The organism is Paenibacillus sp. GCM10028914 (assembly GCF_042666275.1).
Taxonomy (GTDB): domain Bacteria; phylum Bacillota; class Bacilli; order Paenibacillales; family Paenibacillaceae; genus Paenibacillus_AQ.
The window spans coordinates 115,343-168,632 of sequence record NZ_JBHTFO010000014.1 but is presented as its reverse complement, the minus strand read 5'-3'; the positions used below and the strand labels follow the sequence as shown (position 1 = coordinate 168,632).

The 53,290-nt window shown below is 40.9% G+C and carries 50 protein-coding genes and 1 other annotated feature (1 of these 51 only partly in view); of the genes, 20 read left to right on the top strand and 30 right to left on the bottom strand.

All coding sequences use genetic code 11. The features are described 5' to 3' along the window. Nucleotides 1-445 precede the first annotated feature (445 nt). Genes ACFQV5_RS13450 through ACFQV5_RS13435 form a run of 4 tightly spaced genes read left to right on the top strand, consistent with a single transcriptional unit; the run spans nt 446 to nt 3,298 of the window. Nucleotides 446-1,720: an ArnT family glycosyltransferase gene (locus ACFQV5_RS13450; protein ID WP_379247582.1), complete on the top strand. Its 1,275-nt coding sequence runs from the start codon at nt 446-448 to the stop codon at nt 1,718-1,720. Continuing rightward, complete coding sequence (locus tag ACFQV5_RS13445) at nt 1,695-2,447, top strand: glycosyltransferase family 2 protein (RefSeq protein WP_379247580.1); 753 nt, start codon at nt 1,695-1,697, stop codon at nt 2,445-2,447. Before ACFQV5_RS13450 ends, ACFQV5_RS13445 begins: the two co-directional genes overlap by 26 nt. Next, nucleotides 2,437-2,952, top strand: a complete 516-nt coding sequence (locus ACFQV5_RS13440) for a DUF2304 domain-containing protein (protein WP_379247578.1) — start codon at nt 2,437-2,439, stop codon at nt 2,950-2,952. The genes ACFQV5_RS13445 and ACFQV5_RS13440 overlap by 11 nt, the downstream gene beginning before the upstream one ends. Nucleotide 2,953: 1 nt before the next feature. Continuing rightward, nucleotides 2,954-3,298, top strand: coding sequence for an EamA family transporter (locus ACFQV5_RS13435; protein ID WP_379247576.1), 345 nt, complete (start codon nt 2,954-2,956; stop codon nt 3,296-3,298). Nucleotides 3,299-3,381: 83 nt separating this feature from the next. On the opposite strand, the gene ACFQV5_RS13430 is transcribed toward ACFQV5_RS13435, so the two are convergent. Continuing rightward, nucleotides 3,382-4,035, bottom strand: coding sequence for a glycosyltransferase (locus ACFQV5_RS13430; RefSeq protein ID WP_379247574.1), 654 nt, complete (start codon nt 4,033-4,035; stop codon nt 3,382-3,384). A gap of 204 nt (nt 4,036-4,239) precedes the next feature. Here ACFQV5_RS13430 and ACFQV5_RS13425 point away from each other — a divergent pair, with 204 nt between their 5' ends. After that, nucleotides 4,240-4,989 (top strand): EcsC family protein, encoded by a 750-nt coding sequence (locus tag ACFQV5_RS13425; RefSeq protein ID WP_379247572.1) that lies wholly within the window; start codon nt 4,240-4,242, stop codon nt 4,987-4,989. A gap of 98 nt (nt 4,990-5,087) precedes the next feature. Here the strand turns inward: ACFQV5_RS13425 and ACFQV5_RS13420 are convergent, their stop codons facing one another. Both ACFQV5_RS13420 and ACFQV5_RS13415 read right to left on the bottom strand, forming a co-directional pair. Beyond that, a complete protein-coding gene (locus tag ACFQV5_RS13420) occupies nt 5,088-5,870 on the bottom strand; it encodes a squalene/phytoene synthase family protein (protein WP_379247570.1) in 783 nt (260 codons plus the stop codon). A gap of 137 nt (nt 5,871-6,007) precedes the next feature. Next, complete coding sequence (locus tag ACFQV5_RS13415) at nt 6,008-7,249, bottom strand: aminopeptidase (RefSeq protein ID WP_379247568.1); 1,242 nt, start codon at nt 7,247-7,249, stop codon at nt 6,008-6,010. A 135-nt stretch (nt 7,250-7,384) separates the two neighbouring features. On the opposite strand from ACFQV5_RS13415, the gene ACFQV5_RS13410 reads away from it, so the two are divergent. Next, complete coding sequence (locus ACFQV5_RS13410) at nt 7,385-8,596, top strand: sugar efflux transporter (RefSeq protein ID WP_379247566.1); 1,212 nt, start codon at nt 7,385-7,387, stop codon at nt 8,594-8,596. A 111-nt stretch (nt 8,597-8,707) separates the two neighbouring features. On the opposite strand, the gene ACFQV5_RS13405 is transcribed toward ACFQV5_RS13410, so the two are convergent. From ACFQV5_RS13405 to modA, 6 genes are all read right to left on the bottom strand, one after another. Next, a complete protein-coding gene (locus ACFQV5_RS13405; protein ID WP_379247564.1) occupies nt 8,708-9,364 on the bottom strand; it encodes a GAP family protein in 657 nt (218 codons plus the stop codon). Between the two features lie 249 nt (nt 9,365-9,613). Continuing rightward, nucleotides 9,614-10,207, bottom strand: a complete 594-nt coding sequence (locus tag ACFQV5_RS13400; protein ID WP_379247562.1) for a YdeI/OmpD-associated family protein — start codon at nt 10,205-10,207, stop codon at nt 9,614-9,616. An 11-nt stretch (nt 10,208-10,218) separates the two neighbouring features. After that, nucleotides 10,219-10,545 carry an AzlD domain-containing protein gene (locus ACFQV5_RS13395; protein ID WP_379247560.1) on the bottom strand — a complete coding sequence of 109 codons (327 nt, stop codon included), beginning with the start codon at nt 10,543-10,545 and terminating at the stop codon, nt 10,219-10,221. Then, nucleotides 10,536-11,267 carry an AzlC family ABC transporter permease gene (locus ACFQV5_RS13390; protein WP_379247558.1) on the bottom strand — a complete coding sequence of 244 codons (732 nt, stop codon included), beginning with the start codon at nt 11,265-11,267 and terminating at the stop codon, nt 10,536-10,538. The genes ACFQV5_RS13395 and ACFQV5_RS13390 overlap by 10 nt, the downstream gene beginning before the upstream one ends. 250 nt (nt 11,268-11,517) lie before the next feature. Beyond that, nucleotides 11,518-12,177 carry a molybdate ABC transporter permease subunit gene (gene modB, locus ACFQV5_RS13385; RefSeq protein ID WP_379247556.1) on the bottom strand — a complete coding sequence of 220 codons (660 nt, stop codon included), beginning with the start codon at nt 12,175-12,177 and terminating at the stop codon, nt 11,518-11,520. Nucleotides 12,178-12,187: 10 nt separating this feature from the next. After that, entirely contained in the window at nt 12,188-12,997 is an 810-nt protein-coding gene (modA, locus tag ACFQV5_RS13380; protein WP_379247554.1) for a molybdate ABC transporter substrate-binding protein, read from the bottom strand. A gap of 229 nt (nt 12,998-13,226) precedes the next feature. On the opposite strand from modA, the gene ACFQV5_RS13375 reads away from it, so the two are divergent. Then, the gene (locus tag ACFQV5_RS13375) at nt 13,227-14,183 is read left to right on the top strand and encodes a substrate-binding domain-containing protein (protein ID WP_379247552.1); all 957 of its coding nucleotides are present in this window, start codon (nt 13,227-13,229) and stop codon (nt 14,181-14,183) included. A 169-nt stretch (nt 14,184-14,352) separates the two neighbouring features. On the opposite strand, the gene ACFQV5_RS13370 is transcribed toward ACFQV5_RS13375, so the two are convergent. Further along, nucleotides 14,353-15,060 carry a hypothetical protein gene (locus tag ACFQV5_RS13370; protein WP_379247550.1) on the bottom strand — a complete coding sequence of 236 codons (708 nt, stop codon included), beginning with the start codon at nt 15,058-15,060 and terminating at the stop codon, nt 14,353-14,355. Between the two features lie 171 nt (nt 15,061-15,231). Between ACFQV5_RS13370 and ACFQV5_RS13365 the strand changes: the two genes are divergently transcribed. The 4 genes from ACFQV5_RS13365 to ACFQV5_RS13350 all read left to right on the top strand — a co-directional run bounded on the left by ACFQV5_RS13365 (nt 15,232) and on the right by ACFQV5_RS13350 (nt 18,134). Continuing rightward, on the top strand, nt 15,232-15,708 hold the full coding sequence (locus tag ACFQV5_RS13365; RefSeq protein WP_379247548.1) for a DedA family protein: 477 nt from the start codon (nt 15,232-15,234) through the stop codon (nt 15,706-15,708). 14 nt (nt 15,709-15,722) lie between these two features. Further along, a complete protein-coding gene (locus ACFQV5_RS13360) occupies nt 15,723-16,289 on the top strand; it encodes a class I SAM-dependent methyltransferase (RefSeq protein WP_379247546.1) in 567 nt (188 codons plus the stop codon). A gap of 77 nt (nt 16,290-16,366) precedes the next feature. Next, nucleotides 16,367-17,047, top strand: a complete 681-nt coding sequence (locus ACFQV5_RS13355) for a response regulator (protein WP_379247544.1) — start codon at nt 16,367-16,369, stop codon at nt 17,045-17,047. After that, entirely contained in the window at nt 17,040-18,134 is a 1,095-nt protein-coding gene (locus tag ACFQV5_RS13350; protein ID WP_379247542.1) for a sensor histidine kinase, read from the top strand. The genes ACFQV5_RS13355 and ACFQV5_RS13350 overlap by 8 nt, the downstream gene beginning before the upstream one ends. Nucleotides 18,135-18,238: 104 nt before the next feature. On the opposite strand, the gene ACFQV5_RS13345 is transcribed toward ACFQV5_RS13350, so the two are convergent. Beyond that, complete coding sequence (locus ACFQV5_RS13345; protein WP_483874801.1) at nt 18,239-19,354, bottom strand: ATP-binding protein; 1,116 nt, start codon at nt 19,352-19,354, stop codon at nt 18,239-18,241. A 268-nt stretch (nt 19,355-19,622) separates the two neighbouring features. After that, nucleotides 19,623-20,432 (bottom strand): GNAT family N-acetyltransferase, encoded by an 810-nt coding sequence (locus ACFQV5_RS13340; RefSeq protein ID WP_379247538.1) that lies wholly within the window; start codon nt 20,430-20,432, stop codon nt 19,623-19,625. A gap of 132 nt (nt 20,433-20,564) precedes the next feature. On the opposite strand from ACFQV5_RS13340, the gene ACFQV5_RS13335 reads away from it, so the two are divergent. Both ACFQV5_RS13335 and ACFQV5_RS13330 read left to right on the top strand, forming a co-directional pair. Continuing rightward, nucleotides 20,565-21,116 carry a TetR/AcrR family transcriptional regulator gene (locus ACFQV5_RS13335; protein ID WP_379247536.1) on the top strand — a complete coding sequence of 184 codons (552 nt, stop codon included), beginning with the start codon at nt 20,565-20,567 and terminating at the stop codon, nt 21,114-21,116. Between the two features lie 25 nt (nt 21,117-21,141). Beyond that, nucleotides 21,142-22,344, top strand: a complete 1,203-nt coding sequence (locus ACFQV5_RS13330; protein WP_379247534.1) for an MFS transporter — start codon at nt 21,142-21,144, stop codon at nt 22,342-22,344. A gap of 72 nt (nt 22,345-22,416) precedes the next feature. Here the strand turns inward: ACFQV5_RS13330 and ACFQV5_RS13325 are convergent, their stop codons facing one another. Together ACFQV5_RS13325 and asd are read right to left on the bottom strand one after the other, a co-directional pair. Further along, nucleotides 22,417-22,599: an H-type small acid-soluble spore protein gene (locus tag ACFQV5_RS13325; RefSeq protein ID WP_379247532.1), complete on the bottom strand. Its 183-nt coding sequence runs from the start codon at nt 22,597-22,599 to the stop codon at nt 22,417-22,419. Between the two features lie 184 nt (nt 22,600-22,783). Continuing rightward, nucleotides 22,784-23,869, bottom strand: coding sequence for an aspartate-semialdehyde dehydrogenase (gene asd, locus ACFQV5_RS13320; protein ID WP_379247592.1), 1,086 nt, complete (start codon nt 23,867-23,869; stop codon nt 22,784-22,786). A gap of 193 nt (nt 23,870-24,062) precedes the next feature. Then, nucleotides 24,063-24,323, bottom strand: a binding site (T-box leader). A 192-nt stretch (nt 24,324-24,515) separates the two neighbouring features. On the opposite strand from asd, the gene ACFQV5_RS13315 reads away from it, so the two are divergent. After that, a complete protein-coding gene (locus ACFQV5_RS13315) occupies nt 24,516-25,382 on the top strand; it encodes a serine/threonine-protein kinase (RefSeq protein ID WP_379247530.1) in 867 nt (288 codons plus the stop codon). 435 nt (nt 25,383-25,817) lie between these two features. On the opposite strand, the gene nhaC is transcribed toward ACFQV5_RS13315, so the two are convergent. The 3 genes from nhaC to aroA all read right to left on the bottom strand — a co-directional run bounded on the left by nhaC (nt 25,818) and on the right by aroA (nt 29,932). Further along, nucleotides 25,818-27,194 (bottom strand): Na+/H+ antiporter NhaC, encoded by a 1,377-nt coding sequence (gene nhaC / locus ACFQV5_RS13310; protein WP_379247528.1) that lies wholly within the window; start codon nt 27,192-27,194, stop codon nt 25,818-25,820. A 321-nt stretch (nt 27,195-27,515) separates the two neighbouring features. Beyond that, entirely contained in the window at nt 27,516-28,571 is a 1,056-nt protein-coding gene (aroC, locus tag ACFQV5_RS13305; protein WP_379247526.1) for a chorismate synthase, read from the bottom strand. Between the two features lie 17 nt (nt 28,572-28,588). Continuing rightward, on the bottom strand, nt 28,589-29,932 hold the full coding sequence (gene aroA / locus ACFQV5_RS13300; RefSeq protein WP_379247524.1) for a 3-phosphoshikimate 1-carboxyvinyltransferase: 1,344 nt from the start codon (nt 29,930-29,932) through the stop codon (nt 28,589-28,591). Between the two features lie 109 nt (nt 29,933-30,041). On the opposite strand from aroA, the gene ACFQV5_RS13295 reads away from it, so the two are divergent. From ACFQV5_RS13295 to ACFQV5_RS13285, 3 genes are all read left to right on the top strand, one after another. Continuing rightward, nucleotides 30,042-30,929, top strand: coding sequence for a LysR family transcriptional regulator (locus ACFQV5_RS13295; protein ID WP_379247522.1), 888 nt, complete (start codon nt 30,042-30,044; stop codon nt 30,927-30,929). 119 nt (nt 30,930-31,048) lie between these two features. Next, nucleotides 31,049-32,593: an L-lactate permease gene (locus tag ACFQV5_RS13290; protein WP_379247519.1), complete on the top strand. Its 1,545-nt coding sequence runs from the start codon at nt 31,049-31,051 to the stop codon at nt 32,591-32,593. A 13-nt stretch (nt 32,594-32,606) separates the two neighbouring features. Then, nucleotides 32,607-33,554, top strand: a complete 948-nt coding sequence (locus tag ACFQV5_RS13285) for an L-lactate dehydrogenase (RefSeq protein ID WP_379247517.1) — start codon at nt 32,607-32,609, stop codon at nt 33,552-33,554. Between the two features lie 73 nt (nt 33,555-33,627). On the opposite strand, the gene ACFQV5_RS13280 is transcribed toward ACFQV5_RS13285, so the two are convergent. The 5 genes from ACFQV5_RS13280 to ACFQV5_RS13260 form a co-directional block, all read right to left on the bottom strand. Continuing rightward, a complete protein-coding gene (locus ACFQV5_RS13280) occupies nt 33,628-36,009 on the bottom strand; it encodes a polyprenyl synthetase family protein (protein ID WP_379247515.1) in 2,382 nt (793 codons plus the stop codon). Nucleotides 36,010-36,240: 231 nt separating this feature from the next. Next, on the bottom strand, nt 36,241-36,945 hold the full coding sequence (locus tag ACFQV5_RS13275) for an ABC transporter permease (RefSeq protein ID WP_379247513.1): 705 nt from the start codon (nt 36,943-36,945) through the stop codon (nt 36,241-36,243). A 12-nt stretch (nt 36,946-36,957) separates the two neighbouring features. Next, nucleotides 36,958-37,860, bottom strand: coding sequence for an osmoprotectant ABC transporter substrate-binding protein (locus tag ACFQV5_RS13270; protein ID WP_379247511.1), 903 nt, complete (start codon nt 37,858-37,860; stop codon nt 36,958-36,960). 45 nt (nt 37,861-37,905) lie between these two features. After that, the gene (locus ACFQV5_RS13265) at nt 37,906-38,571 is read right to left on the bottom strand and encodes an ABC transporter permease (protein ID WP_379247509.1); all 666 of its coding nucleotides are present in this window, start codon (nt 38,569-38,571) and stop codon (nt 37,906-37,908) included. 1 nt (nt 38,572) lies between these two features. Next, complete coding sequence (locus tag ACFQV5_RS13260) at nt 38,573-39,736, bottom strand: ABC transporter ATP-binding protein (RefSeq protein WP_379247507.1); 1,164 nt, start codon at nt 39,734-39,736, stop codon at nt 38,573-38,575. Nucleotides 39,737-40,523: 787 nt separating this feature from the next. Here ACFQV5_RS13260 and ACFQV5_RS13255 point away from each other — a divergent pair. Together ACFQV5_RS13255 and ACFQV5_RS13250 are read left to right on the top strand one after the other, a co-directional pair. After that, the gene (locus tag ACFQV5_RS13255; protein WP_379247505.1) at nt 40,524-42,047 is read left to right on the top strand and encodes a 4-hydroxyphenylacetate 3-hydroxylase family protein; all 1,524 of its coding nucleotides are present in this window, start codon (nt 40,524-40,526) and stop codon (nt 42,045-42,047) included. Between the two features lie 126 nt (nt 42,048-42,173). Beyond that, nucleotides 42,174-42,695: a VanZ family protein gene (locus ACFQV5_RS13250; RefSeq protein WP_379247503.1), complete on the top strand. Its 522-nt coding sequence runs from the start codon at nt 42,174-42,176 to the stop codon at nt 42,693-42,695. Between the two features lie 109 nt (nt 42,696-42,804). On the opposite strand, the gene ACFQV5_RS13245 is transcribed toward ACFQV5_RS13250, so the two are convergent. From ACFQV5_RS13245 to ACFQV5_RS13230, 4 genes are all read right to left on the bottom strand, one after another. Beyond that, entirely contained in the window at nt 42,805-44,037 is a 1,233-nt protein-coding gene (locus ACFQV5_RS13245) for an MFS transporter (RefSeq protein WP_379247501.1), read from the bottom strand. Between the two features lie 18 nt (nt 44,038-44,055). Then, nucleotides 44,056-45,081 (bottom strand): ROK family transcriptional regulator, encoded by a 1,026-nt coding sequence (locus ACFQV5_RS13240; RefSeq protein ID WP_379247499.1) that lies wholly within the window; start codon nt 45,079-45,081, stop codon nt 44,056-44,058. A gap of 156 nt (nt 45,082-45,237) precedes the next feature. Continuing rightward, the gene (locus ACFQV5_RS13235) at nt 45,238-45,915 is read right to left on the bottom strand and encodes a protein kinase family protein (RefSeq protein WP_379247497.1); all 678 of its coding nucleotides are present in this window, start codon (nt 45,913-45,915) and stop codon (nt 45,238-45,240) included. Between the two features lie 233 nt (nt 45,916-46,148). Then, nucleotides 46,149-47,684, bottom strand: a complete 1,536-nt coding sequence (locus tag ACFQV5_RS13230; RefSeq protein WP_379247495.1) for a glycoside hydrolase family 31 protein — start codon at nt 47,682-47,684, stop codon at nt 46,149-46,151. Between the two features lie 147 nt (nt 47,685-47,831). Here ACFQV5_RS13230 and ACFQV5_RS13225 point away from each other — a divergent pair, with 147 nt between their 5' ends. Next, the gene (locus ACFQV5_RS13225) at nt 47,832-48,701 is read left to right on the top strand and encodes a helix-turn-helix domain-containing protein (RefSeq protein WP_379247493.1); all 870 of its coding nucleotides are present in this window, start codon (nt 47,832-47,834) and stop codon (nt 48,699-48,701) included. A gap of 67 nt (nt 48,702-48,768) precedes the next feature. Here ACFQV5_RS13225 and ACFQV5_RS13220 read toward each other — a convergent pair whose 3' ends face one another. The 4 genes from ACFQV5_RS13220 to ACFQV5_RS13205 all read right to left on the bottom strand — a co-directional run. Next, the gene (locus ACFQV5_RS13220; RefSeq protein ID WP_379247491.1) at nt 48,769-50,007 is read right to left on the bottom strand and encodes an alpha-L-fucosidase; all 1,239 of its coding nucleotides are present in this window, start codon (nt 50,005-50,007) and stop codon (nt 48,769-48,771) included. A 387-nt stretch (nt 50,008-50,394) separates the two neighbouring features. Beyond that, nucleotides 50,395-51,432, bottom strand: a complete 1,038-nt coding sequence (locus ACFQV5_RS13215; protein ID WP_379247489.1) for an ABC transporter substrate-binding protein — start codon at nt 51,430-51,432, stop codon at nt 50,395-50,397. Nucleotides 51,433-51,546: 114 nt separating this feature from the next. Continuing rightward, nucleotides 51,547-52,515 carry a galactofuranose ABC transporter, permease protein YjfF gene (gene yjfF / locus ACFQV5_RS13210; RefSeq protein ID WP_379247487.1) on the bottom strand — a complete coding sequence of 323 codons (969 nt, stop codon included), beginning with the start codon at nt 52,513-52,515 and terminating at the stop codon, nt 51,547-51,549. Further along, nucleotides 52,505-53,290, bottom strand: the 3' portion of a protein-coding gene (locus tag ACFQV5_RS13205) for an ABC transporter permease (RefSeq protein WP_379247485.1). It continues 255 nt past the right edge of the window; 786 of the gene's 1,041 nt are visible here — the last part of the coding sequence; the start codon falls outside the window, past its right edge; its stop codon occupies nt 52,505-52,507. The genes yjfF and ACFQV5_RS13205 overlap by 11 nt, the downstream gene beginning before the upstream one ends.

Below are 53,290 nucleotides of genomic sequence, written 5' to 3'. Positions count from 1 at the left end.
AACAAGATTAAGTCCATCTTACCAGATGTCTTTTTTCTCTTGTCTACTAAAAGGGGATAATACCATAAAAATGCGGCTTTTTAAAGTGTTTAATTAACTGTATTTAGATAAGAGTGAGGACATGGCGTTGTTTCCTCTCCTCCGACATTTTTTACCACATATATTTTTCAATAAACTAATGTATCCAACAGTTTATCCTATAACTTCACTTATTCAGTATAAAAAGCAACAGGAATACTCAATATATGGTGAGTTCACGAAAACGGATGAAGAATAGAAATACACGAATGTTATTGAATCCACGGAAAAACTTAATAGTTTGTTAAGCATTTAGGCAAGAACCTTAAAGAAGTGTCTTGTAATCTTAATTCTGAAAGTAGACATCAGGCATCGGTGTATGCCGCTGCCTCAGATATAACACTTCAGGAAGGAGCAAGACATAACAATGAACACGATGACATCCAAGATGCTTACACATAAAAAAACGGTGCTCATAACGATGATCATATTGATCTTCGCACTTGCTACTTTTTTGCGCCTCGATTTTCTGGTTTCAGTCAACCATAAAGTATCACATGACACTGTGAATTACGATATCATGGTGCGGCAGTTGCTTGAGGATGGAATCTACGCTTACAAAGATACGGAGCCAAATGCCAAAGTTACGCCAGGCTATCCGCTATTTATGGCGGCGGTTTATAAGTTGGTTGATTATCAGAATAACGATCCTTTTCCGTACATCCGTTATATCCAGGTCGGGATCAGTCTCGTCACGCTGTGGCTGATTTACTCGGTTGCCCGAAAACTCGCAGGTCAGACGGTTTCAATAATCGTTCTGCTCATATGCAGTGTATACCCACCTTTCATTTGGAGCAATGGCGCCGTTCTCACTGAGACATTAGCGTGCTTTTTTCTAATGCTATATATACGCCTGCAACTTTCTACTTTTGAAAAGAAAACACGAACCCTTGCGCTTCTCTCCGGTGCGGCGATGGGACTGCTCGTACTGACGCGTCCGGAATTTTTGATCTTAATCGCTCCGGTGTATGTATTTTATTTTTTCTGGAAAAAGAATTTCAGACTCACACTAAAACTTTTACTGTTCACTTGCATCGGAGCAGGGATCGTTCTCTCACCTTGGGTCATCCGCAACATGGTGACTCTAAACGAAGTCGTGATTGCTTCCACACAAGTCAATCCATTCGCTGCCGGTACCTATCCGGACAAAAACTACGATGACGGACTTGTCGACCGCCATGGTAAAACCCAAATGGAAGTCGCAAAAGAGCGGCTGAAGGTAGGCTTTTCTGAACATACTTGGACGTTTGTGAAATGGTACACCGTCGGCAAGCTGAAATATATCTATTCGAATATGTACTTTGGAAGTGGCCACAACCCGATATACAGTGTGTTACCGAGTCCGCTAGGCAGTATGCTTCATACGGTACTCGTATGGTTTTGTCCGGTCGCTCTGATCGGTGCAGTTCGAAGATGGAGGAAGCCACTAACACTTCTCACACTGATAGTGGTGGTTATGACGGTGACCCGTTTAGCGTTCGTACCCGAATTCCGATATAACTATACCGCAATGCCGCTGATCATCATCCTGGACACAGTTATAGGAATCGCGATGGTACGCTGGTTTTGGAATAGATATGTAACAAATTCACGTTCACAGAAAGGAGCTGTTATCCATGACGAATCAACGAACAATTCATAATTACCCGTTCAAGGTTCTTGTCATTGTCCCTGCTTATAACGAGGCTGAGGGCATTGGACAAGTGATACAACAGATACGTCAGGACACACCTTATGTGGATGTACTGGTCATTAATGATGGATCAAGCGACAACACCAGCCAGATCGCCAAGGCTGCAGGTGCAGACGTCATCGATCTGACTTGCAATCTGGGCATAGGTGGTGCAGTCCAGACCGGTTACCGCTATGCTGCTGAACATCATTACGATTATGCTGTGCAGATTGATGGCGATGGGCAGCATAATCCGAGTGATCTGAATCAGCTTTTTTCCACCATACTCGAGACAAATGCGGATATGGTCATTGGCTCTCGTTTTATTACAAAGGAAGGGTTCCAATCGACCTTTGCCCGTAAGATAGGCATCGATCTGCTGTCCGCCCTCTTATCACGGCTAACTGGACAGACCGTAACGGACCCAACCTCGGGCTACCGCTTCTGCGGAAAGCGTGCCATTTCCCTGTTCGCCCGCGAGTATCCGACCGACTACCCCGAAGTAGAAGCGCTGATGTTATTGTATAACCGGGAACTATCTTTTACGGAGATTCCAGTCGTTATGAATGAACGTCAAGGCGGTGTATCAAGCATATCCGCGATGAAATCCGTGTACTACATGTCCAAAGTGATCCTATCTGTCCTGCTCATGAAAACCATGAAAAAGAGAGCGTGGGAAAATCGCTATGAAACTTAATGTTTATTTTGTTAGCTTTTGCATTAGCCTTGTGTTTGCAGCAACAATATTGTATTTAATTCGCAAGCGGAAGTTAAAGGAGCAGTACGCACTGCTGTGGCTTTTGATGAGCACAATCATGATGGTATTATCCTTGTTTCCGTCTCTGTTGGACGAGCTTGCGGTTCGGATTGATATTTTCTATGCACCATCGCTTCTTTATCTGCTAAGTGTCGTCGCGGTGTTGTTTATCCTGCTGCACTTGACGATCGCGGTCTCCTCATTATCACAAAAAGTCGTTGTACTCACTCAAACGCTGGGTTTACAGGAAGATCGCATTCAAAAGCTGGAAAGGCAATTAGCAGAACAACAGACAGAAACGCCGGAGTGCCCTGGTACAGAAAATAACGGATTCCTGCAAACCATTGATCCGTCTCACGAGCACATAGATGTACATGCTGATCCTGTAGCTTCAGACCATACCTCCGTTCCATCGTATGACCCTATTCCGGAGGGGATGCGTTAATATGGCCTATATCATGTTATTTCTCAACATCATACTTCTTGTCTCTGGACAGATCGTTTGGAAAATGGGTCTGGAGCAGCATGGTGGCATTCAATTTAGCAATTTATTATCAGTCCTGTTTTCGCCCTTAATCCTGCTTGGCATCCTGTTTTATGGATTGGCTACGGGTATATGGTTTTTTGTACTGTCCCGGCTACCGCTGAGCCTAGCCTACCCGCTCCAAAGCCTTGCTTATGCACTTGGCATTGTGGCAGCTTGGTACTTCTTCGGAGAGAGTGTTCCATTGAACCGCTGGGTTGGCGTGGCGGTCATTGTAATGGGCGCGTTAATAATTTCAGCCAAATAACGAGAATAAAAGGACCTTCATTTACGTGAAGGTCCTTTCTGCTATGCCAAATAAAGCTTTATCTAGCATCTATAAGGTTTTCTCTAAAATTTCTCTGGAAATTGCTTGATAATGCCTTCAGTCAGGATATCCGCTAAATGAATCATATGGATCTCGTTTTCATCGGTTGCTGCAATGTCCGCTTTCCAATCTCCTTTAAGACAGTTAAGGACTATTTCCGTAATCAGCTTAAGATGCGTATACAGCATATCTTGAAGCTCTTTGAATTCCCAGTTCGGATTCGCTGCGCTTAAAAATTTGGCGATATCATCTGCATTCTTATGCCAATCCTTCTCTAGCTTAGTCACCTCTGATTGATTACCTGCCTTTGCCGCCGCTACGATTTTCCCTGCAATCAAGATATGTTCTGTAAGTAGCCCGGCCAGCTTATTGCCAGCTTCTTCTCCATAATAAGGCTTAATCACATTGCCAATGTCCTGCTGATTCTGTAACAGCCGATTCAATACATCCTTTTGATCTGGGCGATCCGATATAGCACTGACAATATAGCTTCTTGTCCAAATCGTATGATCGATCCAAACTTTCTGCATATCGGTTTTCAGCTGTACCATTTTAGGACTTATGCAAGCCGTATCTTTCTTCTCAACCATCATCGCTTGAACGGGTCCACCCACTTGTGTCATGCCTAATACGAGCGCCAACGTTAAAAGCAGCGTACCTAAACGTTTGTTTTTCACATTCATCTGCTCCTCTTTACATTTGGAATAAAACACAGGCTGTGTATTATTATGGTTAAAGTGTCCGGTTTTATTCAGAGGATATTTCTCGATGAGCGAAGAGTGCCTAGACTTTAGTCGAGGACTTTCACCTCCTGTGGTCTGTTCCGAATTATGGATCTATTCGTTAGAATATAAGACAGTATTTTGGAGGAGCGATTGATCATGAAGTATGAAGATAAAGTACGGAAGGAAGTTGCCGACTGGGAATATAAGATGTTCAAACCGCAAGGATGGCTGGAAAAGACATCGAAAACAATCGGCGATCGAATAAATCATTTGATTTCCCCGAAGGTGCACAGCATCATTACGACCACTATCCGATCAATTGTACGCACGGCGCTGTTCGGCGCGGAATATACACCTAGCCGTAAAGTACAGCGCTCTTTAGGACTGGAGTCTGCGGATCAAGAAGCAAGAGAATTGTTTGCCTTGTATCAAAAAATTGCAGTTGCCGAAGGCGCTGGAACAGGAGCTGGCGGCATAATGTTTAGTATGGTAGACTTTCCAGCTTTAATTGCGATCAAGATGAAATATTTGTTTGAGCTGGCGCATGTTTACGGTTATGACTCCAAAAACTTCTCCGAGCGGGTATTTATTCTTATGGTATTTCAAATGACGTTTTCGGGACCCGAAAACCGTGCCAGGCTGCTCAACTCCATCAAGCAATGGCACACTGAAAAAGAGCAATGGCTTTCAGAAGCGGATTACTCACGAAGTATGGATTGGGAGTCATTTCAGACAGAGTATCGTAATGCTATTGATTTCCGCAAAATGCTTCAGATGGTACCTGGCATTGGAGCCTTCGCAGGCGCATGGGCGAATTACACCATTCTAGAGGAGCTCCGCGAATTCGCCATGAACGCATACCGTCTGCGCAGATTTCACGATGATAATGCGATTGGATGCAGCTGATCTCGAGGCGTACAAAATCAAAACCTTCTATTAAAGCTATGAAATCCGGTTAGCTTTAATAGAAGGTTTTGAACATAAAATAAATACTGTTAATTAAATTATCCAGTTACACGATTTACAATTTTCAGGACAGTATCCCTTGTTAATTTACTTCCACCCGAAGAAATGAGGTTAACTGTAGCATGAGCTAACGCTAATGGAATCTTGCAGAATTTTAATGCTGGTCCCTTCTTTAGCTCTGCGATATAAGAATCGGCAGTTTGTAAATTGCGGCGTGTATACTGCTCCATCTCCTCGAAACCCCAATTGTCCGGGAAGAAATCCACACCACGCTGAATATCCTCATCTCGATTTCGGAGGATATTTACCGCTTGAAGTCCTCTTCCGAACGCAATCGCTTTCGCTCGATCTGACTCCGTTCCGTCATACCACAGCCATAGCTCGGATAACATTTCGCCGACCATCCCAGCCACGCTGTAAGTATATCTGTCCAAATCCTCTTCTGTATGAATATTCCACCCGTTATGTACCCATTCAGCCATATGTAACGACATTTTTGAGATATAACGATTTACGATTGAAGATCCGGAAGGTGGACAAAGATACGCCCATTCATCAATACGCATCGATACATCCGGTAATACTTCCTGATAAGGTGATAGTAAGATACGCGATGATTCCTTAATATCCTGAGATTTAAAAATTTCATGAATTCCCATAAGTAATTCTACTTTCAAATCGTTTGTCAGATCAGGATGATCTTCGATTTCATCGATTGCCCGCATACATAGGTAGGCAGAAGCAACAGCTTCTTTTAACCCTGACTCCAAATAACTTATGGGAATAAAAAAAGTGCGGCTCGTCTTCTTTAACATGGACATTGCTTCATTCAAGGTGACGTTACTAATGAGTATTCCCTCCAAGTATTAGCTTATCATTATATTACTTATTATTATGATAACATAGAATGATATAGTGAAAGCAAATTTGCTATACCCTATACAACGAAACAAGCGCTTCACCAGCAGAAGTTACCGTTACGGAATACAGGTTCTACACTTCCATCAAAGAGTTCTCCATCAATATTCATATCTGCCGAGCCGATCATGAAGTCTACATGAATAAGACTGGTGTTCACTCCATTCCTCTCTTTTTCGTCTTCGGTCATATTGTTACCGCCCTCAAGGCAGAACGGATAAGCATTTCCAATCGCTAAGTGATTGGAAGCATTCTCGTCAAATAAAGTATTATAAAAAATTAGATTTGTGTTCGATATCGGAGAATGATGTGGAACGAGAGCAACTTCACCAAGGTAAGCTGCACCTTCGTCGATATTAATAAGCCTTTTCAGGATCTCTAGGCCTTCATTTGCTTGAACATCTATGATTCTTCCATTTTCAAAGGTTAGAGTAAATTCTGGAATGAGATATCCTTCATAATTAAGAGGTCTTGTACTGCGGACCTTCCCGTTAACCCCCTGTTTGATAGGAGCAGTCCATATTTCTTCTGATGGTATATTTGCTAAAAAATGAATTCCCTTTTCGTTGAAGTTATCCGCATCGCTTACCCAGAGATGTTTAGGGGACAGTTCTATTCGAAGATCAGTACCAGGACTGCTATAACGGAGTGACCGGTACTTTTTCCGATTCAACTGTTCAGTACGGTCTCTAAGCATCTGTAGATGATCTCTCCAGGTTTCTATCGGATCATTCTCCAAGTTTATTCTCGTAAGCTTAAAAATGACCTCCCATAAGGTTTCGATTAATAATTCCTCTTCAACTTCAGGAAACACCTTAGCAGCCCAAGCCATGGTAGGGACTGTGATAATTGACCAGCTGATTTTGTTAGACATACCATAACTACGGAATTTGGCAAGTGCCTTACTTTTAGCTTTATTTGAATTTGCTATCCTCTGTGGATCAATTCCATGCAATAAATCAGGATTAGGAGCAAGAATGGTTAGAAAAGCAGCATTATTTGATGCAAACTCCTCCCATCCTTTCGCTCGAAACAAAGGATATTCATGAAACGCTGCCTCTGGCGCGAGCTTATACTTGATTCGTGTAACTTCATCATCACTCCATTCGATATAAACATCATGAGCACCAATCTCATATGCTTGTTTTACTATTAAATGAACAAACTCGGCAGCTGATACCGGTGCAGTCACAACTAGAGTTTGCCCAGGCTGTACATTAACCCCAACGTTTACAGCGAGAGCTGCATATCGTTTTAACTTTTCATAAAAGTTCAGATCCATAACTCTCCTCCTTTTTTGCTATATCCAAGTAGTTGTTGCTTTCTAGTCAATTAGCAAGTATATTATTGATGTTTTTTTAAGTATACTGTAACCATATTGTCTATTTAATCAAATATAGAGGAGTTACTTCACATCATGATTAAACGACTCACAGCACTATTTTCGATCCCCTCATATGGCTTACTCTTTATATGTATGTTACTGCAGGGAATCGGCATTTCACTGAGCGCCCCTTTTTTATCCATCTATTTCACAGAACAGCTAGGAGTATCTATTGGGATGTTTGGTGTATTTCTAGCCGTCACATTAATTTCAGGGATATGGATCAGTACGCTAATCGGAAGACGCTCTGATCTCGGTTTAAATCGAAAAAACATTTATCTGTTCTCTACACTCTGTAGCGTTTTGGCTTATAGTGGCTACTTGTTCATAAGTGATTTTACGATATTGTTCATCTACATGATTGTCTTCACCGCACTCGGTGCACCTGGGATGCCGCAGTTGTTCGCTATTGCTAGAGAAGCCGTAATAAAGAGTAATTTTACAGATCATACCTTTGCTAATTCTACCTTACGTTCTGCTTTCTCTCTCGGCTTTATTACAGGTCCTTTAATCGGCACATTGCTCATCGCAGCTGTAGGGTTTAAGGGAATTTTCTTGGGTACAATCGGAGTTTTCCTACTTGTTGCCTTACTTACATTCTTATTTCTCAAATCAAATACAGAACTGAAAACCCGTAATTCTGAAGTGAAAGCACAAAGTTTCCGGCTGGTTCAGAACCGTAATATTCTGCTACCTTTTCTGATTCTGATATTCATGTATACGGCTCACTGGATGAGCAGCCTAAATACTGCCCTCTTTATAACAAACAATCTAGGGGGAACGACAAACGATGTCGGTCTAGTCAGCAGTATTTGTGCTGCGCTGGAAATTCCTTTTATGATTATACTCGGTCTACTAAGTGCAAAATACAGTAATCGTATCTTGATGATTTGCGGAGCTATTCTTGGAGGAGCTTATTATTTCGTTATCATTATATCAGACGCGATGTGGCAGATGCTTGCTGCACAAATTTTGCTCGCCGTTTTTGTTGCCGTCATTTCAGCAATTGGGATTAGCTACATTCAAGATCTGCTTCCTAGCATGCCTGGCTATGCTTCTACGCTTTATTCTAATTCATCCACGATCGGCAGACTAATTGGTAGTCTAGTTGGCGGGGGGTTAGCCAGTATTGTAGGTTACCGTTATTCATTTGTCTTCTGTTTTATACTCATCTTTATATCTGCAATCATGCTAGTGATAAGTGGTCGTCATCCTGTAGATGAACGGCAAGAATTAACCGGTTAATCACCTTTATATGACTCTTCTTATAACCCATTCTCTTCATAATCGGAGAGGATGGGTTTTTTATGTATCATCACCTAGGCGCTGCTCGTTAGGTAATCTGGCCAGACGATGTTATAAATAATCCACACTATAGAGCATTATTAGCACCCCGACAATACACATGATCCACGAAGCCAAGGAACTTGAACTTTTATTTACCTGATTTTGGATGTACTTTAATGGCTTCTGCATTACTGAGCCGAATAACACATATAACATGTACAAAATCAATGGCGGGAGCACCATAACAATGTTATAAGCAAACATTAATGGGAGCCACTCAAACCAAACTAATCCTGCATTTGTAATAAGTGTTATAGCAGCAAAATAAGGAAGGGCTGTACCCACTTCTACAAGTGACGTTGTAACTCCTAGTGCAACCATTGCGAATTTAGTCTTTGATCTGGGACTTGTATACGGTGTCCTCTTTCTTTTAGGGACATAAAAACTCCAAACAAACAGTATCGCCCCTACAACAAATATAATCCAGCTTACCACACGATTTTGTAAGAACGACGAGAACATTTCAAAAAAGAACCCGAATCCAAGTTTGATGGCCACCCCAAAGCTAAAATAGAATCCTACGACAGTTAATAAATATACAATTAATCTGGAACCTATTTTTTTCTTTTCAGTTAGAAGTAAATATACAGTAACCCCAAAAGTGGCCGGACTGAGAGTATCTAGTAGAGATAAACCACCTATCATTATTAACAGCTCACTATTCATGTTTGCCCTCCAATCCAAAGTCCAATTCCACCTCCAATTAATACACACCCATATATCATGATGTCTTCTTTTGTCATACTCTCAACTCCCTCGATGAGACGTCTTCTATTCAACGAATATCAACAATGCCCATTATAAATAGTGACGTTACGTCACTTTCAAGGGGTTATTTGGAGATAGCAAAAATCTCACCTTGTTAAGGTCAAGAATTCAGAATAAAAAAAAGCCGCTTTAAGCGGCTTTTAAAGTCTAATCATTTAATCCCTTTCCACTGAGGATATGCGGGATATTTTTTTCAATCCTTGATTCTCGAGTTTTAGATTGTTTAGGTCTAGAAAAATGCAGTATGTATGCTCTTTGCCGACCCGGAGTCAATGCTTCAAAAGCTGTTTTCAAGTCAGGCATTTGAGCGAATTTATTCTCTAATTCTTCAGGTATGACATACTCCGTGTTCTTCTTATAGTTTATTTGTAGGCCGGCTTTCTCAACCTCAATCGCTTCATGTATGTATGCTTTCAAGATAAGTTCCATTTCCTCGATATCTTGAACATGGGTGAAACGAATCTGGCGAGCTGCCTGTACATTCTCCGTTTGTTGGATTAAGATCCCATGGGGATCTTTTATTAACGCACCTTTGTGAAACAATAGCGCGCAATAATCCTTAAAACCATGAATCAACACGATGTTTTTATTGTCATATGTATAACATGGATGCATCCACTTAAAATCCTCGGTCAGACCGCAATCAAGAACGATTTCTCTGAGCAGCTCGAATTCTTCCTTCCACTTCTTAAGCTTCCTGAAATAGGGGTCGATTTTAGAATTCCTTTCACCTTGAGTCATATATGCGCCTCCTATAATAAAAATCGCAACACCATTATAGAAACAATCCCCACCATTACAGTTCCTAATAAGCTACGTGTTAATATAGCCATAATAAAAGTTGGTAATGCAGCAAATAACTCTAAGTTGTTGTGAAACGGGGAAAGTTCACCATTCTGCGTAAGTAACTCTTGTCCTACCAAAGCTGCCATGACTGAGATAGGAACATAATTCAACCATCGCATCCCCCATTCAGGTAATTGTATGCGACTAAGAAAAATAAGCGGAAGCACTCTAGGAATGAAGGTAACTAAGGATGCCCCCATAATAATTAAAAGAATAGACCATCTTATCTCCATTTTTCCACCACCATTCCTATTGTTGAGGCAATCATTGTAGCAACAATGATACCTACACTTCCAGAAGACACTAATGTTACACCTACAACAATGACAACAGCACTTATAGCAACTACAATATCTACAACATATTTCGATCGGCCCACCATTAGTAGAACTAAGAGTCCGATAAAGATGGCGGGTAATGCAAAATCAAGACCAAATTCTTGCGGATTCGTAATCCACTGTCCTAAAAATGCACCGGCTATATTGGCTACGATCCAGTTTACATAAGCGGTTATATTTAGACCCTGCATCCATTTTTCACTGATACGTTTCTTATTCGCCGTCTGATTAATGGCAACCCCAAATGTCTCATCCGTGAGTAAAGTACCTATTAAAATGTTCTTTAAAGGAGTGAGGTGCCGGAAATAAGGCGATAAGGCTGCACTAAGTAATAGGTGGCGAAGATTAACAAAGAAAACTGTAAAAATGATAGCAGAAGCGGAAGCTTGCGTAGTAATCATCCCAGCAACGATAAACTGGGCTGAGCCTGCATAGATAAATAAACTCATCAAAGTGATTTCAGCTATGCTAAGTCCCGATGTTTTCCCAACCACACCAGCAGCAAATCCGATACTGAGGTAACCCAATAACGTAGGAATGCAGTCTTTTACACCCTGAAAGAAACTCTCTTCACTTACCTCTTCCCCAATACTTTTGATATTATAATTTTCTTGCATTAATTGAACCTCTCCATCATATCTTTTTCTGTTTCTTGTTCAAATGTTAATCAGGGGACTATGTAATTTGTTGCCATTCACTATTTCTTGAATATGATAAACCGAATCTGTCGCACACAACAACGTATCTCTTTACTATACAACTTACTTTTTATTTTGTATCTATTAAAAACAAAGTGACTCTAATAATAAAGGGATGATTAACGTAATGGATAAGCAAAAAGCCGCTGTAATCAGCGACTTTTTACGGTTAGCTATTTTTTTGTCTCGTGAGCAGTAACATCAAAAAAGATATGATTATCATTGCCCCTGTCCAAGCCCATGCCATTGTCATATTCCCTGCATCCACCGCAACGAATATAGCAGTAGGAATAGTCTGTGTTTTACCCGGTATATTTCCTGCGATCATTAACGTCGCGCCGAATTCACCAAGTCCACGAGCAAACCCAAGAATATAGGCAGATACCAACGAACGATAGGTTAAGGGAAGCGTTATGTACCTGAATACTTGCCATTCATTAGCTCCAGTTGAACGCGCAGCCTCCTCTAAATCCCGTTCTACAGAAGAGAAACCAACCTTCATCGTTTGATACACAATCGGGAATGAAACAACAACCGAAGCGATTACAGCAGCCCACCAGGTAAAAATAATTGGCGCGTCAAAAAGCCATTCTATCCATTGTCCAAACCAGCTTTTCCGGCCAAGCATAACTAATAATATAAAACCAACGACAGTTGGTGGAAGAACTAACGGAAGCATAAAGGCGGTCTCAAGAAGTGTCTTACCTTTAAATGATTTCCGAGATAGCCACCAAGCAGCAGCGACACCAAGCAGAATCACGATTAGGCTGGACAGCACTGACACCTGCAGTGAAAGTTTAATCGGGATCCAAAAATCATTCCAATTCATATCGCCACAATCATTTTAGAACGGAAAATCCGTACTTTATAAAAACATCCAGCGCTTCTTGAGTCTGCAGATAGGTGTAAAAATCTTCTGCTTCTTTACTATGCTTCGTCGCTTTCACAATTCCAATCGGGTATTCAACCGATGTATAGGTGTTGGGATCTACAGCGAAAGCGATTTTTACTTTATCCGAGGTTAATGCATCTGTTCTATAGACAAACCCAACATCAGAATTTCCCGTTTCAACATATTGAAGAACCTGCCTCACATCTTTTGCCTGAACCATTTTAGACTGCAGTGAGTCCCAAAGATTGACGCTTGTGAGTGCTTCTTTTGCGTAGCCTCCGGCGGGTACACTTTCAGGAATACCGATTGCAATGTTCTTCACATTGGAATTGGACAAGTCGGCAAAACCTTCAACTACTGCTTGCCCATCAGTAGAAACAACAGCTACCAGTTCGTTGCTTAATACATTTTTCTGCTGATTTGCATCAATAAGTTGTTTGTCCACGAGTGCTTTCATGTTCTTGGTTGCGGCAGATAGGAACAAGTCAGCCGGTGCACCCTGCTCAATCTGCTGCTGTAATGCACCAGATGCGCCAAAGTTAAAATTCAATTTGATATTTGGATATTTCGTCTCATATGCCATCTGAATTTCCTTGAGAGCATCTGTCATGCTTGCTGCCGCAGATACGGTCAATTCGACCGTTTGAGCATTTTGAGATTCGGTATTATCGGTTGTTGCCGTTCCACAGCCTGATATGACTAATGTCAAGGCTAATATAGATGATAAAACCATACCAATCTTTGCTTTTTTAAACATAAATTCTCCCCCAAAATATAATCAGTTATAACTAGACATAGCTATTATACTTATACAGCAAATATTATTATACTAATTATGTCTAATTATATCTATGTATAATTAAACACAACTATTCACAACACTTCACCTCATCCGATTATAGTCGCAGCACCTGCTTTCGTTCAATTGTGTTATAATTAGTTTTACATGTTAACCAACTTTTACAGTTATCCGGGAGGATCATGATATGTCCAATTCCAATGACATGTCTTATACAACTGAGGAAATCGCCAAACTCTTAAAAATATCAAAACTAACCGTATATGATCTGATCAAAAAAGGTGAACTATCCTCTTATCGGGTCGGCAAGCAAATGCGAGTGGACGCCGCTGATCTGGAGGCGTACAAACAACGGAGTAGAATGGTGCCAGTACCGGGTCAAGCTGTAGAAGTTCATTCGCCAGTAGCTCCCCAAACGTCGACATCCGTTAGTACGAATCGCCCACTCGTAATAACTGGCCATGACATTAGCTTAGATATTCTGGCTAACCATATGGAGCAGGCAATCCCCACTATTCGACCTTTGCGTTCGTTTGTCGGTAGTCTCGACAGCCTAATTTCCATGTACAAAGGCGAGTCTGATATCGTAAGCACCCACCTCTTAGATGGAGATACCGGAGAATACAACCTTCCATATATTCGAAAGCTACTCGTTGGATCTTCCTACGTGGTCGTCAATCTGCTATCCAGAAATGCAGGGCTGTATGTCCAGCCGGGTAATCCTTTCGCTCTAAAGGGGTGGTCCGATTTAAGTCGCTCAGGTCTGCGATTCGTAAATCGGGAAAAGGGATCAGGTGCAAGAGTATTGCTTGATGAACAACTTCGCCTTCACGGAATTAAGCCAGATCATCTTAACGGCTATGATCATATACAGACAAATCATCTCGGAGTGGCGACGAAAGTCGCTACAGGTGAAGCCGACGTTGGTATAGGCATTGAGAAAACAGCATCTATTGTAGGAAAAATTGATTTTATCCCTCTGGTTCAGGAACGTTATGATCTTGTAATCCTTAAAACAACATGGAGCCAGACTTGGATTCCCACCCTTTTGCAAATTATGCAATCGGACACCTTTAAGAAAGAACTTCGTTCGATTCCAGGGTTTGATTTGTCCCTTACAGGGAAAATCTTGTTAGAGACTTGAGTGTGAAGTATATTTCATCGTTAATAACACGGTTAAGATCATAGTAAAACCTCCGCTAAAGCTAATAAGTACAATTAGCTTTAAGCGGAGGTTTTTTGATCTTTTATATCATCTTCTTCAATGGATCTACTAATTATTTCTTCTACTAGGCGGCCTGTTGATGCAAATGTTATTCATATTCTTTTAGCTTTTCAAACACACCGTCAACCCAAGTTTGGTCATCCCATAATTTAGGATTGTCTAGTTTTCTAACCGCTGGGTGACCGGTAGCAAAAGTATCAACACCATCTTTGTTTCCAAAATACAGATCAACAATTTTTAATAATTTGTTTTCAGATTGAACCAACAGTTTGCAATTCATTCCAGACCCTTGGTTAGAAAAAGGTAAGCTTAGATAGTATAGATTCTCATCCAGTTTCGTTAGCTCTGCTTCTTGAAACTCATTATCTAAACTGAAATTTACACCTATCCCCCCTTTTAGTTCTCTTCTTTGTTCCAAACCGAGCATAATACTTGTGAATTTATGAAGATTTACATTTGAGATATAGTTATCGAATGTAACGGTTGTTTGTTCTGGAACAGCCCCGGTATACAAATTCACGAAAGCTTCTCCAAAGGCTACAATCGTTTCGTAATCATCATCACTAATCTCATCATTATTAATTGAAAACTGTTGATTAGCTAGTTCACTTAAGACTTGTGCTGATGATTTCTCTGTTTGTTTTAAAGCAACTTCTACAACTTCAACATTTGTGGCTTCCTCTAAACCATCTGCTCCCTTATCTATCGATTTTGCTTCACATCCAATTACAAATACCATCAACATAACAATTAAGACAATAAACAACCTTAACTTAGCCTTTTTATAAAGAAACATCGCTTCATTCCCCCTTTTACATTGTTAGAGTGTTAACACTGTAATTTGTCCTCTTTTGGCAATATATCTCACACATATAGTTATCTTCAGATTTTCTTTAGATTTATCCTCGTAGAATCCTCAGATTTTTTCATTACCATCATACTGAAGAAATCAATGAGGAGTCACAACATGATAAGTAATACGGTCATACAGTTAGTTGAGCAATACGGCTATCTGGCTTTTTTCTTAGCATTTTCACTAGGTCCATTTGGGATCCCAGTTCCAAATGAAATAACAATAATTACAGGAGGGATTTTGAGTAATGCGGATGTATTAGATCCATGGAAAACTTATATTTTCATTCTAACCGGCCTTTTAACCGCGATTACGCTATCTTATTTTGCTGGCAGGTTCTTCGGGTTAAAGATAAGAACAAAATTCCAAAGTAATCACAGCTTTCATAAAGCAGAAAAGATGTTTATTCAGCAGGGAGAACTAGCCATGTGTTTTGGGTTATGCATACCGATTGTTCGATATATTATGCCTTTACTTGTTGGATTAAGCGGGGTCAGATTCAAGAAATTTGCTCTGATATCCTATTTCAGCGCTTTATTATGGACCGTGGCATTTTTTACGATCGGCAGATATCTAGAGACTATAGTTTGATGGGGGAACAATAGATGAATATCAATGAATCATTACTTTTTTTGAGAGGTTTTCTTATCAATCCACAACGAGTCGGAAGTGTTTTACCTAGTTCTCGTTTTCTAGCAACTAAAATGCTTCAGTCTGTACCGTGGAATGAAGTTAAGGCAGTCGCTGAGCTTGGATCAGGTACAGGTGCTATCACAAGCCTTATAAAAGCGCAGTTATCGGGTCCCACAAAAGTGTTATTGTTTGAAAGAGATAAGAAAATGAGAAATAAATTGAGGACAGATTATCCAGACTTCACATGTCATTCAAATGCTTGTCAATTGGTTAAAAAAATGAACCAGGAGGGCATCGGTTCGCTTGACTGTATCATTAGCGGATTGCCATTCTTTAATTTCACAAGTGAAATGCGGGATACGTTAATGAATCAGATTGTTGAAGCACTGAAACCAGGAGGTATTTTTGTCGCATTTCAATACTCTCTTCAAATGAAAAAAAAATTCTCTGAAGATTTAATCATTGAAAAAATCGAATTCGTGCCTTTTAATTTCCCTCCAGCTTTTGTATATACCTGTCGCAAGAGGGAGACGCTTTAATTTAACCGAGAGACACTAACTCACCACATCTTAACATTTAGCCATAGCTTTAATCTATAGCAAAGGAGCAGCATTAAATGAAAACAGTACTTGTCGTAGATGACGATCCAGAGATTCGAGATGTCATTCACGTATATTTGCGCAATGAAGGGTACCATGTCGTAGAGGCTGTAGACGGTCTGGAGGCGCTAGATGCAGTGAGTTCAACATCTATTGATCTAATCATTCTGGATGTAATGATGCCAAGAATGGATGGTATCCATGCTTGCCTAAAAATAAGAGAAATATCAAACGCTCCAATCATCATGTTGTCGGCCAAGGAAGAAGATATTGATAAAATTACAGGTCTAACTACCGGGGCAGATGATTATATGATTAAACCGTTTAATCCTTTGGAATTGCTTGCACGAGTTAAAGCACAATTACGGCGACAATCACTGATCGGAAAAGAAGAATACAATTCACTAATCCTTATCAAGGATCTTATTATTGATAAATCTAAACATACTGTCACGTTGAAAGGGAAAAATATATCTCTTACCCCGCTTGAGTTTTCAATTTTAGAATTGCTAGCAAGCCACCCTGGACAAGTATTTAGTACGGATAAAATATATGAAAGTGTATGGAAAGAACCATACGGGTATTCAGATAATACAGTGATGGTTCATATCCGAAATTTACGTGAAAAAATTGAAGAATCACCAAGAGAACCCCGATATATCAAAACGGTTTGGGGAGTGGGCTATAAAATTGACTGAACATATACAAAAGCCAAAAAAATCTAAAAGAATTCAGGTTAACATTTTATTGAGAATGGGGTTAAGTTTCGTTATTGCGGTTGCGATAAATGATATCCTTATTTTACTTTTCTTAAAGGTTGGTAGGGTAATGGATCGGAGTTGGTTCCTCAATTTCTTTCCTTATCTAATTACACCCTTGTATATCGGTATCTTTATACTTACTTTTTTCTTCTTAACAAGACAAATCGTCAAAGATTTAATCCATTTGGAACGCGGACTTGAAATCATATCTGAGGGTGATTTGAACTATCGGGTATCTGTTGATCGACAAGATGAGCTTGGACGAGTTGCGTTTAATATTAATCTCATGGCGGAACGTTTACAGCAGCAGATCGCAAAAGAACGAGAGTTAGAAAACACCAAGATGGAAATGATAACGAGCATTTCACATGACTTGCGAACACCTCTTACAAGTATTATTGGTTATATAGAACTCTTAAGAACAAATTCATTCCAGAACGAGGATGAATATTCGCGATTCGTCCAAAACACTTATAACAAAGCAATTCACTTAAAGAAGATGCTTGATGGTCTGTTTGAATATACCCGGCTAACTTCGATTGAGACCCGTTTGGACCTGCGAAAAATCGATCTATTCCAACTTCTCGACCAATTGCTTTTTGAATTTGAACCGATTGCACAAGAGAATGGCATCAACATTGTTAAAGAGATTGGAGATTCTCCTGTTATAACGCTCGTTGACAGCGAAAAGATTGCCAGATCTATCGATAACCTGTTAATGAACGCCCTTAAGTACTCCGTAAAACCGGGAACCGTTCGTATTGCCATGAGGGCCGATAATCAGAATATTATTATTGAGGTCGAAAACAAAGGAACCCCAGTTACGAAAGAACAAGAAAAAAAACTTTTCGAACGTTTTTATAAAGTTGACCATTCGCGAACTTGTGGAGGTATTCAAACAGGTGCTGGCTTAGGCCTATCTATTGCTAGAAACATTATTGAGTTGCATGGAGGGACTTTGACGCTCCATCACTTTAAAAACATTTATAAATTCATCATCAATTTGCCTGTAGAGCAACCATAAAATTCAGGCAAAAGAGAAGTCTAAGAAAGGCTAGATGACATGTGCGATTCTTGCACCCCTCTAGCCTTTTCACGATCATTGTTATGTATAATATTATTTCATATTCAACTAACGTTCAAAGATGCAGGGATGGTTAATAGGAAAGTCGTTCCCTCCCCCTTCTCACTATGAACCTCAATCCGTCCCTTCACTTTATTGATCGTACTATAGATCATGAGCATTCCAAGACCCGTGCCTTCTTCTTTTGTAGAATAATACGGTTTCCCAAGGCGGGATATCTCTTCCTTGGTCATCCCTATTCCGGTGTCTTGAATGCGAATCATAATATTATGCTTACATTCCGAAATATCGATCGTTAGCGTACCGCCACCTTTTTCTCTCATCGCTTCAATGCCGTTTTTGTACAAATTAATGAGGCATTGTTGAATTTGGTTCCGGTCATAACTTGTACTAAGTGAATTGTTAAATCGAAACTCCACTTCTACATTATGTATGGAAGCATAAGGCATAATGACACTTTTCGTATACTCTAATTCGGTACTCATATTGGAGAGCACCATGTTTACTGTTTGTGGCTTGGCAAAAGAAAGATAATCACTAACTATTTTTTCAGCCCGTTCTAGCTCCTGTAAAGATAATTCGATATATCTTTTCTCCTGCTCTGTTAAGGAGTTGGACTTTTTTAATAACTGTAGAAAACCATTCGTTACCGTAAGCGGATTTCTGATTTCATGGGAGACACTGGCCGCAAGTTCACTGACCACATTCAATCGATCGGATTGTATAATTCGTTCACGATTTTCAATATTCGTAATGATCTTCTCGATTAACATCATAAGGATGACCATCATCACTGTATTTGTCGTTAATGCATTAATAGAAAGGATCCAGATCTGCCAGTCAAAATGATCAATAATATAACTTAACATAATCAGGTAACATCCCATTGTAATAAAAGAAATTACCGTCGCAGTTATGATCCGACCTTTCGAACTTAACTTCATAAACTTTTTATTGAATAACGGTACGATAAGCAGAACGGCTGTTGAAAATAGAAAAGATTGAAAGATCCCTTCCCCGCCCACATAAAATCGAAGGATATTTAATACGACATATAACGGAATAACATTCTTATACCCTCCAAACAGAGCCACAATGATAAACGGTATATACCTTAAATCAAAGAAGAATCCAATTTCTAATCTAATGGGCATGATCATGCACAGACTCATTGCAACTGCCGATAATAAGACCAGTATCTTTTTACTATACGAATAGGGTCTATTTTCGAAGAAAATTAAGAATACAACTACGGGAAAGAGCAGATATAAGAAGTTCAACAGTAAGTTACTAAACATAGAGATGAATTCCTTTCAGGCTTTACTGTTAAAAATTACATGACAGATTTTGGCTCTCCCCTAAAGATTACACTAAACTGCGGTTATATGTATAGTTAATTGTATTAACGTTAGATATCCTTCTTCTTTCTTATATCGGAAATCCTACACAGCTGTATTGATAGTCCCGAACAAACCCTAATTTCTCTGCTATTCTTTTCGATCCTTCGTTATCTGACGTGCAGTCCCAGTAGGGGATGGACCCTTGATCTATAATTGTATTAACAACTCTAGCAGCCAGTTGGCGACCAAGTCCTTTATGTTGGTGTTCCGGTTTCGTTTCTATCCCTATTGCTCGTGTATCATTTGTAATAAAACTTGTATAGCAAACACTTACGACTTCATTTCCATGTAATGCGATATATCCAATACCCATGGACCGAAAATCATCCACACTCCCCCAAAATAAATCAATAGCATTCATAAATAATTGTTTGTTTTGTAGATCCGCGGCAAGAAACTCATCGATTACTACGGGAATAATATCGTATCCATCAATATGGGATACTAATAACTTCTCATTTTTAAAATATTTGAAGACATACTGAACCCAATGAGACAGCTCTCTCTCAGCAAAGATGTTATCAAGCTTCCACTTATCTGAACTTCCTGATATCTCAAAATAAAAAAGTCCTTTCGATTTCATTCGAGAAGAAAGATGATCGGTTATGTACTGATTGAGATGCTGCAGACATTCATGATTACTCTCATCTCCTATTAAATAAAAGCCTTGCATACCTTGACTCCATACTAAAGCTGTCTTACATCCAATTTTACAATCAACAAATATCCAACCTGGATTGTTCCCTTGAATAATAGATAGAACCTCTGGTTGAATAAATCCCGTTTCTAGAAGTGGCATAACCATATCAAAATCTTGTTTATTCAGCTCGTACATCATGATCCTTCCTCTCGAATATTAATTTCCGATACCAATTTACACTTTCACTAAAAAATGATAATATAACTGACGAACGTTCGTAAACAATTGAGGTGATTACAACTGAAAAGTAAAGAAATTAAAGATATCGCTTTGAAGTATTTTACAATCCATGGGTATGAAGGTGCATCCCTGTCTCAAATTGCTGAAGAAGTCGGAATGAAGAAACAATCTTTATACTCTCATTTCAAAGGAAAAGATGATCTTTTTCTGCAAGTATTACAAGAGGCTAAAGAAACCGAACTCTCTTCGAAACTACAATATTTGAGTAAAGTAGATGCTTATCATCCCCATACAGACTTATTAGGATATCTGCAATTGGTCATTGATCTATTTCAAAAGAACGAGTATTTAAAGTTTTGGCTCCGTATGACATTCTTCCCTCCGCTTCATTTAGCTTCAGCGATTGATGAAGCAGTCATAGATACGGAACATAAAATCCAAACCGTTCTTGAAGGCAAATTCCAAGATTGGATCAATGCCAACGTCATCATGAAGGACGATCCCTCAATCCCTACACTAGCATTCTTAGGCGTAGTTGATTCGATTATGCTAGAACTCGCATATGGGAATGATGACAAACGTTTAAACGACAAACTTAATGCCTCATGGACCGTATTTTGGAGAGGTATTTCGCAGCTATGAATTTACAAAAGAGAGGTCTTGCTTCATGAAGAAACCATTAAAAGAACAAAAAACAGTCTTACTCATTCTGCTTAGCAATATATTCATTGTATTTCTAGGCGTTGGACTTATCGTCCCTGTAATGCCTTCCTTTAAGAATATTATGCATTTATCAGGACAAACCATGGGTTACTTGATGGCCATCTTTGCATTGGCACAATTAATCATGTCCCCGCTGGCGGGAAGATGGATCGACCGTTACGGCAGAAAGAAAATGATTGTAATCGGTCTATTCCTATTTAGTATATCTGAAGTGATCTTTGGTTTAGGGACGCATGTCTCCGTACTATATATTTCCAGAATTTTAGGTGGTATTAGTGGTGCATTTATCATGCCTGGTGTTACTGCCTATGTCGCAGATATTACCTCGACTAAAGAACGACCTAAAGCAATGGGATATGTTTCAGCCGCGATTAGTATCGGCTTTATCATTGGACCAGGTATCGGCGGTTTTATTGCTGAATTAGGTATACGTGCACCATTCTACTTTGCTGCAGGCTTCGCGTTTTTAACATGTATTTCATCCCTGTTTATTTTGAAGGAGCCTTTAACCAAAGAGCAGCTCTCAGAAATTTCGAATCTTAAAAAAGATACCAGCTTTATAAGTGACCTAAAACGCTCGCTTCAACCGATTTATATCATTGCCTTTATTATTGTTTTTGTACTGGCATTTGGTTTATCTGCTTATGAAACGGTATTTAGTCTGTATTCAGATGATAAGTTTGGCTTCACTCCACGAGATATTGCCACCATTATTACGATAAGCTCGATCGTTGGGGTTGTTGTACAAGTCTTTCTATTCGGTAAAATGGTTGATAAACTCGGCGAAAAAAGACTCATCCAAATTTGCTTAATTGCTGGTGTCGCTTTTGCAGTAGCATCCACCATGATCAATAGCTATTTGGCCGTTTTGCTAGTCACTACTTTTATATTCTTAGCGTTCGATCTATTGCGTCCTGCCCTGACGACATTTCTATCTAAGACAGCAGACCAAGAACAAGGTTTCGTCGCTGGAATGAACTCGACTTATACAAGCTTAGGAAATATTGCCGGACCCGCTCTAGGTGGTATGTTGTTTGATATAAACATCAACTATCCGTACCTCTTTGCTGCTGTCATTATGTTTATTGGTCTACTCATTACGATGATATGGAGAGATAAACAACCATCGAATGGCTTGGTAAGATAAATAACAAAAAAGGAACTGGACATTAACCAGTTCCTTTTTTTTGTTATCTATCACATTTCACAACGACCTCGTTTAATCTTGTTCTGTTAATGTATACAAAGGCACTTCCCGCTCATCTTCGGGATTGTTCAGCGCATAAATGCGTGCCGTTTCTTTCTGCTCGTCCACATGTTGAATATAGATCGGTGTTCCCTCACACATGACATTCGCCATAAAGGGAGAAGATGCTATTTGTTGTGCTCTTTGGACATTCATAGAAACTAACCTCCCTTCCTAAGTACAGTTCGTCTTTACTATGCTCGGGGAAAATAGAGGATATACATTATCAAACACTTCATTTCTGTATTTCAAATGAAATGAGGTTACTCAATGGATTCACAAACAAAAGCCGATTTTCTCTAATCAGAAAATCGGCTTTGAAATATATAAATGTGTATGTTTACTTCGCTTGAATATATCCTTCAGCTTTCAGCAGTTCTGCAATCAGGACAGCACCGCCGGCCGCTCCACGCAAAGTATTGTGCGACAACCCTACAAATTTATAATCGTAAATGGAATCTTCACGCAATCTGCCTACCGAAACGCCCATACCGTTTTCAATATCACGATCTAGTTTCGTCTGTGGGCGGTTTTCTTCTTCAAAATACGTTATGAATTGCTTCGGTGCACTTGGTAGCTCAAGCTCTTGTGGTCTGCCTTTAAATTGATTCCAGCGCTCGATGATCTCTTCTTTCGAAGGTTTGTTCTCGAACGATACAAACACAGTCGCTAAGTGACCGTCAGTTACAGGAACGCGAATACATTGCGTTGTAATCACTGGTGCACTAGCCTTCACAATTTCACCATTCTCTACGCTACCCCAGATACGCAGTGGCTCTTGCTCACTCTTCTCTTCCTCGCCACCAATATACGGGATCACATTGTCAAGCATCTCCGGCCAATCCGTAAAGTTCTTACCTGCACCAGATATCGCCTGATACGTCGATGCAACCACTTGGGTCGGTTTATAGTCAAGCAATGCATGCAGTGCTGGAACATAGCTTTGAATAGAACAGTTAGGTTTAACCGCAATAAATCCTCTAGTTGTTCCAAGACGTTTCTTTTGTGCGGCGATAACTTCAATATGTTCTGGATTAATCTCCGGAGTAACCATAGGAACATCTGGTGTCCAGCGATGAGCTGAGTTATTGGAAATGACCGGTGTTTCTGTTTTGGCATAGGCTTCTTCTAATGCTTTAATTTCATCCTTCTTCATATCTACAGCGCAGAAGATAAAGTCAACTCCAGCCGCTACTTCTTCCACTTTCGAAGCATCCTGAACGATGATACTTTTCACGCTTTCAGGAATAGGATTTGGCATCTTCCATCTGCCTTGTACTGATTCTTCATATGTTCTGCCTGCAGAATTTTTGCTTGCTGCAATCGCTGTTACTTCAAACCAAGGGTGTCCATCCAGCAACTGAACAAATCGTTGCCCCACCATACCTGTTCCACCAACAATACCTACTTTAAGCTTTTCTGTCATTGTTATTCCAATCCCTTCAATAATGGCATTATGCATTCAGCATAATTACTGATCCACCCTAAGGAAAAAGGATCATGTAATATGCTTCTCTAGATAACTATTCAAGCCGTATGAAATGGTGTTCTTTTCTTACATTATTGCAGCAATTCATGTAAAGATGATTACAAAAAAATCCCACCCCCAAGACCTTGGTCTTAGGGACGAGATTTGAATACTCGTGGTACCACCCCAAATTTGCTAATATGTCGCCATATAAGCCTCATCGAGTACGGCATGAATCTTACATGCATATACTCTAGCTCTGTAACAGGAGCTCCTGGCACACCATCTACATTATGTTTCCGATGTGCTGCTCAGAGGCTTTGTTCGATAAGGGGTCCTTTACTCCTTCGCAGCTACCGGAGTTCTCTGAATAAGGAAATTCTTTATCTACTCTTCTCTTCATCGCATTTATGATTCCTATTATATATAAAAACTTTGGTCGGATAAAGACTTTTTCTAAAATTTGCTGTAGTCGTACAGAAATCAACTACTTTTTGATCAACCCAACATTTGAAATCGTGAATAACAACATATTCGTATAATCCAATTAAAACACTTATAATTAGGCTGAAATCGAAATATCAAAGGGGAGATATAAGTCGATATGCGCTTTTTGTTTTCTCTGAGCTCCTTTATTACCGCTTGGCGGGATTATCCGGCTGAGACAAAGACGGTGCTTGGGAATCGATATGTCGTTCAAGAGCTCATTGGTGAAGGAAGCTATGGACTAACTTATAAATGTATTGATAACAATAGCGGTGATATTGTAGCTGTTAAACAGGCAAGAGCGAGTAAGGGCAAAGACGCAAGACAATTGCTGACCCGTGAGGCTGTAATTTTAAAATCACTTAAGCATCCTCAAATTCCCGCATATAAGGATCTCTTCACTGAAAAGCGTCATACCTATCTGGTTATGTCTTATGTAAGCGGTGATACCCTTGAGGAATTAATATTTGAACAAAAGATTAAATTTAGTGAACACAAGTGTGTAAAGATAACAATACAACTGATGGAGATTGTTTTATACATTCACACCAAAGGTTACGTGCATCTTGATTTGCGGATCCCTAATGTTTTGTTTAAGAACGGTGTAATTCATCTTATTGATTTTGGCTTGGCTCGAAGGATTGGTGAACCTTCCCCCCTCAAGAAGTCAGCACGCACTTGGTTTAAAGATAGAAGCACTTTATCTTCAGGAGCATATAAAACCTCCGAGGAACTATCCGACCTTCAGGATATAGGGCATTTTATGTTGTTTATGTTGTACTCTGTCTTTGATCCAGATGCTGATATCAACGAATCAATGGAGCGGAGCTGGCAAGAAGAACTCGATCTGTCATCCCAAATACGGGAAATTCTCGAACACTTGCTGAACCTGCGAGAACCTTATAAGAGTTCTAAACATTTCATGGATGATCTGCGAAAGCTTGATCTTGATTACGATACTCAATACAGCTCCCAAACCATTTGATTCAGCAGATTCTTCTATGTTAATATCCGATTACAACACAAGAAATAACTGCAATCAAGAAAGGAGGATGTTTATAGTGTTGAAAAAATTAATCAATAAGTTTCTTCACTCCTCTTCTCACAGTCATGGACGAAAGCATTACAGCAGCTCCGCTAAACATTATGGAAAAAGATCCAGCAGTAACGTTTTTTCACGTCGTAAAGGCTCATCTTCGGATTACAAGTATAGGAAAGTGTCCCGTGGACATGGTTACTATAAAAATAGAAAGCACAGCTCAAGCTAAACATGATATCAATCGTCCTCATCCCTCTTCTTTTTGAGGGATTTTTTATTTAGAGATGCGATTCAATACAATCATATAAACAATAAAAAAGCCTTGCCCCTAATTAATTAGGAGACAAGACTTAAGATATTATAGATCCGTTTTAATTGACGCTATTCTTTCTCTCCAAGCGAATATCGCTGTAATTGAGGTATTAATGCATACGCAAATGTAAATAGCGGGCATAACCACAGAAAAGTTGCAAATGCAGCATATTCAATGACTGGCACACCAAGTGTAGTGGCGAAGAACACCCCACTAACCCCCCAAGGAATTAACGGATTAACGAGCGTACCGCAATCTTCTAAAGTTCTTGATAACGTCTTAGCTGGGATATTTCTTCGAGTATATTCATCTTTAAACATCTGGCCTGGCAAAAGAATCGATAGATACTGTTCTCCTGTCATGCCATTCACAGCAATAGATGATGCTCCAGTCATCATAACAATGCTGCTCTTTCTCTTCAATGGTTGAATAATACTCCGGAAGAACGCTTCGATTACTCCACAATGCTGTAAGAGCCCTCCTAATGATAGAGCAATTAAGATCAGTGATACAGATCCCATCATCGATTGTAATCCACCACGATTGACGATGGAAGCCACGGTTTCATTGGCAATCGAGCTCTTGTATCCGTTCTGCATTGCGCTGAACCAGACATCGATAGCCGTCTGATGTTGAACAAGAGCAGTCACTAGAAGACCCGTAACGATACCGACTACTAATGTCGGAAGGATTGGTATGCGCTTGAAAGAACATACAATAACAGCTAGTGGTGATATCAATGTTAACCAATGGATCTGAAACCCTTGATCTAGAGCCACTTTGATCGGATAAATTGATGACAAATCGATATTATTGCTCTGAGGAACAAGCAAGAAAAAAATAGTTGTCAAAATAAGGGCTGGAACCGTTGTGTACATCATGTTTCTAATATGCGTGAACAAAGATATGCCGGTAACTGCGGGAGCAAAATTCGTTGTATCGGATAATGGAGACATTTTGTCACCGAAACAAGCACCACAGACAACGGCCCCAGCAGCCAGAGTTGGAGATATCCCCGTTGTTAATGCAATCCCCATGAGAGCGACACCGACTGTACTAACTGTCGTGAAGGAGCTTCCCGTAAACATCGAAACGATTATCGTTACATATAGTGCGCTGACAGCAAAATAATTCGGTTCAATATAATCCATTCCATAGTATAAAATTGTCGGTACAGTTCCACTCATCATCCATACCGCAATGAGAATACCAATGAGTGATAGGATGAGAATCGGCATAATAGCCGTTTGAATACCTTGAATAATTGCAGATTCGATCTTTTTCCACGAAAAGCCGAACAAGCGTAATAATGTCGCAGTACCGACAGTTGTGGCGAGAAGCGGAATATGCGGTTCCGCTTTTAATAGAAAGATGGATACAAATAATAAGGCCAGAATAAAAATGATTAGAAACATACTTTTTGAGAAACTAAGTTGGCGGTTCATGATGTAAGAGCTCCTTATACTATGTCTTAGATGTATAACATTTTTCGCTTTGATACTTTCACGCTTTTTTGCTTTTTTGCTTTTTTGCTTTTTTGCATTGAAGTACAGAGGTAATATTAAACGATACGTATAGGTAGCGTCAATGTTATAGACATCCAAAAGAGGTTAATTCATCTAGTAGAAAACGATCATTTATATAATTCTATTATTAGAAGCAACATCAAAATCGTTTGTAATCAAACAGATATTAGCCAAAGCAACCATGATCTTATCGAGAGAACAAAAAAAGCCTGATAAATCAGGCTTTGATCTTATTCTTATCTATGCATGCATAGCTGCTTGGCGTTTATAGTGATCTTCCAGGACCAAACAAGCCATCGCTTCAACAACGGGAACAATTCTCGGGCAAATGCAAGGATCATGTCTACCTACTGTCTTAATCTCCTGTTCCTCTCCGTTTACATTAATCGTTCTCTGAGCAACAGAAATAGAAGATGTCGGTTTAACACTGATTCGGAATACGATGTCCTGTCCTGTACTGATTCCCCCAATAATTCCACCTGAATGATTACTTAGAAAACCTCCACTGTTCATTTCATCATTATGCTCGCTGCCAAGCATCGATGCCGCTGAGAACCCCGCTCCAAACTCGATCCCTTTGACTGCACCAATGGAAAGCATGGCCTTTGCCAGTTCAGCATCCAACTTATCGAATGCCGGCTCACCCAGACCCGGATCAACTCCTCGAATATGGCATTCAACTATGCCTCCGCAGCTATCTCCAATCGCGGCTAGATTTTCAATCTTTTCAATCATTTTTGCTGCTGCCACAGGATCACAGGCTCGAACCGCATTATGTTCAATAACTTCTTCATCAAAAGTTTCACACTTGATCCCTCCGATCTCCCGAGTGAAAGCAAGCACTTGTACCCCTCTTTGCTCTAATAACTTTCGAGCTATAGCACCTCCCGCAACTCTGGCCGCTGTCTCTCTTCCCGATGCACGTCCACTTCCCCGCGGGTCGCGAATTCCATATTTCTGTAAATACGTATAATCTGCATGTCCGGGCCGGAAGGAGTGCTGGATATCATTATAAGCTTCCGGTCTCATATCATGATTATAAAGAATGACTGAGAGTGGAGTTCCCGTCGTCTTCCCTTCGTATACTCCTGATAATATTTGGACAATGTCATATTCCTTACGTGGAGATGTTACGGAAGACTGACCTGGTTTTCTCCGATCCATCTGTATTTGAATATACGATTCGTCAATTTCAACTCCAGGCGTTACTCCGTCCACGATGACCCCCACCGCTGCACCATGAGATTCCCCGAAGGTTGTTATTTTAAACATTTCACCGAATGAATTACCTGACATATTATAGCACTCCTCACCTAGTATTTAATTTCTACGCCTAGCTGCGACAATTGTTCAAAATAATTAGGACATGTCTTGGATACACACCCAGGGTCCATAATACCTATGTTCTCTACCTTCATCCCAATTAAGGATAGAGCCATCGCCATGCGATGATCATCATAAGAATCTAACAATGTGGCTACAGGCTGACCAGGATAAATGGTCAGACCATCGTGATGCTCTTCGACATGTAGGCCAAGCTTGGTTAACTCAGCACATATTGCGGAGATCCGATCACATTCATGATGCCGAATATGAGCCGCATCTGTTAACGTAATTGGTCCATCAGCGAATGGCGCCATGGCTGCAATTGTTAGGGTTTGATCAGACCATTTCTTCATGCTGATTGTAAATCCGCCTTTTAACTGCTTCACACCTTGCACTTCCACAAAGTTTTCACCTCGAAGAACGGTGCATCCCATTAATTCTAATGTATTTAACATTTCAATGTCGGGTTGGCTTGTGCTATCAGCAGAGATCCCCTCAATCCGAACACAACCGGCTGTAAGTGCGGCCAGAGCCCAGAAATAACAACAAGTTGAGACATCTGGTTCGAGAAGGACAGATTGAGCTTGGTACCTTCCTGTAGGAATATAGATCGTCTGACCATCCTGTGAGACTTTCGCTGTGATACCAAATGAACTCATCATATCAAGTGTCATTTGAACATAATCCCTTTGTACAACTTCTCCGTCAATGTGTAAGACTACTTGCTCTTTGGCATAAGGAGCTGAAATAAGTAGCCCGCTAATAAATTGACTGGAAGTAGAACCAGGAAGCGTTACCTCACCACCACGCAGTCCGTCTGCTCTAATCGTGAGTGGCAAACAGCCCTCTGCCTGATTGAATGTAATATCCGTACCAAGCGTGATAAGTGATTGCAACAAAGGTGCAATCGGCCGTTCACTCATTCGCTTACTTCCAGTCAGAGACCATGATCCCTTTCCTACTGCTAGTGCTCCTGGTAAGAAACGTGCGATCGTACCTGCGCTTCCTACATATAGCTCACCAGATGGGTTTAGCCAATTCCCTGCGGAACCTTGGATATAAGCCGTCTCTCCTTCAACCTCCACTTCCACACCTAGCTTCCGTAATACATCTATACACCAATAAGAGTCATCACTTTTCAATATTCCGTTTATTTGAGATCTTCCTTCTGCTAATGCAGCAATGATCAGTGCTCGATTTGTTAGGCTTTTACTCCCTGGAACTCGAATTTTCCCATTGATAACTGCCTTCGGAGGATTGATCTTCACCATTTGTTTATCGTTATTTGTTGACCACGGGGAACGAGCTTCTAAATCGGGTTGATTGACCATCTTGTAGTCCAACTCCTTGGTATTAATGATATATCTCGATTATAATGAGATATATGAAATAAGTGAAATTGGATTTTTGTTATTTTGGTATAAAGGTGGTCTATGACATATGATCAATTTGGAATGGTATCGAATATTTTTACATACAGCCCGTCATCGAAATTTAACCAAAGCAGCTAAGGAATTACACATCACTCAACCTTCTGTAAGCTATGCCATTAAACAGATGGAAGAAGCTATGGAACTTAAACTGTTCCACCGATTATCTAAAGGGGTCGAGTTAACAGAGGAAGGCCTCGCGCTGTTTGAGTATGTCGAGCAATCATTTGGCATGCTTGAGTCCGCTCAAATACATCTTCAAAATCTTAAACAATTAACAGAAGGAGAAATCCGAATCGGCGCAAGTGATTCGCTAATCAAACATCTCCTGCTACCTCATCTTAATGCGTTTCATCGTAAATATCCGGGAATACGGATCCGGCTGTCACATGGAAAAACACCCGATATCACACAGCGATTAAAAGCAGGAGAAATCGACTGCGCCCTTCTCCACCTGCCTGTTCATGATTCGCAATTGAATATTCAAACCTTAGCTGTATTAGAAGATTGTTTTGTCGTGGGTGAAACATATAAAGGAATGGCTAATCGTTCGCTTACAGCCAATGAACTTGCTGAGTTACCTTTAATTTTCCTTTCAGAGGGAAGCAGCACAAGAATATTTATCGAGCAATGGTTTGCAGCTAAAGGATTAAGCGTTAAGCCTGATATTGAATTGGGGAGCATAGATCTATTAGCGGAGTTTGCGAGATTAGGTTATGGTGCTGCTTTTATCAGCCGCTCTTTTGTACAGCAAGAACTTGACCAAGGAAAGCTGTTTGAACTACATATAGAAGATTCTCTCCCACCTCGAAGCATCGGTTTTGCGGTACGCCTTGATATGCATTTATCCATAGCGGCAGAGAACTTCGTTCAAATTCTTCGTGCCGGCATTGAATAACTGCGGTTGACTTTTTTTCCGAAAAATCACCAAACGTGCATAAAACAAACTAGCCTTCACATACTACTACCGTACTTTCATTGGTACGGTATTTTATTTTGTGTGAGGTGGACAAGCCGATGATTTGGAATCAATCGTATGACCCTATGAACAACATCTGGTTATCTGCTTTAATGGCAGCAATCCCCATCTTATTTTTTATCGTTGCATTAACAATCCTTAAACTCAAAGGACATATTGCAGGGATATTAAGTATAGTCGTTGCTGGAGTTATTGCCACATTCGTTTATGGGATGCCCGTATCTAAGGTGATTGGAACAGGTTTATATGGAGTTTTGGCTGGGATTTGGCCTGTTGCTGCCATTGTGTTGGCCGCAATATTTTTGTACAAGCTAACTGTCAAAACAGGAAAATTCGAGATCATCAAAGACAGTATCACATCCATAACTCCAGATAAGCGAATTCAAGTTCTGCTTGTTGCGTACTGTTTCGGGGCATTCTTGGAGGGGGCAGCAGGATTCGGTGCACCGGTCGCTATTACTGCTGTAATATTGATTGGCTTAGGGTTTAAACCATTACAAGCAGCCGGATTGTGCTTGGTCGCAAACATTGCAGGTGGATCATACGGCGCTATGGGTATACCCGTTACTACACCAGCCGCATTAACTGACTTGTCTCCACTAGATGTCGCTGCTTACACCTCATATATTATTCCAGCAATCAGTCTTGTCATTGCCTTTTTGCTCGTGTTTCTAGTCGATGGATTTCGTGGCATTAAAGAGACATGGCTAGCTACTTTAATATGTGGCGGGGTTTTTGCAGGGGTTCAATACATCACTTTGAATCTGATCGGAGCCGTATTGGTTGATATTTTGGCAGCAAGCATAAGCTTGATCGCTTTAACGATCTTCATGGTTGTTCGCGAAAAAGGTGGTTACAAGAGTGATCTGAAAAAGGTTGCATTTGCATGGCTTCCTTTTATCATTCTGACCGCATTAGTGATTCTGTTCTCCCAGGTTACCTTTAATAATTTGATTATAAAAATGCCTATACCAGGCGTACACAATCAAATCATTAAGCATCCTCCGATCGTTACTGAAGAGACACCATACGCAGCCGTGTTCAATTTAGATTTATTCTCCTCAACGGTTACAGCGATTGTTCTAGCCGCATTGTTAACGATTTTAATTTTCCGTATACCAGGAAAAATCGTTAAAGAGTCAGCGGCGGATACAGTTAAGGAATTGCTATTTCCAATCATTACAATTTGTAGCGTCTTAGCATTTGCGTATATCTGTAATTACTCTGGGATGTCATCAACTTTAGGATTGGCATTTGCATCAACCCAAGGATTGTTCCCTTTATTCTCTCCAATCCTTGGATGGATCGGCGTATTCTTGACTGGATCGGTTGTAAACAGCGGCTCATTATTTGCGCCACTGCAGTCGGTTACTGCTACACAAATTGGGATCGAACCCGCCACAATGGTTGCTGCGAACGTCATTGGTGGAGACATGGCAAAAATGATCTCGCCGCAATCCGTCGCAGTTGCTGCCGCGGCAGTAGGGTTAACTGGCCGTGAGAATGAGCTCTTTAAATTCACCATCAAAATCAGCATTATATTCCTTTTGATTGTGGGAATAGTAAATCTGATTATTTATTGAGGAGGACGAATAGATGAATAACAAAATTAGTCGAGTTGTGTTAATAGGTACAGGTGCAGTTGGATGCAGCTATGCTTATTCAATGATTAATCAAGGCATTGCTGAAGAATTAACTTTGATCGATCTTAACGAAAAACGTGCCGAGGGTGAAGCGATGGATTTACAACATGGTATGGCATTTGCCACCACACCAACACGCGTAACTGCTGGCACCTATGCTGACTGTAAGAATGCAGATTTAGTAGTCATCACCGCAGGCGTACCGCAGAAAGATGCGAGTGAGACCCGTTTACAACTGCTCGAGAAAAACGCCAAGGTTATGCGGAGCATTGTACAAAGCATCATGGCAAGTGGGTTTAATGGAATTTTTCTAATTGCATCTAATCCCGTAGATATTATGACTTATGTCGTATGGAAAGAGAGCGGTCTTCCAAAAGAGCGCGTTATCGGTTCAGGCACAACGCTGGATAGTGCACGTTTCCGGGTTATGCTCGGAGAGTTCCTTGGCGTTGATGCGCGAAATGTTCATGCTGCGATCATTGGCGAGCACGGGGATAGCGAGGTTCCTGTATGGTCGAAAGCAACGATAGGGATTGAAGATTTAGACAAAATCGTTGAACAGAAAAACATTAAACAGTCCGATCTCGATAATATATTTATCAATGTACGGGATGCAGCTTATCATATCATTGAACGTAAAGGTGCGACATATTACGGAATCGGTATGTGTTTAACACGGATTACTAAGGCGATATTTGCGGATGAAAACAGTATTTTACCTGTATCCTGTCTTATGGAAGGACAATACGGGCAAAACGATCTATATTTAAGTAATCCAGCAATTATCAACCGGAAAGGTATCAAAGAGGTCCTTGAAATTGATCTTAATGATACGGAGCGCGAAGCGCTCAATAAATCAGCATCTGTGATGAAAAGTATGATCGCTGAGTTATATAAGTAAGAATCGAACACACGGTTAGGCTATATGACAAAATAGGACCTCTTCACAACTAGCTGAAGAGGTCCTTTGTTTTTTACCAATCTCGATTAATGAGATAATTCAATAAATGCTTCAGAAATGAAATATTCCTCGGCATTTCCTTCAAAGCGTCCATCGCTTGGCAATAATGTTCCCACATTTCTTTACTTGCGCCTTCCTGTCCCAGAATGGTTACAAATGACGAAGTGTTATTCTCGATATCTTGACCGGTAGGTTTGCCCAGCAGATTCAGATCTCCTTCTAAATCAAGCAAGTCATCCTTTATCTGAAAGGCTATGCCTGCATGATAGGCAAACTTTTTCAATATTGAAATTTCCAACTCCGGAACTTGAGCAAGTATAGCAGGCATGACAAGTGATGCTTCAAAAGCGATCCCTGTTTTGTAATAGCAGATCATGTTTAATTGTTCAAGTGTCAGCGCTTTTCCTTTGGATTGCAAATCCATTGCCTGCCCCATACACATCTCGCCCGCTTTTTGCGACGAATATTTCATTAACGCGACAACAGCATTAGGATCAAATCCGCTTAGAGATGCTTGTTCTTCCATTGCTTTCTGAATTAGGTACAGACCGGTTAATTCCGCTGTTGAGCTGTTATGTACCTGATGAAGCGTTGGACGTCCTCTGCGTGTAGGTGCATTATCTTGGGAAGGCAAGTCGTCGAAGATCAAGGAAGCCGTGTGCATAAATTCTAGCGATCTAAGTAGTGGTGCGATCTTCGCTGCATCGATACCATACTCATTTACACCCATGAACCAGGTCAATACAGGTCTTAAACGTTTGCCATCTCCTTCTAGACTATAATTTGCAGCATCGATAAGAGGCTCTAGCATAGGAGAGATTCCCGTTGGTTTCGAAATTGGCAACAAATCATTTATCTGCGCACGAACTGTCTTGATCGTATTCGAGAAGAACTCTTTTTCTTCTTGCTCCTGTTTCAGAACAGTCACCATCTGATCACGAAGTAGTTTATCAAAGAAGTCTACATCGTCCGCTTTGCAAACCATGCGCTGGATTAATCGATTGAACTCGGGGTTCCCAGATGCGAACACTTCCATAATTTCATTATATTTCAGAGCTCCAATCCGTTCCTTACATCGTTTTAAGCCGTTAATCGCACGATCGAGTAATACTTCACGAGCCTTATGATCTGACTGATATACATTATGAATCAAATGGGAAATGACCGCCCAATATAATTCAAAGGGATTCACTAGATCCTTTCGCTGATTTCGATATTTTAAATAATACGTATAAGGTGTTACCGATTCGTCTCTCATGTCATCAAACAAATCCGCAAAATCATCTGCCAATTGATTATAGATGCCGTAATAGAAAGTCCGGTGATCAAAGCCTTCATCAGTAGGAGCGCTTATAACGGATCGGACAATCAAGCGGGAAGAAGAAGATTTTAGAATAACCGGTAGATACAGCTCTTCATTCGTGTATTTTGCATTTGAAAGATCTTTAACTCGATCCTTATCTTGAGATTGAAAGAACACATAGGATTGCTCGAAGAATATTTGCTGGGTATTCGGTCGCTGATGCTCCTTTATACACTCAAAGGCATCTCGTAACTCCGAATGTATGAACTGGATCATTTCTCTGTTCTCTCCAGTCCATTCCCCGAGTTCCGGAACCGTTCCTGTGAGAAGTGTAGTGCGTATCATTTCAGAGTATTGCTCTTTCTCTTGTGGGGTAAGAACCCCGGAGTCAAGCAGATCATCGATATAGGGATAGGTAAGACCATAGGAATAACCTAACCTAATAGCTTTATCAAGTCTTAAAGAACGTTCCGCAGGTGATGTATCTTCATCCATTTCTTCAATCACATGCATGACAACACCAATGATTATTTTGATCAGTTTGCGCTGAGCGTGCTCCGGATTCATCTCCTTAGGCAAGTGGTTCGATACATGCTTAAGTTTACCGATTACCCAGATCGCAGCAGTTTCGACCCGTTCTTTCTGTGCCCATTTATAAAATCCAGACACACTCATATAATTCGGTTGGTTATCAGAAGGAGATTTAGAGGAATAGATCAAGTGTTTCTTGATATCGTTCACCAATCGCTTCGCTCTATTCTGTGTATGTTCAGAATCCAGTGTTTTGCCTAAATCTCTCATATACATATAAGATACACTTCGATCTAAGTAATCATCCAGCTTACCTGTATAATCCAGCCAGCTCAAATATCGATGATAATCTCTAGAATCTGGCTTTCTCTTCTTCCCTGAAAAAATAGATAACCATGATCGATGAACATGTTTCTTTTTCCACAATTGAATATCTTTTGTTAGGTTGGAAATGTACGTTTTGTCCCTAACCTCTGCATATAATGTTGCAAAATACTGAGCTGCTTTCTGTTCAGCCTCCTGATACCATAGATCAGCTTGATCTGTAACTTGTTCATTCATCGATGGATTACCTCAACTTCTATTTTTGTTAAACATGTATGCAAATGGAGATAAATTTAGTTCTCCTTTGACGAATATAAATTATATTATAAACCGTACGAGCTTCGTCGGATCATGTTCACATCTTAATACGTGAAAATACCCACAGGGTTACGAATTCATTTTGGAATTTTCAAACAATAAAAGAAGCCCCTTCATACGAAGGAGCTCCTGTTTAGAGTACTGATACTATCATATATTCATATTTTGTGTCTTGGCAGGTAATGGAGCAGCACCAACAGACTTTCGTTTTGCTAAATCCATTTTACGCTGCAACATTCCTAAGACCAGATCTGCCAGAACCGCTAGAACTGCAGCAGGAATAGCACCCGCGAAGATTCGAAGAGAGTTATTACTATTCAGCCCTGCATATATCTCACGGCCCAAACCGCCTCCCCCCACGAGAGGAGCAATCGTCACCACACCAATAGCAATGACAGCTGCAATACGGAGACCCGACATGATATAAGTGAGTGCAAGCGGAAATCGAACTTTCATGAGCAATTGGAGAGGACTCATACCAATTCCTTTTCCAGACTCAAGATAGCTTGGATCAACCTGTTTTAAGCCAACATACGTATTACGTGTGATTGGGTTCAGTGAATACAGGAAAAGTCCTACCATTACCGTTTTTGTTCCAAGTCCCATCCATAACATAAGAACCACCAACATAGCTAGACTTGGTACGACCTGAAGGATATTTGTTATAAACAAAATAACCTTGGCTGCCCATTTATTTTTGGAACAGAGGATGCCTAGAGGCACTCCGATGATGACCGCCAATCCCAGACCGATCACCACCATCGTAATATGCTGAATAAAATATTCCCAGAGCATCTCTTTATTTCGTGATATATAAGATATAAAATCCGTAAATGTTAGATGTTCACTTTCCATACGAACCCTCCTTTAGCCTTTCAAGAGACCTTGCTCTTTCAAATACGTGATTGCAACTTCCCGCTCACTCTTCTTCTCAATGTCCACTTGATAATTTAGAGATATCATCGTATCTGCATCCAGGTTACCGATTAATGGCGCAATAGCATCTTGAATTTCAGGATATTTATTCACAAGATCCGAACGCAATACTGGGCTCGCATCATATGGAGGGAAGAATTGCTCGTCATCTTGTAATGTCTGCAAATTGTATGCTTTAAGCCGCGAATCCGTAGAATACGCCAGAACGATATCGACCTGCTCATTGGCTACCGCGCTGTATACCAAACTGATTTCCATGGGGAACACTTGACCAAATTTGATGTCATAAGCTTTAGAGAATGCCGGATATCCATCCGTGCTTCTCTCCAGCCACGTGGTATCTACCCCAAGTTTCATACTATCCATGTCTTTTTTAACATCGGAAATTTGAGTATACCCATTCGCTTCAGCGAGTTCCTTTCTTACCGTAAACGCGTATGTGTTCTCGAAGCCAAGAGGATTCATCCAGGTGAAACCGAAGTGTTCCTGAAATCCTTCTTGGGCTTCCTGCAGAACCTCTTGGCGGTCCTTGGTACCACTGATCGCAAAATGATTATTGAAAATTTCACCCGTATATAATGTAGACATCTGAACATCGTCTCTTTTCATTGCATTAATAACTAGTGAACTCGATGCAAGATCCGGGATAATATCCACATTTAGATCGGTGTTTTCTTCAATCAGTGCTTTATACATTTCAGCAAGAATCTTTGTTTCCGTATAGGTTTGAGTCCCTATCGTGATTTCGCTTTGGATTCCACAGGCGGAAGTTACAGAAGCAATCACAATGGTGCAGATCAATACAGCTATAACTTTAAGCTTATTCAGTTTCATCACGTCCCTTATTCAATCTGATTCTCTGCATCTGGTAGGCATTAATCATATAGCCGCGTCCCTAGTCTGATTCTGGTGGTAGTGCTTGCTAAGCCAACCCTCGATCAGGCCAAGCAATCCATCAGCTACAAGAGCCAGCAGAATAGCACCAATCCCGCCAATGAATATCATTTCGGGCTTGTTTACGCCAAGTCCTGATACAATGAGTTGGCCAAGCCCCCCAGCACCAATCAAGGATGCGAGTGTTGCCCAACTTATGATGTACACCGTCGTAATACGGATCCCTGACATGATATAAGGAAGCGATAAGGGTAGTTGAATTTTTATAATCGTTTGGGCTGAATTATATCCCATTCCCCTCGCAGAATTGAGAACGCCTTTATCCACAGATTTAAAACCATCATATGTATTCCGTAGGATCGGCATTAGGGAGTACAGAAATAGCGCCAATATGGCTGGTTTCATACCAATGCCAAGCAGCGGAATCAGGATAGCCAGAAGCGCAAGGCTTGGGACTGTTTGAAACAGATTTGCAACGAAAAATACGATACTATTTATCCACCTTACCCGGTTGTAAACGAGCAAAATACCAATCGGGACTGCTACTATCGCCCCTAGAATTACAGCAGTGAACGATAGAACTAAATGCTCCTGTAATGCTTTTAGAATATCCGGATAGCGATCCGTGATAAAACTCCAGAATGCACTCATATCACTCATCCTCTCCATTCAGCAGAGGAGGGACCATTGTTGGATATACTTCGGCCAAATGTTTTACCACACTGCCTCTTGTAATTAATCCGAGGAAACGATTATTGCCGTCGATAACAGGCAGATTACTCAGCTGATGACTGTCCATGATTTCAATTGCCTGAGGAAGCGTACTTCCAGAAGAAACAGAATAACGGACTGGATGCATAACATCAGCCACGGTCTTACCTTCCTCGCCGTATTGGTCAAGAACACGGTAGATCGACACCGCACCTTGAAGCTGACGGTTACGATCCACGATCAAAAGTGAATCAACACGCTTCATTTCCATCATCTTGATGGCTTCAGCTAATCCCCTGCCCGGAAATGCAGTAACCGGATTCGTTATCATCACTTCATCTACAAGCGGGATTTCATAGGTATTTTCACTTTCATTTTGCAGTCGTTTTGAACCGATGAAGTCACGTACAAAATCATTTGCAGGATGCCGTAAAATGGAGTCTGGTCTACCCGTTTGAATCACTTCACCATCCTTCATCAGAATGATGGTGTCTGCAATCTTAATCGCTTCATCCATATCGTGTGTAACAAAAACAATCGTTTTATGGAGGTCTTGTTGAAGCCTTATCAACTCATCTTGAAGTTGTTCACGGCTAATGGGATCTAGTGCCGAGAACGGCTCGTCCATTAGAATGATGTCTGGATCAGCCGCTAGCGCGCGTACAACACCTACCCGCTGCTGTTGTCCTCCACTAAGCTCTGAGGGATAGCGACTTCCATAAATGCTGTGATCCAGTCCAACCATGTCGAGAAGTTCATTCACTTTTAAATCTGTTTTATCCTTATCCCATTTCTTCAAGCGTGGAACCACGCCTGCGTTCTTGGTGATATTCATATGCGGAAATAATCCAACGCTTTGAATGACGTAACCGATATTGCGCCGCAGTTCTACCGGATTCAATCTTGAGATATCCTTACCGTCAATCAATACTTTACCCGAAGACGGTGTATTAAGAGCATTGATGAGTTTCATCGTCGTCGATTTTCCACATCCGCTCGGCCCGATCAGAACAGTAATTTCTCCTTTTTTGAATTCGAGATTAATGTCTTTCAGCGCATGAAAGCCATTATCATAAACCTTGTTCACATTCTCAAGCACTATCATTCAATCGCCCCTTTGTATGCAATATCCATATTATCGGAGCATTTGACATATCATCCATTTGAGAACCATAAACAATTGAAAGAATAGGTACTTACAACGTTGAGGGAAAGCCGCAGCTTTATAATATAAAGACAAGTCCAAGCAAGTTAGCATTAACAAAAATGGAAAAGGATTATTACACGATGGCAATAGATTATAGAGGGAATTATGGGGGAACTAAAAATTCAAGCCAAAATCTTCGCTACAACGGTGACTTACATACCAAAAATTCATCATTATGTGCTATGTAGCTTGCCAAATCCTCGTTACATCCATTCAAAACATTCTGAGTCTATAAGCAGCCCCTGATTCTCTCAGCCCAAATGGATAAATGAAAAATGCATAAGCGAGTAACAAACCTATATCGATCAGGTCTGTATACCTGTAATAATATGTAGTAAACAATTACCCAGTTAGCATTGAAATGAAACATGCACATCGTTAGATTTATTTTTTGGTAACACAATAGGACCAGCAGCGGTGATAGGAGCACCGTTACTGGTCCTTATTCATTGTGTGGTCAGAACGTTACCCGTACGATTCTGACCAAAAAGGAGAAGAAGAAAAGGCTACGAATAAATTCGCACCTTGTCCTCAGGAATATAGTATAGCGTCACTTGATGATTACGACACCAAGTAAGTTATGGAAAGATTCTCGTTTCTTGGATACATTTCTTTCAATGAGGTATAAGCACATTTTTAATGGAACATATAGGACAAAGTACTTTAAATCTAATGCACACGTACATTGACAACAAAAGACAAAAATGTGAGTGACTTGAGATTCCGTGAAGAGGTGAAGGATGTGCCAATAAAAACAGGAAAAGAGTATACGGAACGGATTGATAGTCAAAATATCAATATATGGTACAAAGGGGAGCGTATAACTGGTCCATTATCAAAGCATCCTGCTTTTCAAGGTCTCATTCAAACGCAAGCCGAACTCTATGACATGCAATGTGATGAACGTTATATAGATCTGATGACTTATCCTTCACCAGATACCGGAGAACCCGTTGGCTTATCTTTTCTTCCACCCCGCACAAGTGAAGATTTAGAAAAACGTAGAATAATGATGGAACTATGGTCGAACAAGCATCATGGATTTTTGGGGCGTTCTCCCGATTATATGAATACGGCTATCATGTCACTATTCACTGCTGCAGATATTCTTGAAGAGCATAATCCGTTATATGCTGAGAATCTCAAGAATTATTACCAATATTGCCGGGATCATGACATTACATTATCCCATGCATTTATACAGCCATTTGCAAGCAAATTATCAGGATTAACGGATTCAACGGAAGATTCGATCGCCGCTAAAGTTGAAGAGATCAATGATGAAGGTATGGTTGTATGCGGCGCTTTTATGATGGCTACACAGGGAGCTACATGCGATGAAATGTTAGTCTTTCCTACTCCCTCTCCAGCCATCTTTGAAGATGTAAATCCATTTGCCTTTGCCTTTGCCGTACCCAATAATCTTCCAGGCATAAGATTTATTTGCCGAGAAAGCTTCGCTCAATCATCCACCTTTGATTCCCCCTTGAGTTCAAGATATGAGGAAATGGATACACTTGTTATCTTTGATCGCGTGATGGTTCCTCACAATCGTATTTTTTATTACGGTGATGAGGAGTATTGCACTCGTTTATTTGTAGAGAGTCACTTTCATACGCATATCGCCCACCAAATAAACACACGTTATATTGCAAAAACAGAGTTTTTGCTCGGTTTGCTAGAATCACTAGCTATCGAGCAAAATGTAGCACTTAATTCACAAGTAGTCATAAATACCTCTAAGATGATTGCGTATTTGGAGACCTTTAAAGCGTTAAGGCTTGCTTCTGAGAAAGATGCATTTCATGATGAATTCGGTTTCCTCGTTCCTGCCACCTCCCCTCTCTTAGCTTCAAGTATCCTATTCCCGCAACTATATCCTGAGATGGTAGAAACGATTACGATACTTGCTTCAAGCGGACTGATCATGATCCCATCCGAATTTGATTTCGCTTCAAACTCAGCACCCTACCTAAATCAATATTTAAGGGGAGAATGCTCTGAGGCAAAAGACAGAATCGCCCTATTCAGGCTAGCATGGGATCTTGGAGCAAGTTCATTTGGACGCCGGCAGACCCAATTTGAACGTTTTTTCTTCGGGAGTGTTCAAACGGTAGCCTCTCGAATGTTCAACAATTTTGATAAACATGAACAGCTCCAAACTATAATTAGTGATTTTCTTAAGAAGAACTACTCTCCATCGGAGTAAAAACAATAAGCAACAGGTTGCAAGTCATTCATTAGCAGTTATTTCTACCTTTTGACTCAAACTTAAATGTTACAACAATCGTTAAAGAGAGGTTCAAATATTTTTAATCTAGAAAGGGAAAATGAAATGAAACGCACACAGCCAGAGCACAGATCTAAACTCACTTATTTTTTATTTGGTTTCTATGTTTTGTTACTAACATGGATCATCGTATTCAAAATTGCGTATTCTTTTCAGGATTTACCTGAAATAAGGAACATTAACCTCATACCTTTTGGTGAATCTGTCATCGTTAACAATGAAATAGACATTCAGGAGCTCCTATATAATATGCTTGCGTTTATTCCTTTTGGAATTTATATAAGCATGCTGACTAAATGGTCCATTTTAAAAAGAACAACCTTCATTGCAAGTGTAAGTCTAGTGTATGAATCGCTCCAATTTATATTCGCAATCGGTGCCAGTGATATAACGGATCTTATAAACAATACATTAGGTGGCATCGTTGGCATTGGGTTGTATCATTTACTACTTAAGTTGGTTCGAACAGAATTAAAAGCTTTCAAAATATTGAACATTATCGCATCAGTCGGAACTATTGTATTGGTCTTATTTTTGAGCCTGCTCTTGATAGTGAACGGCTTTTAATATTTGTCAAGCTAACACGTTGACCCTCACTCAGCTGAATATAAAAACAGCCGATCAGTTGATCGGCTGTTTTTACTTTCTCCACTAGACTCTCCCCTTAAACTGTCATTTAGCTATGGGTGAGTTCTTGCGTCATTGTAGGCACTGATCCTCGTTTCCGTCGTTTCATGATCCGGTTGACACCTTCAGATCCAAACAACATAAACAGAATATAGATCGTCACAAAAAATGGTAATATCGCTATCGTTGTTGGTGCAGCTATCCACCCAAGCATCGAAGGCAACAGTGTTGTTCCCGTGTACGCTACTGCCATCTGAAATCCCATTAAATGCTGCGTTTGCGCCTTACCGAATCGTTCAGGAGTTTCATGCAGCATACATGGATATATAGGCGCAAAACCTAGACCGATCATCATAAAGCCAATGAGTGAAAAAAAGGTTGGTAACGGCAGAATAAGTAGTAATGCCCCCGTAAGAGCAATAAGTAGCCCGCTGCGAATCAGAACACGATTGCTCACTCTTAAAGTTACAAATCCAGTGATAAACCGGCCTATCGTTATACCACCGTAATACATGGAGATCCATTGCGCTGCCATAGCTGCTGGTAAATCCTTAATGTTTACCAAAAAACTGCTCCCCCATAAGCCAACTGTTGCTTCTGCACCCGAATAAAAGAGGAAGGTCATTAAAGTGAGCTTAACTCCCTTCATTCGTAAAGGTCGAACCGTAGGTTCAGGATCATCCTGAGTATCTTGATGACCTCCCCCTACTTCCATGCCTTGAGTCCGAACTTTCTCCATCCGTTTCCACAGCGGAAGTGTAACAAACAACAGAATCACTAATGCTAATTGAATAATAGCTATGGTTAGATATCCGTCCCTCCATAAATTATCTTCACGAATAAAACCAGCCATAATAATAGGTCCAAGTGTTGCTCCGACACCCCAGAAGCAATGTAACCAACTCATATGATGCGCTTTATAATGGACTGCGACATAGTTATTCAATGCTGCATCGACGGAACCTGCTCCTAGTCCAAGCGGAAATGCTAAAACCATCAACCATATAATCGATGGTGCGTAATAAAATCCAACCAAAGCTAAAGCTGTCAATAAACAGCTAATCAAAGTGATTTGCCCTGTTCCAAGTCTTTTTAATAATGTGCCGCTTGCTAAGCTTGATACAATCGTTCCGACTGCAATAATAATTGATATCACACCTGCAACACTGAACGGTGCTCCGAAATCTCCCTGCATAACCGGCCAAGCGGCTCCAAGTAACGTATCCGGCAATCCTAAGCTGATAAACGATAAGTAAATAATAATTAAGAATAATGTTGCCACTGTCTGCAGTCCCCTTACTTATTCATTTCTAGATAACACGATACTTGGTTCTAATGTAGCTAATGTTTGTACGACCATCCCTTGTAAATAATCAGCTGTAAAGTCCTCTGATACAATAATTTCAGGTATCGCACTTTCCGGCAGTTCTTTACTACACAATTCTGCCATTCTCTTTCCTGTCGCCTTCTCAATAAAGCTGCCGTTTAAAACGACATAGTCTGGATTTAGAACAGCACTTATGGAAATGATCAATCGAACGATGGCTTGCTCAATCTTTTCCGAAGAAGCTATCAAGCTTTCCTCCCCCCATGGAATGCCTAAAGGGATATTGCTAACTTCTCCAGCAAAATTCCGTCGTCCTTTAAACAACCTTCCATTAATGAAGATCCCTGCTCCAGGTGGAAATCGATCTGGAAAATAGAGATAAACTACCGTTGCGCTTGTTTGTACCTCAAACCTCTCGCAATAACCAACCACCGCTGAATTCACGTCATTTTCCATAATGACTGGTATTTCATATCTTTGCCTGAAATATTCCACAAATGAAACGCCTATTAGTGACTTGTAATCCGAAACAAATATTTTCCCTTCCCATTCAGCCCCGGGCAATCCAAATCCAATCGCTCGAATCGCAGAATATGACCTCATCAACGAATCAATGATTTGCTCGAAACAAGCCAAATCCACTTGCTCGACTTCTTCCGTTTGATCATAGACCACGTTTCCCAGGAGATTAACTACAGTACTGCGAACGACTATACGTCCATCTGTTTCGTACGGAAAAAGAATCAGTGCGAAAGCGTAGTCTCCGTTATACTTAAACCGCTGAGCAGGTCTGCCACCTGAAGAAGCACTAAGATCGGCTTCCATAACCTCTGATGTTTGTAGCAATTGCTGCAATATCGTTCCTACCGTAACGGCGCTAAGACCGGTCGCTTTCGCAATTTGTTGTTTAGTGGCTTCTCCTTCTGCCTTTAATACCTTACGAACGAGACCGATATTCACCTCTTTAATAATCATTGCATTGCCGCGAATGCTTTTCACTGTAAGCACCTCATTAATAAAATACTTTTTAAAAGTCTTTTAATAAGCTTTTTTAATGTATTGGATTCTTGCGGTTTTGTCAATTCTAGATAACAAAAAAAACCGCGATTTTACGCAGTTTCTTAAAGTCTACAACTTGTAGTTATTCAATTTATTCTACTTTCTGAAGAACAATTTCTTAATATGAGCTGCAAAATTCATGAGATTTTCGTTGCTTGGATCTAATCGATAGTACCTCTGTTTCACCGCTTCAAGTATTGAAATCGGCAACTTTTTCCCTTCAAATAAAGGGTAGAAATTGTCATACGCCCAGCGGAGATGCTCCCATCGTTGATCGTTGCCACTTTGAACATATTCAGACACATCTAGTACTTTACCTCGCCCATCCTGTAATAATATATTTTTCAAATGAATATCGCGGGGATTTAGCCCTTTTTCACGGACAAACGTTCGAGCAGCTTCAACATCATCGATAACTTGCTTGGGAACTTGAACTCCCTGAAGCAAACAATCATATAGCGTTATTCCTTTTTCATTGCTAATCACCATGTATCGGTCTCCAGCTCCATAAAACACTGGAAAATAAGGACATCCCACCAATGCTTGATATACTTTCATCTCCGCTTCTTTCTTGGAAAGAGCCTCCACCGCGTACAATTTATATGCATAAGCTGGTATCGGTTTATAGACAAATACAGCTGCATCAGTACCTACACCAATGCACTCCAGATCATCCGATTCCCCTTCAATGGTCACCAGTTCATTACCATCATTCTTTCGAACTTCTATATAAGATAATGCGGTTTCTGCTTGCTTCCAATCGTCGCTATTCATGTGCCACCTCACTTTGATGTTGCTAGTCTCGAAATCTGTATGATCTTAACATATTCCAATCGTAAAAGATAATTGTGCCTCATCATATGCTCAAGCAAGAAAATATGATAAGGCTACTATATCTATTACACACTAAAAATGTATATGAACAATATAAAAAACGCGGAGATGCAAACTGTATCATCCCCGCGTACAGACTTCATAATATCTCCATAGTTAACAAGTCTATAAACCTAAATCATACGATACCATGGCAACCGGGAGAGCGGTGCTTCAATGGTTTGTGAAAAAGGGCCCTGAACTATACTTCCATCGTCCCCCTGCCATCTCCCTTTCGGAAACGCAATACTTCGATTTCTCGCACCTTTTACTATAACTGGAGCAACGAGAATTTGATCACCTAGCATAAATTGATCTTTAATCTGCTCATACCCACCTTCTGGGAAGACATATGCCATATGCCGAATGATCGGCTCGCCTGTTTGGGCAGCATCATGCGCAAGGTCTTTAATCATCGGTCCAAAATTCTCATGCAGCTTAGCTGCGTTGACGCAGTATGCTAAATGCTCCTCATCAAGCACACGCCAAGGTGCTGTAGAAAACTGCATCATCGGGAATAAAGCCGAGCACTGAGCATAACGAACGAATAGCTCTTGATCGAGTTTGTAGTTCGGATTATTCTCGATATCGGCGATTTGACCGCCACCGATCATATCTGGACAAGTAAAAGCGTAGCCTAATAGCCCTTGTGCCAAACCATTTGGTATTAATGATGCAAGTCCATCTTCTTTCCAGCTATGACTCTTGTCGCCTAATCGTTGAACGAGCGGAAGTCCTGCACTTTTCCAGCATGAACGATATTCATTCAGTGAATAATTCAGTCCAATTTTAGCCCATGCCTCGCAGTGTTCATTCGGATGCATCTGAACGACACTTTGATCAGACTTACGATAAAATTGCGGATCCCCAGCATCGAACTTAAAGCCATCAATACCGTAATCATCCATCAATTTATGCAGTTCACCTTCATACCATTCAACGGCCGATGGGTTTGTACAATCGAGTACGGCACTATAACCATTCCACCACCGACGTATTGCTGTTTCTCCATGTTCGTCCTTGAGCAAATATCCTTCTCGCTCCAAATAACGGAAATTTGCTGCATTATCGGGGCTTATGAAAGGACAAGTCCACAGCATCACCTTGAATCCAAGCGCATGCAGTTCCTCTGTCATCCCTTTTGGATCTGGGAAACGATCCTTGCGGAACTTCCATACACCGTAATCTTCCATCCAGTTATCATCAATCATAATAACGCCTGGCGGCATACCCTGTTCAAGTACGTTTTTTGCATAGGCAAGTGTCTTCTCTTGGGTTGGTTCATATTGGAGCTCAATCCATAGATTATATTGAGGCATTGTAAAAAAAAGTTCATCTGGAACAGAACCAGAGGCTGGAAAGTGGGAGTTTGCCGCTGCTAGAAACGTCTCCCGCAGGTTCCCGTTATTTTCGCTTAATACAATGTCTCCATTCTCACTTTCTACCTTAAGCAACTCACCAGAAAAGTGGAAACGAATAGACTTGTCGGACCAAATATAGCGTCCTTTATTTGATATAAGCAGCGGAACAGCTTGATTTCCTCTTCCTTCATTGATCAAATCCCTTGTATGCGCTGTCATACCGAAAGGCATTTTCACACCATCATCGATATCTCCTCCCCACCAAAACTCATCTTGTAGGATTTCAATCTCAAGTCGATTTTGTGTCATAAGGATCTCTATTCCTTTCTAACTTCTATTTAATAGTCAAATAAACCCTTCTTATCATGACTATGATAGTATAGAATCGGGTTACAATATATCACTGTTCTTGCGATATTATTAAACAATATTGCGGTTTGGAGGAAGATTTATTAAATGGAGATATCTAATCAATACATGTTGACACTAAACGATATATACCCGTTTAATATGTTTGTTCCGGACAGTTCCAGTAAGACGCTTTTTCCTTCTCACTGGCATGATGAGTGTTTGGAGATCATATTTTTTACCCAGGGAACCGCTGAGCTCCATATCGGAGGATTATCTTATACCGCTGAACCCGGAGACCTTTTCTTCATTAGCGAAGGTATGATACATAGTGGCTTTGCCACCCTTGAAACACCCCGTTATTATACGATCTTGCTTGATAGATACCGAATGGTCGGATCCGATTTAAGTAGTGTTGGTTATGCAGCTCTTCTTACAGGGAAGCTTAATTTACCGATCCTTCTTCAGCCTGACTATGCTCATTATGATATATTAGCAAAGATCGTGAAATCTGTAGTGGATGAATTTTTACATCGCGATCAGGGTTTTGAGCCTGCTGTAAAATCTTATTTACATATTCTGTTGATACAACTCGCTAGGTTATATAGTTCCTCTTCCGAAGACAGCGTGCACAAGCAGGAAGCTAACCGCCGAAAGGTGGAGCGATTGAAGGACGTTATCTCATTTGTTAATGAAAACTATCAAGATAAAATAACGGTAAAGCAAGCAGCCGATATCGCTAAAATCAGCCCATACCATTTCTGCAGGGTATTCAAAGACGCCGTTGGTCGAACATTTAATGAATATGTACAGTTATACCGCGTGAGTAAAGCAGAAGAGTTATTAAAAGAGACAGATTTGCCGATCACTCGAATCGCTGAAATTGCTGGATTTGGCTCCATTCATTACTTGGATGAGCTGTTCAAGCGACATCGTGGATGTACACCCATGCAATACAGAAAACATTCATCACAATGATAGGGATTGTACATTAAAATGGAAAACACCCCACAACAGCTATAAGCCGTTTGGGGTGTTAAATATATTAGGATATGACGGCAATCCGTACAACTAGATTATCACCGTAAGGATACCCGGTCGCTTGGAAGCACAGTAGCCCGGACTGTGGATCATGAGTAAACGATAACTCTTCGTTGTTATCCAACCAACGTACACTCGAAATCTCTTGGTGCACACCAGTAAACGCTTTAGGGCCCGTACCTCCATCACCCGTTGTCACGTTGGCATGGCCGTCAATTGATAGACGATGAATGAACAGATAAGTTCTTCCATCTTCCGTTTCCAGCGCAAAATTATCTCCTTGCCCTTTAATCAGACTTGGTTTCCCTTCATAAATCGGTTTATTATGCAAGCGAATCCAATCCCCGACCACTTCAAGTGTTGCTTCCTGAAGTTTCGGGATTTGTCCTCCTGCAGTCGGCCCGACATTCAGCAGGTAGTTAGCGCCTACCTTACGGCAAGCACAAAGATTTTCAATTAATTCTCCTGTCGACTTATTAGAAAAATCATGATTACCAATACCCCAATGTCCATTGATCGTCTGACACATCTCAGCTGCGACATATTTACTCATGCCTTCTCGGTTTAGTGGTGTTGGACGCCCTTGTTCAAAGGTGACACTATCAAGCTCGGGATGACCCAGTTCGCCCAGATGACTTAACCCGGTGTTGTTGATGATCATGGCTTCAGGCTGTAATCGGCGGATGGTTCCGTACAACTCATCAAGCTTCCAATCAGCATCAGGTTTGCTCCAATTCCCGTCGAACCAAAACCCACCGACAGGTCCATAATGTGTACACAATACTTCTATAGATGCACGCAAATATTCAAGATACGCGTCAAAATCTTCGTTAAAACTCGGTTGATACCAGTCGAGAGTTGTATGGTAAAAGAATGGCGTGATTCCTGCTTTTCTGCAGCCATCAACGAACTCTGCGATCAAATCTCGTCCCGCCGGGCTATGTATTGCGTCGAAATCTGAGAGTCCCCGCGTATCATAAAGCGAGAATCCATCATGATGCCGAGTTGTAAGTACAATATACTTCATCCCTGCATTCTTAGCAGTCATTGCAATTTTGTATGCGTCAAATTGATCTGCCGTAAAAGAATCTTTCAATTTAACATATTCGTCCATTGGAATGCCTTTCAGATGTTGAATCCATTCGCCTTGACCCAACTGGGAATAAATTCCCCAATGAATAAACATGCCGTAAGCATCATTCTCAAATTTTACGACTCTAGGTAAAGGTACGGGGATAGCCATACAGCACCAACCTTCTTTCGTGATTAATTGTTAACATTGTAAGACCATCCGAAATCGCTTACAACCTTCTATCTTGCTATATTCATTATGAACATCACGATTATTTAGTAAAATAGAAGACTATATAACACAAACGGGGCAGTGTCCCTACTTCTTGGTTTCACTCCTGAAAGTTGAAGGTGACAAGTATCTTCCTTTGGAACGCCGCTCCGTTTGATTTCTCGTCCAACCGCTTCTTTATATAATTTATTGATAAATTTTTATATCTCATTGTTCTTATCTCATCAAACAGATGCCGAACAGGCTGCCGATGATCATCGGCAGCCTGTTCGGCTTGACTAGTTATATCAAATCCATTTGAAATTTCTACAACACCTTATTGTCAGGCTAATATGTACGGTTCCCCACTTCCATTGCCGCCAGTTCCTGAGGGAAAATATCTTCCGCAGGTACCATTCGCTTGGGCAGGGTCCTTCCCGACATAATCTCTTGGGTAGCCTGCATCAATAAAGGACCCAGAAATGGATTGCATTCAACAACCGCATTAATATTCCCTGCAATCATCTGTTCAAAGGCTCGCCGTGTTCCGTCAACAGAAATAATAATAATATCAGTACCCGGCTTCAGTCCTGCCTCCTCAATCGCTTCGACTGCACCAATTGCCATGTCATCATTATGGGAGAATAACACCTGCGGCCATTCATCTTCAGGTAGGCTCAGAAATTCCTGCATGACCTTTCTCCCTCCCACCTTAGTAAAATCAGCAGGTCGGGTCATCGTAATGTTAAAGTTCTTCTGGCCCTTGATCGTTTCTCGAAATCCGCGCCCACGGTCAATTGAAGGAGTCGACCCGATTGTACCCTGCAGTTCGGCAATTTTTATCTGTCCAGAGTGGTGACGCATTTTATCGAGCATATATTTGGCGGCCTTAACACCTTCTTCAAAAAAGTCGGAACCAATGTAGGTAACATAAAGGGAGTGGTCTTTTACATTAATAGAGCGGTCAAGAATGATAACTGGGATGCCTGCGAGCTTGGCTTCCTCCAGAATGTCATCCCAGCCGGTCTGCACAACAGGCGCGATGGCAATGATATCTACTTTACTCTCTATAAACGAACGGATTGCTTCCACCTGCTTTTGTTGGGACTGCTCAGCATTCTTCATAATCAGTGAAATACCAGCCTCAAGGGCCGCCGATTTAATTGAATTCGTATTCGCAGCCCTCCATGTGCTCTCTGAGCCTAACTGGGAAAAACCGAGAACGATAGTTTTGGATGCAGGAAGATCCGCTGATGTAGGAGTATTAATATTCAATGGAAGATCCGTAGAAGAACTCATCGAAGGCTGGGCATTCTTTTCACCTGTTTCGAAACAACCAGTCAATAACACAATCACTAGGCAAATTAACCATTTTCCTACTTTCATGAACTCTCCTCCAGCATGTTAGCGGTTACAATAGAGAATGAAAAAATATCGGGAATCCATTATCTTGGTTTCCCGATATTAATTGTAACAATATTCCTGATGTAAGGGCAACTGCTACTGCTTCATAGCAGATCGCCTTGCACTTAGCACCCGCTGAAACAGGATAAAAGCGAAGAGCAGCAGGCCGATTACAATTTTAGTCCACCAGGAGCTGAGCGTACCATTAAAGCTGATTATGGTTTGAATTACACCTTGAATCAGGACCCCGAAAAATGTTCCAAGAACATAACCTACTCCGCCGGTAAGTAAAGTTCCACCTATTACGACTGCAGCAATTGTATCAAGCTCAAACCCAACTGCATGAAGCCCGTAACCTGACAGCATATAGAATGTGAACACAACCCCGGCCAATGCGGAACAGAATCCACTAAACGTGTATACGAGTACTTTGGTTCGTGCAACCGGAAGCCCCATGAGCAGCGCCGATTGCTCGTTTCCCCCAAGCGCATATACATTGCGACCAAACCGGGTATAATGTGCAATGAAGATCGCGGCTGCTGTGGCAACCAATGCAACAATTGCGCTAATTGAAATGAAGCTTCCACCCGGTAGTGTGATCTTGGTCTGAGCTACAGCCGTATAGAACGCATTATCTATCGTGATCGTATCAATGCTGATTACATAGCAGAATCCACGAGCCAAAAACATTCCTGCTAAGGTCACGATAAAAGGCTGAATTTTAAAATAGTGGATAATGGCTCCCATTCCGGCCCCAAACACGGATCCCATAAGAAGTACTAGCGGAATAACGACTAATGGAGACCACCCCTGCTGCTGAACTAGACTCGCTGATACCATTGTTGTGAGTGCAATGATCGAGCCAACGGATAGATCAATACCGCCGGACAGGATGACAAAGGACATGCCTATGGCAGTGATCAGCAGAAAAGCATTATCCACGAAAAGGTTCATTAGCACCTGCGGTGAGAAAAAGCCGGTATAGAGGAAAGAACCAGCAGCAAACATGACCAGAAATAGAGTGACCGTTACGACAATTGGAATATGCTTGCGCTTAAGAAACATGGCGTGGTAGCTCCTTCTCTCCAGGATAATGCCGAGTCTTCCAGCGTACGGCAATAGCGGCTCGGAAGGCAGATGACTGGACTAAACAGACCGTAAGCACGACGAAAGCTTTGACAACCAGGGTAATTTCCGGCGGAACACCGATCATATAAATGGTTGTGGTCATCGTTTGGATGATCAAAGCGCCGACAACCGTTCCGAGCAAATAGAATCGTCCGCCGTTTAGCGAAGTTCCGCCGATAACGACTGCTAGGATTGCGTCAAGTTCATACCACAGTCCTGCGTTGTTACCATCTGCGCTAGATACATTTGAACTTAACAGCAATCCAGCTATGCCGGCGCACAATCCGCAGAACATATATACGGATATCAAGACCCATTTGGCACGAATACCTGACATCAGACTTGCTTTCGGGTTACAACCGACCGATTCAATAAACAGCCCTAAGGCTGTCTTGCGTGTAAGCAGCACTGCTGCAATAAGAACGGCTGCTACCACAAAGATGGAGAACGGTAAAGTCGCAAGTGAACCAGAGCCGATGTAGGCGTATTTTTCGCTGGTCACTGTGATAATCTGCCCGCCAGTAATTAATTGGGCTATTCCACGCCCGGCCACCATAAGAATCAACGTAGCAATAATCGGCTGAATTCCAGCGACTGATACCAGCAGCCCATTCCATATCCCCAGAAGAAGAGATAGCCCCATTGCCATAAGTACCGACAGCATAATCAAGGACAGCGTATTCTGATCCGTGCCTTTGCTGATGGAAAGACA

Excerpts from the sequence above, each read along its gene's own strand:
- ACFQV5_RS13440 (WP_379247578.1), top strand. The coding sequence starts at position 2,437 with ATGAAACTTAATGTTTATTTTGTTAGCTTTTGCATTAGCCTTGTGTTT.
- ACFQV5_RS13260 (WP_379247507.1), bottom strand. The coding sequence starts at position 39,736 with ATGATAGTGCTTGAGAATGTGAACAAGGTTTATGATAATGGCTTTCAT.
- aroA (WP_379247524.1), bottom strand. The coding sequence starts at position 29,932 with ATGGTCAATCAACCCGATTTAGAAGCTCGTTCCCCGTGGTCAACAAAT.
- ACFQV5_RS13355 (WP_379247544.1), top strand. The coding sequence starts at position 16,367 with ATGAAAACAGTACTTGTCGTAGATGACGATCCAGAGATTCGAGATGTC.
- ACFQV5_RS13215 (WP_379247489.1), bottom strand. The coding sequence starts at position 51,432 with ATGAAAGTAGGAAAATGGTTAATTTGCCTAGTGATTGTGTTATTGACT.
- modB (WP_379247556.1), bottom strand. The coding sequence starts at position 12,177 with ATGAATTGGAATGATTTTTGGATCCCGATTAAACTTTCACTGCAGGTG.
- modA (WP_379247554.1), bottom strand. The coding sequence starts at position 12,997 with ATGTTTAAAAAAGCAAAGATTGGTATGGTTTTATCATCTATATTAGCC.
- ACFQV5_RS13435 (WP_379247576.1), top strand. The coding sequence starts at position 2,954 with ATGGCCTATATCATGTTATTTCTCAACATCATACTTCTTGTCTCTGGA.
- ACFQV5_RS13330 (WP_379247534.1), top strand. The coding sequence starts at position 21,142 with ATGAAGAAACCATTAAAAGAACAAAAAACAGTCTTACTCATTCTGCTT.
- ACFQV5_RS13400 (WP_379247562.1), bottom strand. The coding sequence starts at position 10,207 with ATGACTCAAGGTGAAAGGAATTCTAAAATCGACCCCTATTTCAGGAAG.
- ACFQV5_RS13280 (WP_379247515.1), bottom strand. The coding sequence starts at position 36,009 with ATGAATGAACAAGTTACAGATCAAGCTGATCTATGGTATCAGGAGGCT.
- asd (WP_379247592.1), bottom strand. The coding sequence starts at position 23,869 with ATGACAGAAAAGCTTAAAGTAGGTATTGTTGGTGGAACAGGTATGGTG.
- ACFQV5_RS13365 (WP_379247548.1), top strand. The coding sequence starts at position 15,232 with ATGATAAGTAATACGGTCATACAGTTAGTTGAGCAATACGGCTATCTG.
- ACFQV5_RS13450 (WP_379247582.1), top strand. The coding sequence starts at position 446 with ATGAACACGATGACATCCAAGATGCTTACACATAAAAAAACGGTGCTC.
- ACFQV5_RS13285 (WP_379247517.1), top strand. The coding sequence starts at position 32,607 with ATGAATAACAAAATTAGTCGAGTTGTGTTAATAGGTACAGGTGCAGTT.
- ACFQV5_RS13370 (WP_379247550.1), bottom strand. The coding sequence starts at position 15,060 with ATGTTTCTTTATAAAAAGGCTAAGTTAAGGTTGTTTATTGTCTTAATT.
- ACFQV5_RS13395 (WP_379247560.1), bottom strand. The coding sequence starts at position 10,545 with ATGGAGATAAGATGGTCTATTCTTTTAATTATTATGGGGGCATCCTTA.
- ACFQV5_RS13405 (WP_379247564.1), bottom strand. The coding sequence starts at position 9,364 with ATGAATAGTGAGCTGTTAATAATGATAGGTGGTTTATCTCTACTAGAT.
- ACFQV5_RS13295 (WP_379247522.1), top strand. The coding sequence starts at position 30,042 with ATGATCAATTTGGAATGGTATCGAATATTTTTACATACAGCCCGTCAT.
- ACFQV5_RS13235 (WP_379247497.1), bottom strand. The coding sequence starts at position 45,915 with ATGAATAGCGACGATTGGAAGCAAGCAGAAACCGCATTATCTTATATA.
- ACFQV5_RS13445 (WP_379247580.1), top strand. The coding sequence starts at position 1,695 with ATGACGAATCAACGAACAATTCATAATTACCCGTTCAAGGTTCTTGTC.
- ACFQV5_RS13325 (WP_379247532.1), bottom strand. The coding sequence starts at position 22,599 with ATGAATGTCCAAAGAGCACAACAAATAGCATCTTCTCCCTTTATGGCG.
- ACFQV5_RS13265 (WP_379247509.1), bottom strand. The coding sequence starts at position 38,571 with ATGAGTGCATTCTGGAGTTTTATCACGGATCGCTATCCGGATATTCTA.
- ACFQV5_RS13290 (WP_379247519.1), top strand. The coding sequence starts at position 31,049 with ATGATTTGGAATCAATCGTATGACCCTATGAACAACATCTGGTTATCT.
- nhaC (WP_379247528.1), bottom strand. The coding sequence starts at position 27,194 with ATGAACCGCCAACTTAGTTTCTCAAAAAGTATGTTTCTAATCATTTTT.
- ACFQV5_RS13420 (WP_379247570.1), bottom strand. The coding sequence starts at position 5,870 with ATGTCCATGTTAAAGAAGACGAGCCGCACTTTTTTTATTCCCATAAGT.
- ACFQV5_RS13220 (WP_379247491.1), bottom strand. The coding sequence starts at position 50,007 with ATGGCTATCCCCGTACCTTTACCTAGAGTCGTAAAATTTGAGAATGAT.
- ACFQV5_RS13225 (WP_379247493.1), top strand. The coding sequence starts at position 47,832 with ATGGAGATATCTAATCAATACATGTTGACACTAAACGATATATACCCG.
- ACFQV5_RS13340 (WP_379247538.1), bottom strand. The coding sequence starts at position 20,432 with ATGATGTACGAGCTGAATAAACAAGATTTTGATATGGTTATGCCACTT.
- aroC (WP_379247526.1), bottom strand. The coding sequence starts at position 28,571 with ATGTCAGGTAATTCATTCGGTGAAATGTTTAAAATAACAACCTTCGGG.
- ACFQV5_RS13270 (WP_379247511.1), bottom strand. The coding sequence starts at position 37,860 with ATGAAACTGAATAAGCTTAAAGTTATAGCTGTATTGATCTGCACCATT.
- ACFQV5_RS13390 (WP_379247558.1), bottom strand. The coding sequence starts at position 11,267 with ATGCAAGAAAATTATAATATCAAAAGTATTGGGGAAGAGGTAAGTGAA.
- ACFQV5_RS13375 (WP_379247552.1), top strand. The coding sequence starts at position 13,227 with ATGTCCAATTCCAATGACATGTCTTATACAACTGAGGAAATCGCCAAA.
- ACFQV5_RS13410 (WP_379247566.1), top strand. The coding sequence starts at position 7,385 with ATGATTAAACGACTCACAGCACTATTTTCGATCCCCTCATATGGCTTA.
- ACFQV5_RS13415 (WP_379247568.1), bottom strand. The coding sequence starts at position 7,249 with ATGGATCTGAACTTTTATGAAAAGTTAAAACGATATGCAGCTCTCGCT.
- ACFQV5_RS13250 (WP_379247503.1), top strand. The coding sequence starts at position 42,174 with ATGAAACGCACACAGCCAGAGCACAGATCTAAACTCACTTATTTTTTA.
- ACFQV5_RS13315 (WP_379247530.1), top strand. The coding sequence starts at position 24,516 with ATGCGCTTTTTGTTTTCTCTGAGCTCCTTTATTACCGCTTGGCGGGAT.
- ACFQV5_RS13230 (WP_379247495.1), bottom strand. The coding sequence starts at position 47,684 with ATGACACAAAATCGACTTGAGATTGAAATCCTACAAGATGAGTTTTGG.
- ACFQV5_RS13345 (WP_483874801.1), bottom strand. The coding sequence starts at position 19,354 with ATGATCATGCCCATTAGATTAGAAATTGGATTCTTCTTTGATTTAAGG.
- ACFQV5_RS13275 (WP_379247513.1), bottom strand. The coding sequence starts at position 36,945 with ATGGAAAGTGAACATCTAACATTTACGGATTTTATATCTTATATATCA.
- ACFQV5_RS13425 (WP_379247572.1), top strand. The coding sequence starts at position 4,240 with ATGAAGTATGAAGATAAAGTACGGAAGGAAGTTGCCGACTGGGAATAT.
- yjfF (WP_379247487.1), bottom strand. The coding sequence starts at position 52,515 with ATGTTTCTTAAGCGCAAGCATATTCCAATTGTCGTAACGGTCACTCTA.
- ACFQV5_RS13360 (WP_379247546.1), top strand. The coding sequence starts at position 15,723 with ATGAATATCAATGAATCATTACTTTTTTTGAGAGGTTTTCTTATCAAT.